Annotated in this window: 52 protein-coding genes and 3 pseudogenes (2 of these 55 only partly in view); 14 read left to right on the top strand and 41 right to left on the bottom strand. The window is 71.7% G+C overall.

All coding sequences use genetic code 11. From position 1 onward, the window contains the following. On the top strand, positions 1–531 hold the 3' portion of the coding sequence (locus ACIHAR_RS22340) for a pectate lyase (RefSeq protein ID WP_365462648.1). Its footprint begins 300 nt before the window's first position; the window shows 531 of its 831 coding nt (coding positions 301–831); its start codon lies off the left edge, out of view; the stop codon is at positions 529–531. Positions 532–629: 98 nt separating this feature from the next. Here the strand turns inward: ACIHAR_RS22340 and ACIHAR_RS22335 are convergent. The 19 genes and pseudogenes from ACIHAR_RS22335 to ACIHAR_RS22245 form a co-directional block, all read right to left on the bottom strand. Then, positions 630–1,160 (bottom strand): annotated as a pseudogene (locus tag ACIHAR_RS22335) (pectate lyase); the annotation flags it as partial. Between the two features lie 46 nt (positions 1,161–1,206). Further along, positions 1,207–2,364: a dienelactone hydrolase family protein gene (locus tag ACIHAR_RS22330; RefSeq protein WP_400021258.1), complete on the bottom strand. Its 1,158-nt coding sequence runs from the start codon at positions 2,362–2,364 to the stop codon at positions 1,207–1,209. Then, positions 2,351–3,379 (bottom strand): pectinesterase family protein, encoded by a 1,029-nt coding sequence (locus ACIHAR_RS22325; RefSeq protein ID WP_400021256.1) that lies wholly within the window; start codon positions 3,377–3,379, stop codon positions 2,351–2,353. The genes ACIHAR_RS22330 and ACIHAR_RS22325 overlap by 14 nt, the downstream gene beginning before the upstream one ends. Position 3,380: 1 nt before the next feature. Then, positions 3,381–4,517, bottom strand: coding sequence for a pectinesterase family protein (locus tag ACIHAR_RS22320; RefSeq protein ID WP_400021254.1), 1,137 nt, complete (start codon positions 4,515–4,517; stop codon positions 3,381–3,383). Positions 4,518–4,655: 138 nt separating this feature from the next. Next, the gene (locus tag ACIHAR_RS22315; protein WP_400021252.1) at positions 4,656–5,972 is read right to left on the bottom strand and encodes a polysaccharide lyase family 1 protein; all 1,317 of its coding nucleotides are present in this window, start codon (positions 5,970–5,972) and stop codon (positions 4,656–4,658) included. Positions 5,973–6,009: 37 nt separating this feature from the next. Further along, positions 6,010–6,810 carry a rhamnogalacturonan acetylesterase gene (locus tag ACIHAR_RS22310; RefSeq protein WP_365462656.1) on the bottom strand — a complete coding sequence of 267 codons (801 nt, stop codon included), beginning with the start codon at positions 6,808–6,810 and terminating at the stop codon, positions 6,010–6,012. Between the two features lie 150 nt (positions 6,811–6,960). Further along, the gene (locus tag ACIHAR_RS22305; RefSeq protein WP_400021250.1) at positions 6,961–8,304 is read right to left on the bottom strand and encodes an ABC transporter substrate-binding protein; all 1,344 of its coding nucleotides are present in this window, start codon (positions 8,302–8,304) and stop codon (positions 6,961–6,963) included. A gap of 49 nt (positions 8,305–8,353) precedes the next feature. Then, a complete protein-coding gene (locus ACIHAR_RS22300) occupies positions 8,354–10,360 on the bottom strand; it encodes a pectinesterase family protein (protein ID WP_365462660.1) in 2,007 nt (668 codons plus the stop codon). A gap of 33 nt (positions 10,361–10,393) precedes the next feature. Beyond that, on the bottom strand, positions 10,394–11,965 hold the full coding sequence (locus ACIHAR_RS22295; RefSeq protein ID WP_400021247.1) for a family 43 glycosylhydrolase: 1,572 nt from the start codon (positions 11,963–11,965) through the stop codon (positions 10,394–10,396). Beyond that, positions 11,962–12,810 carry a PmoA family protein gene (locus tag ACIHAR_RS22290; RefSeq protein ID WP_365462664.1) on the bottom strand — a complete coding sequence of 283 codons (849 nt, stop codon included), beginning with the start codon at positions 12,808–12,810 and terminating at the stop codon, positions 11,962–11,964. Before ACIHAR_RS22290 ends, ACIHAR_RS22295 begins: the two co-directional genes overlap by 4 nt. Continuing rightward, positions 12,810–13,970 (bottom strand): Gfo/Idh/MocA family protein, encoded by a 1,161-nt coding sequence (locus tag ACIHAR_RS22285; protein WP_400021245.1) that lies wholly within the window; start codon positions 13,968–13,970, stop codon positions 12,810–12,812. The genes ACIHAR_RS22290 and ACIHAR_RS22285 overlap by 1 nt, the downstream gene beginning before the upstream one ends. After that, positions 13,967–15,256 carry a polysaccharide lyase family 1 protein gene (locus ACIHAR_RS22280; RefSeq protein ID WP_400021243.1) on the bottom strand — a complete coding sequence of 430 codons (1,290 nt, stop codon included), beginning with the start codon at positions 15,254–15,256 and terminating at the stop codon, positions 13,967–13,969. The genes ACIHAR_RS22285 and ACIHAR_RS22280 overlap by 4 nt, the downstream gene beginning before the upstream one ends. Beyond that, positions 15,253–16,152: a carbohydrate ABC transporter permease gene (locus ACIHAR_RS22275; protein WP_365462670.1), complete on the bottom strand. Its 900-nt coding sequence runs from the start codon at positions 16,150–16,152 to the stop codon at positions 15,253–15,255. The genes ACIHAR_RS22280 and ACIHAR_RS22275 overlap by 4 nt, the downstream gene beginning before the upstream one ends. Continuing rightward, positions 16,149–17,084: a sugar ABC transporter permease gene (locus ACIHAR_RS22270; RefSeq protein WP_365462672.1), complete on the bottom strand. Its 936-nt coding sequence runs from the start codon at positions 17,082–17,084 to the stop codon at positions 16,149–16,151. The genes ACIHAR_RS22275 and ACIHAR_RS22270 overlap by 4 nt, the downstream gene beginning before the upstream one ends. A gap of 165 nt (positions 17,085–17,249) precedes the next feature. Beyond that, the gene (araD, locus tag ACIHAR_RS22265) at positions 17,250–18,980 is read right to left on the bottom strand and encodes an L-arabinonate dehydratase (RefSeq protein WP_365462674.1); all 1,731 of its coding nucleotides are present in this window, start codon (positions 18,978–18,980) and stop codon (positions 17,250–17,252) included. After that, entirely contained in the window at positions 18,977–19,888 is a 912-nt protein-coding gene (locus ACIHAR_RS22260) for a dihydrodipicolinate synthase family protein (RefSeq protein WP_365462676.1), read from the bottom strand. Before ACIHAR_RS22260 ends, araD begins: the two co-directional genes overlap by 4 nt. Continuing rightward, positions 19,885–20,547: a GntR family transcriptional regulator gene (locus tag ACIHAR_RS22255; RefSeq protein ID WP_365462678.1), complete on the bottom strand. Its 663-nt coding sequence runs from the start codon at positions 20,545–20,547 to the stop codon at positions 19,885–19,887. The genes ACIHAR_RS22260 and ACIHAR_RS22255 overlap by 4 nt, the downstream gene beginning before the upstream one ends. 146 nt (positions 20,548–20,693) lie before the next feature. Next, the gene (locus ACIHAR_RS22250) at positions 20,694–21,443 is read right to left on the bottom strand and encodes an MBL fold metallo-hydrolase (RefSeq protein ID WP_400021241.1); all 750 of its coding nucleotides are present in this window, start codon (positions 21,441–21,443) and stop codon (positions 20,694–20,696) included. 74 nt (positions 21,444–21,517) lie between these two features. Then, positions 21,518–22,108, bottom strand: coding sequence for a TIGR03086 family metal-binding protein (locus ACIHAR_RS22245; RefSeq protein WP_365462682.1), 591 nt, complete (start codon positions 22,106–22,108; stop codon positions 21,518–21,520). A gap of 250 nt (positions 22,109–22,358) precedes the next feature. Here ACIHAR_RS22245 and ACIHAR_RS22240 point away from each other — a divergent pair, with 250 nt between their 5' ends. Beyond that, entirely contained in the window at positions 22,359–23,594 is a 1,236-nt protein-coding gene (locus tag ACIHAR_RS22240) for an MFS transporter (protein WP_400021239.1), read from the top strand. Here the strand turns inward: ACIHAR_RS22240 and ACIHAR_RS22235 are convergent. Together ACIHAR_RS22235 and ACIHAR_RS22230 are read right to left on the bottom strand one after the other, a co-directional pair. After that, the gene (locus tag ACIHAR_RS22235; protein WP_400021237.1) at positions 23,531–24,694 is read right to left on the bottom strand and encodes a hypothetical protein; all 1,164 of its coding nucleotides are present in this window, start codon (positions 24,692–24,694) and stop codon (positions 23,531–23,533) included. The genes ACIHAR_RS22240 and ACIHAR_RS22235 overlap by 64 nt on opposite strands. Next, on the bottom strand, positions 24,691–25,644 hold the full coding sequence (locus ACIHAR_RS22230; RefSeq protein WP_400021235.1) for a 5-dehydro-4-deoxyglucarate dehydratase: 954 nt from the start codon (positions 25,642–25,644) through the stop codon (positions 24,691–24,693). Before ACIHAR_RS22230 ends, ACIHAR_RS22235 begins: the two co-directional genes overlap by 4 nt. A gap of 228 nt (positions 25,645–25,872) precedes the next feature. Between ACIHAR_RS22230 and ACIHAR_RS22225 the strand changes: the two genes are divergently transcribed. The 7 genes from ACIHAR_RS22225 to ACIHAR_RS22195 all read left to right on the top strand — a co-directional run bounded on the left by ACIHAR_RS22225 (position 25,873) and on the right by ACIHAR_RS22195 (position 33,417). Next, the gene (locus ACIHAR_RS22225) at positions 25,873–26,697 is read left to right on the top strand and encodes an NAD(P)-dependent oxidoreductase (RefSeq protein WP_365462690.1); all 825 of its coding nucleotides are present in this window, start codon (positions 25,873–25,875) and stop codon (positions 26,695–26,697) included. Between the two features lie 274 nt (positions 26,698–26,971). Further along, positions 26,972–27,751 (top strand): DeoR/GlpR family DNA-binding transcription regulator, encoded by a 780-nt coding sequence (locus ACIHAR_RS22220; protein ID WP_365462692.1) that lies wholly within the window; start codon positions 26,972–26,974, stop codon positions 27,749–27,751. 78 nt (positions 27,752–27,829) lie between these two features. Continuing rightward, positions 27,830–29,203 carry a sugar ABC transporter substrate-binding protein gene (locus ACIHAR_RS22215; protein WP_365462694.1) on the top strand — a complete coding sequence of 458 codons (1,374 nt, stop codon included), beginning with the start codon at positions 27,830–27,832 and terminating at the stop codon, positions 29,201–29,203. Continuing rightward, on the top strand, positions 29,200–30,138 hold the full coding sequence (locus ACIHAR_RS22210; protein ID WP_400021232.1) for a carbohydrate ABC transporter permease: 939 nt from the start codon (positions 29,200–29,202) through the stop codon (positions 30,136–30,138). The genes ACIHAR_RS22215 and ACIHAR_RS22210 overlap by 4 nt, the downstream gene beginning before the upstream one ends. Further along, complete coding sequence (locus tag ACIHAR_RS22205) at positions 30,135–30,977, top strand: carbohydrate ABC transporter permease (RefSeq protein ID WP_400021230.1); 843 nt, start codon at positions 30,135–30,137, stop codon at positions 30,975–30,977. Before ACIHAR_RS22210 ends, ACIHAR_RS22205 begins: the two co-directional genes overlap by 4 nt. Continuing rightward, positions 30,974–31,963 carry a zinc-dependent alcohol dehydrogenase family protein gene (locus ACIHAR_RS22200; protein ID WP_365462700.1) on the top strand — a complete coding sequence of 330 codons (990 nt, stop codon included), beginning with the start codon at positions 30,974–30,976 and terminating at the stop codon, positions 31,961–31,963. Before ACIHAR_RS22205 ends, ACIHAR_RS22200 begins: the two co-directional genes overlap by 4 nt. A gap of 239 nt (positions 31,964–32,202) precedes the next feature. Next, the gene (locus tag ACIHAR_RS22195; protein WP_400021228.1) at positions 32,203–33,417 is read left to right on the top strand and encodes a TerD family protein; all 1,215 of its coding nucleotides are present in this window, start codon (positions 32,203–32,205) and stop codon (positions 33,415–33,417) included. Positions 33,418–33,471: 54 nt separating this feature from the next. Here ACIHAR_RS22195 and ACIHAR_RS22190 read toward each other — a convergent pair whose 3' ends face one another. From ACIHAR_RS22190 to ACIHAR_RS22165, 6 genes and pseudogenes are all read right to left on the bottom strand, one after another. After that, on the bottom strand, positions 33,472–34,044 hold the full coding sequence (locus tag ACIHAR_RS22190; RefSeq protein ID WP_365462704.1) for a helix-turn-helix domain-containing protein: 573 nt from the start codon (positions 34,042–34,044) through the stop codon (positions 33,472–33,474). Between the two features lie 104 nt (positions 34,045–34,148). Beyond that, on the bottom strand, positions 34,149–35,177 hold the full coding sequence (locus ACIHAR_RS22185) for a 1-aminocyclopropane-1-carboxylate deaminase (protein ID WP_400021225.1): 1,029 nt from the start codon (positions 35,175–35,177) through the stop codon (positions 34,149–34,151). 22 nt (positions 35,178–35,199) lie between these two features. Continuing rightward, on the bottom strand, positions 35,200–35,850 hold the full coding sequence (locus tag ACIHAR_RS22180) for a GntR family transcriptional regulator (RefSeq protein ID WP_365462708.1): 651 nt from the start codon (positions 35,848–35,850) through the stop codon (positions 35,200–35,202). Positions 35,851–35,913: 63 nt separating this feature from the next. Next, positions 35,914–36,210, bottom strand: a pseudogene (locus tag ACIHAR_RS22175) (TROVE domain-containing protein); the annotation flags it as partial. Between the two features lie 493 nt (positions 36,211–36,703). Then, positions 36,704–38,149, bottom strand: coding sequence for an alkaline phosphatase PhoX (locus ACIHAR_RS22170; protein WP_400021223.1), 1,446 nt, complete (start codon positions 38,147–38,149; stop codon positions 36,704–36,706). 176 nt (positions 38,150–38,325) lie between these two features. Next, positions 38,326–39,753, bottom strand: a complete 1,428-nt coding sequence (locus ACIHAR_RS22165) for a hypothetical protein (RefSeq protein WP_365462714.1) — start codon at positions 39,751–39,753, stop codon at positions 38,326–38,328. A gap of 252 nt (positions 39,754–40,005) precedes the next feature. On the opposite strand from ACIHAR_RS22165, the gene ACIHAR_RS22160 reads away from it, so the two are divergent. After that, positions 40,006–41,832 (top strand): endonuclease/exonuclease/phosphatase family protein, encoded by a 1,827-nt coding sequence (locus ACIHAR_RS22160; RefSeq protein ID WP_400021220.1) that lies wholly within the window; start codon positions 40,006–40,008, stop codon positions 41,830–41,832. 71 nt (positions 41,833–41,903) lie between these two features. Here the strand turns inward: ACIHAR_RS22160 and ACIHAR_RS22155 are convergent, their stop codons facing one another. Further along, on the bottom strand, positions 41,904–42,590 hold the full coding sequence (locus ACIHAR_RS22155; protein ID WP_400021218.1) for a hypothetical protein: 687 nt from the start codon (positions 42,588–42,590) through the stop codon (positions 41,904–41,906). 78 nt (positions 42,591–42,668) lie between these two features. On the opposite strand from ACIHAR_RS22155, the gene ACIHAR_RS22150 reads away from it, so the two are divergent. Then, positions 42,669–43,685 (top strand): YihY/virulence factor BrkB family protein, encoded by a 1,017-nt coding sequence (locus tag ACIHAR_RS22150; protein ID WP_365462720.1) that lies wholly within the window; start codon positions 42,669–42,671, stop codon positions 43,683–43,685. Positions 43,686–43,777: 92 nt separating this feature from the next. Here the strand turns inward: ACIHAR_RS22150 and ACIHAR_RS22145 are convergent, their stop codons facing one another. Continuing rightward, positions 43,778–44,344, bottom strand: a complete 567-nt coding sequence (locus ACIHAR_RS22145) for a DUF3618 domain-containing protein (protein ID WP_365462722.1) — start codon at positions 44,342–44,344, stop codon at positions 43,778–43,780. Beyond that, entirely contained in the window at positions 44,341–44,760 is a 420-nt protein-coding gene (locus ACIHAR_RS22140; protein WP_365462724.1) for a phage holin family protein, read from the bottom strand. Before ACIHAR_RS22140 ends, ACIHAR_RS22145 begins: the two co-directional genes overlap by 4 nt. Before the next feature lie 365 nt (positions 44,761–45,125). On the opposite strand from ACIHAR_RS22140, the pseudogene dapA reads away from it, so the two are divergent. Both dapA and ACIHAR_RS22130 read left to right on the top strand, forming a co-directional pair. Next, a pseudogene (gene dapA, locus ACIHAR_RS22135) lies at positions 45,126–46,037 on the top strand (4-hydroxy-tetrahydrodipicolinate synthase). Positions 46,038–46,099: 62 nt separating this feature from the next. Beyond that, positions 46,100–46,603, top strand: a complete 504-nt coding sequence (locus tag ACIHAR_RS22130; protein ID WP_400021215.1) for a hypothetical protein — start codon at positions 46,100–46,102, stop codon at positions 46,601–46,603. A gap of 81 nt (positions 46,604–46,684) precedes the next feature. Here the strand turns inward: ACIHAR_RS22130 and ACIHAR_RS22125 are convergent, their stop codons facing one another. The 4 genes from ACIHAR_RS22125 to ACIHAR_RS22110 form a co-directional block, all read right to left on the bottom strand. Further along, positions 46,685–47,077: a DUF5958 family protein gene (locus ACIHAR_RS22125; RefSeq protein WP_400021213.1), complete on the bottom strand. Its 393-nt coding sequence runs from the start codon at positions 47,075–47,077 to the stop codon at positions 46,685–46,687. A gap of 161 nt (positions 47,078–47,238) precedes the next feature. Continuing rightward, positions 47,239–48,228 carry a 2,3,4,5-tetrahydropyridine-2,6-dicarboxylate N-succinyltransferase gene (gene dapD, locus ACIHAR_RS22120; RefSeq protein WP_365462734.1) on the bottom strand — a complete coding sequence of 330 codons (990 nt, stop codon included), beginning with the start codon at positions 48,226–48,228 and terminating at the stop codon, positions 47,239–47,241. A 375-nt stretch (positions 48,229–48,603) separates the two neighbouring features. Continuing rightward, on the bottom strand, positions 48,604–49,152 hold the full coding sequence (locus tag ACIHAR_RS22115; RefSeq protein ID WP_365462736.1) for a TetR family transcriptional regulator: 549 nt from the start codon (positions 49,150–49,152) through the stop codon (positions 48,604–48,606). Then, positions 49,152–49,472 carry a multidrug efflux SMR transporter gene (locus tag ACIHAR_RS22110; protein WP_365462738.1) on the bottom strand — a complete coding sequence of 107 codons (321 nt, stop codon included), beginning with the start codon at positions 49,470–49,472 and terminating at the stop codon, positions 49,152–49,154. The genes ACIHAR_RS22115 and ACIHAR_RS22110 overlap by 1 nt, the downstream gene beginning before the upstream one ends. Positions 49,473–49,669: 197 nt before the next feature. Here ACIHAR_RS22110 and ACIHAR_RS22105 point away from each other — a divergent pair, with 197 nt between their 5' ends. Further along, a complete protein-coding gene (locus tag ACIHAR_RS22105) occupies positions 49,670–50,491 on the top strand; it encodes an AbfB domain-containing protein (protein WP_400021210.1) in 822 nt (273 codons plus the stop codon). A 69-nt stretch (positions 50,492–50,560) separates the two neighbouring features. Here the strand turns inward: ACIHAR_RS22105 and ACIHAR_RS22100 are convergent, their stop codons facing one another. From ACIHAR_RS22100 to sufB, 7 genes are all read right to left on the bottom strand, one after another. Continuing rightward, on the bottom strand, positions 50,561–50,893 hold the full coding sequence (locus ACIHAR_RS22100; RefSeq protein ID WP_073942328.1) for a metal-sulfur cluster assembly factor: 333 nt from the start codon (positions 50,891–50,893) through the stop codon (positions 50,561–50,563). Next, positions 50,890–51,354, bottom strand: coding sequence for a Fe-S cluster assembly sulfur transfer protein SufU (sufU, locus tag ACIHAR_RS22095; protein ID WP_365462742.1), 465 nt, complete (start codon positions 51,352–51,354; stop codon positions 50,890–50,892). Before sufU ends, ACIHAR_RS22100 begins: the two co-directional genes overlap by 4 nt. Before the next feature lie 16 nt (positions 51,355–51,370). Then, positions 51,371–52,627: a cysteine desulfurase gene (locus ACIHAR_RS22090; protein ID WP_384650346.1), complete on the bottom strand. Its 1,257-nt coding sequence runs from the start codon at positions 52,625–52,627 to the stop codon at positions 51,371–51,373. After that, positions 52,624–53,388 (bottom strand): Fe-S cluster assembly ATPase SufC, encoded by a 765-nt coding sequence (sufC, locus tag ACIHAR_RS22085; RefSeq protein WP_365462746.1) that lies wholly within the window; start codon positions 53,386–53,388, stop codon positions 52,624–52,626. The genes ACIHAR_RS22090 and sufC overlap by 4 nt, the downstream gene beginning before the upstream one ends. 7 nt (positions 53,389–53,395) lie before the next feature. After that, positions 53,396–53,716 carry a non-heme iron oxygenase ferredoxin subunit gene (locus tag ACIHAR_RS22080; RefSeq protein WP_365462748.1) on the bottom strand — a complete coding sequence of 107 codons (321 nt, stop codon included), beginning with the start codon at positions 53,714–53,716 and terminating at the stop codon, positions 53,396–53,398. Next, entirely contained in the window at positions 53,713–54,897 is a 1,185-nt protein-coding gene (gene sufD, locus ACIHAR_RS22075; protein WP_365462750.1) for a Fe-S cluster assembly protein SufD, read from the bottom strand. Before sufD ends, ACIHAR_RS22080 begins: the two co-directional genes overlap by 4 nt. 92 nt (positions 54,898–54,989) lie before the next feature. Next, positions 54,990–55,381 carry the 3' portion of a Fe-S cluster assembly protein SufB gene (gene sufB, locus ACIHAR_RS22070; protein WP_365462752.1) on the bottom strand. The gene runs 1,030 nt beyond the window's last position, so 392 of the gene's 1,422 nt are visible here — the last part of the coding sequence; its start codon lies beyond the right edge, outside the window — the gene reads right to left on this strand; it ends in the stop codon at positions 54,990–54,992.

Raw genomic sequence — 55,381 nt, 5'->3', positions numbered from 1 at the left:
GCCGTCCTGAAGAACGTGATCATCGGGACGCCGGCCGCGGACGGCGTCCACTGCAAGGGCTCCTGCACGCTGCAGAACGTGTGGTGGCTGGACGTCGGCGAGGACGCGGCCAGTTTCAAGGGCAAGTCCTCGTCGTCGGTGTACAAGGTCATCGGCGGCGGCGCGAAGAACGGCGCCGACAAGGTGCTGCAGTTCAACGGCGCCGGCAAGCTGGTCGTGACCGGCTTCCGGGTGGAGAACTCCGGCAAGCTGGTCCGCTCCTGCGGCAACTGCAAGACGCAGTACAAGCGCACGATCGTGCTGAGCGACATCGACGTCGTCGCGCCGCTGAAGGCGATCGTCGGCGTGAACGCCAACTACGGCGACACCGCCACGCTGTCGAAGATCCGCATCCAGGGCGACAGCAAGAGGAAGACCAAGACGTGCGTCCGCTTCCAGGGCAACAACACCGGTAAGGAGCCGAAGGAGCTGGGCACCGGCGCCGACGGAACCACCTGCACGTTCTCTTCGTCCGACATCACCTACAAGTGATCGGGACCTGCCGGCCGGAGCCCCTCTCCGGCCGGCAGAACGCCCCCGCCGGTGCTCACCGGCGGGCGGTTCGCTGTGCTCACCGTGCCGTACGGCTGGTCCATCGTCGAGCCGATGGTCGTCGAGCCCGTGGTAAGGAAGGTCGTCGCCGGCAGCGAGCCGTCCGCTGCGCGGGCGCCGTACGCGGTGGTCGCGTCCGTCGACCTGAAGGGGGGCGTCGCCACCCCGCTGTCCCAGTTGTTGGCCGCGGAGACGGTCGACGGCCCCAGCCGGGACGCTCCGCCCTCGTTGCCCACCGCGAGGTTCCGGGCCGGCCGGGCCTTCCCCGTGGCGAAGGAGAAGCCCGCCTCCGCGTTGGCGTAGGCCGTGTTGCGGTTCAGGGCGATCGCCCCGGTGTTGGAGTTCTCGGTGAACCCGTTCAGCGTGTTGTCCCAGGCCGCGTTGTTGTTGACGACGTGCGCGACGGCGACGCCGCCACCGCCCAGCTTGAACCCGTTGCCGTTGCCCTCGAAGGCGGAGTCGTTCCACCGGTTCCTGCCGTTGCCGAAGGCCCACGAGTGCTCGACGGTGACCGGCGTGGAGAACTGCCACAGGTCGAGCCCGTCGTCGGAGTTGTCGTACAGACGCGCCCGTCGCGCCGATGGTCGTGCCGCGCTTCGTCGTGCGGGGGGCGGATCACAGGACGCGGTCGAGCCAGCCGAAGACCTCGTCCTGCATGTGGTCGACGAAGACATGGCCGAGGTCGGGCCAGGTCCTCAGGTGCAGCCGCCGCTCGGCGTGGCGGGAGCGCCAGACGGCGCGCAGCTTGTCGTGGGCCACGCGGACGCCGTCGGCGGGGAACAGCGGATCGAGACCGCCGTTGAAGAAGAGCATCGGCCTGGGGGCGGCGATGCTCGCCACGTCGGGGAAGTCGAGGTGGCGGGGAAGCCCCGGGTGCAGCATGTAGTAGGCGGACTGGCCGCGCAGGGTGTTGTTGCCCGGGACCATCATCTCCTTGAGCCCGGTCATCCAGCAGACGGCGGCCGCGGCGGCGACGTCGTCGCTGAGCGCCGCCGTCTGCCAGGCCCTGAAGGCGCCCATGGAGAAGCCGACGGCCGCGATCCGCCGCCGGTCCACCCGGTCGAGCCGGGCGAGGAAACCGGCGGCGCGGGCGTCCTCACGGGCCATGAGACCGGCCAGGGAGGAGCCCAGGTGGTAGAAGTTGCCGGCCAGGGCCTGCTGCTGGTCGTAGGCGAGGGGTCCCCGGTCGCCCCAGCCCAGGGCGTCGGCGGCCAGGACCACGTATCCCCGCCGGGCCAGTTCGTCGCCGACGAACCGTCCGCTGAAGTACTTCTCCGTCCACGCCCGGGCGGAGGCGAGCCGTGTGGCGTCGTACCAGGGGCGGACCAGCTTCTCCTTGCCGATGTCGAACCTCGCCCCGTGGTCGTGCAGGAGGAGCACGGCCGGGAAGGGGCCGGGGCCGTGCGGGGTGAGGAGGGCGGCGCGGACGCGTTCGTGCCGGGTGAGGGAGAGGGTCACCAGTTGCCGGGTGTAGCCGTCCGCTTCGGTACGTTCCCCGAACTCGGGGGCGTACGGGGTCGCGTCCTCCCGGTCGACGATCAGCGCCTCCTCGACCTGGGCGCGGGCCGCCCGGCGCCAGGCGCGGAAGTCGCGGATCGGGGAGGTGCCCCAGGCCAGCGGGAAGGTCAGCGCGTCCTTCAGCGCGGGGTGGAAGTCGGGCAGCGGTCCGTCCACCACGGCCGCCTCCGCACCGGTCGCCGCTCCTCCGGCCAGCAGAGCGGCCCCCGTCCCGACGACGAACGCCCGCCGTCCCACCGGCTCACGGACGCTCATACGGCCTCCAGTCCCCGAGGTAGGTCCGCCGGGTGTGCACGGCCGCCTCGGCCGCCGACAGCTGCGGCCTGTTGGCCGGCTCGGAGATCGTCGCGCCGGGACCGCAGTTGGCGTGCTCGCGGAACCGCATGGTCGGCCAGGGGTACGCGTCCCGCATGTTGGTGTACGGGGTGACCGCGTCGATGCCGGGGCCGATCCAGGTGTCCCGCACGACCAGCGAGGGCCAGGCGGTCGTCTCGTACGACGGCACCCACGGACGGGCCAGCTTGTACGCCCCGTCCTCGGCGCCGGAGGTGATCCGGCCGCGCACGGCGAGGAAACCGTAGGGGTTGGCGCGGGCGGTGGCGGGGGCGAAGACCATGCCCTTCGGTGTGAAGGTCACGTCGCGCTGGAGGGTGTGGAAGTGACAGGCGTCGAAGACGGCCCGCGCCCGCCCGAAGACGAAGTCGACGTCTCCCTCGATGTGGCAGCGGCGGTAGTACTGCCGGTCGAAGGCGTCCAGGGCGGTGGTGTCCGCGAACAGGGTGTCCTGGTGGGCCAGGAAGCGCACGTTGTCGAAGTGCGAGCGGTCGCCCGTGACGTACGCGGCCACCGCCTGGGTGCCGGTGATGTCGGGGTGGTCGGCGCGCAGCCAGTCGTTGGCGAGGGTGAGGTCGCGGACGGTGAGGCCGGGGGCGGCGGAGGTGAAGGTGGCGGAGCCGGCGGTGCCGTACGTGGTGCCGTCGGGCTTCTTCGTGCCGTTGGCGTTGTCGTACACCAGGACGGCGGCCCGGGGGTCGCGGCAGGCGCCTCGCAGGGTCAACTCCGCCTTGTCGGCGGGGATGTCGACGACCTCGCGGTAGGTGCCGGGATGCACGACGATCGTCCAGCCGGGCCCGTCGGCCCGGTTCACGGCGGCCTGGACGGAGTCGCCGGGGCGGACGTGCAGGACCCGGCGGGGCGCCGCGTGGGCGGGCGGCGCCACCGTCAGGCTGCCGACGGCGGCGAGGCCGGCGAGGAGGGTGCGCCTGCGCATGTCAGCAGGCCCCCTTCCAGGGCTCCCAGTCGCCCAGGTAGGCCTCGCGGGTCGCCGACGCGGCCTGCTCGCGGGTGAGCTGGGGCCGGTTCTCCGGGACCGTGATCCGGGCGCCCGGCCCGGTGTTGCGGTACTCGGCGAAGCGCTGGTTCTGCCACGGGAAGGAGGCCGACATGTCGGTGTAGGGGGCGACCGCGTCGATGCCGGCGTCCAGGTGGGTGTCGCGGACGGTGAGCATCGGGCGGGCGGTGGTGTCGGAGCTGGGCACCCAGGGGCGGGCCAGCTTGTAGAAGGCGTCCGGCGCGCCGCTCGAGACACGGCTCCTCGTCACCAGGTAGCCGCGCGGGTTGGCGCCGGCCGTGGAGGGGGCGAAGACGAAGCCGTAGGGGGCGGAGGCGAGGTCGGTGCGGGTCAGGGTGTGGAAGTGGCAGTGGTCGAAGACGGCGGTCGCCCGCCCGAAGACGAAGTCGACGTCCCCCTCGGCGTAGCAGTGGGAGAAGTACTGCCGGGCGAAGACGCCCAGGGACATGGAGTCGGCGTAGAGGGTGTCCTGGTGGCCGAGGAAGCGGCAGTGATGGAAGGCGGACCGGTCGCCCTGAACCTTGATCGCGACGGCCTGGGTGCCCGCGATGCCGGGGTGGTCGGCGCGCAGCCAGTCGTTGGCGAAGGTGATCCAGCGGGCGGTGAAGCCGTCGGCCTGCACGGTGGTGGTGGCCGACCCGGTGGTGCCGTAGGTGCCGCCGCCGGGCTTGGGGGTGCCGGCCGCGTTGTCGTACACGATCACCACGTCCCGCGGGTTCTCGGAGGCGCCGATCCAGGTGGCCTGCGTGCGGGTGGCGTCGACGGCGACCGTCTCGCGGTAGGTGCCGGGGGCGAGGACGAGGGTCCAGCCGCTGCCGGCGGCCGCGGCCACGGCGGCCCGGACCGAGGTGTGGTCGCCGCGTCCCTGCGCGTCGACGTACAGGGTCTGCGGGGTGAGACGGGCGGACGGCGAGCCGTAGCGGCCGAACGGGCGCGTCGGGTGGGTGGCGGCCCGGGCGGCGGGCGTGGCCAGGAGCCCGAGGGCGGCGCCCGCACCGGCGCTCGCCGTCAGGAATCCCCTGCGGGACAGGGGACGTCGGGGGTGGGACGAGGGCATGCGGGTGCTCCTTGTTCTACGTGCGGCTCGTCAGACGGGGTTCCTCGGGGGTGGGGGGTTGCGGGGGTTGCGGGGATCGGGGGTTGCCGGGGGTTGCCGGGCCGGGGCGACGGCCCCGGCCCGCACACGAGGGGGCGGTCAGCAGATCTTCCCGGCACCGGCGCGAGCGCCGACGATCCCGGGGACGGCCTTCGCCGGGTCGACCTTGGTGCGCAGGGTCGGCGTCCAGCCCGCGCCGGACTGGAGGGTCTCGGCGGGGATCTCCGCGTTGTGCACGGCGATCAGGTCGACGGCCCTGCCGTTGACGCGGTTGCCGTCGGCGGTCAGGGGCGCCTCGCTCCACTTCTTCAGCACCTTGGCCGCGCTGATGCCCTTCGGCAGCGTGAACGCGTTGTGCTGGGCGACGAGCTGGGACTCCTTGCCGATGCCGAAGCTGTAGGCGTAGGAGTCGTCGGCGACGAAGTGGTTGTTGTAGACGTCGACCTGCCCGAACCGCACCCGCGGCGCGCGCTCCACCAGGTTCGAGAACAGGTTGTGGTGGAAGGTGACCTTCAGCTTGCCGCGGTCGCCCACCGCCGTGGACTCGCTGTCGCTGTTGCCGATCAGGATCGTCTTGTCGTGCTCGGTGAAGACGTTCCAGGAGGCGGTGACGTAGTTGGAGCCGCGGACGACGTCGAGCTCGCCGTCGTGCTGCTGGTAGAGCATGCCGAAGTAGGTGGGCGCGGCGCTGTCGGGGTGGGAGCCGTCGGTGAAGGTGTTGTGGTCCAGCCAGACGTGGGTGGAGCCGTAGACGACGGCGGTGTCGTATTCGGAGTTCCAGTTGCCGTTCGAGCCGTCGGTCGGGTCCCACTGCGGGAAGCAGTCGACGGGGCTCTCGAAGGTGAGGTTGCGGACGATGACGTTGTCGACGGCCTTGATCTGCAGGCTGGCGCCCTTGAATCCGGCGTTCCTGCCCACGCCGACGATGGTGGTGTTGGCGGGGATGTTCGCCTTGATGGCCTTGTCCTGGTTGGCGGCGGAGGCCCGGCGCAGCCCTTCGGGACTGTCGTCGGGCTCGGCGCTCAGGTCGGTGTCGAGGCCCCAGGTCTCCGGCGCGTACGTCGCGAGATAGGCGTCGAAGTCGTAGCCGGGGACGGCGAACGCCTCGCACCCGTCGGCGACGGCGTCGATGACGCCCTTCACCTTGATGATCTTCGGCGCGCTGCCGCCGGCGGCGAGGGCGGCCTTGAACTCGGCCCAAGTGGTGACGGTGTACACGTGGTCGGCGTCGGCCGCGGCCCCGCCGGTGGTGCCGGTCCCGTAGGACGCCCAGCCGTCGCCGGCCGGGAGGGTCTGCCGGGCGAGGTCACGCGGGGACTGCGCCTGGGCCGTGGTGCCGGTGACCGTCAGCGCGAGGGCGGTGCAGCCGACCACGGCCGCGCTTGTGACATGCCCATGCCATCTCTGTGCGTTCATTGTGCGGCTCTCTCTCGACGGAGAAGGGGGGTGGTGGTTACGCGGCGGCCGGCGGCCAGGTGATCCAGGACTCCGGGATCTCCGCGTCGAGCCGGCGCACGTCCCGGGGCGCCAGCACCCGGCGGCGCAGCAGCTCGGTGGCGACGAGCCGGGCCACGGCGATCGCGCCCGGCGGATTGAAGTGCGTGTTGTCCTGCTCGGTCTCGGTCCAGTTGAAGTACGTCTTCGTGGCCTCGGCCCCGAGCCTCTGCCACAGCGCCAGCGACAGCGCCTGGAGGTCGAGCAGGGCCACGCCCTCCTCCTCCGCCAGCGCGCGCATCGCCGCCGGATAGTCGCCGTGACTCGGCACGGCGTTGCCCGCCGTGTCGAACCGCCGCCGCTCGACGGGCGTCAGCAGGACCGGCCGCGCTCCACGGGCCCGGGCGCCGTCGACGTACAGCCGCAGGTAATCCTGGTACGTCGTCCAGGGCTCGGTGTAGCGCGTCGGGTCGGTGGTCTTCTCGTCGTTGTGCGCGAACTGGACGAGCAGGAAGTCACCCGGCCGGATCGAGGCGAGGATGACGTCGAGCCGCCCCTCGTCGACGAAGCTCTTCGAACTCCGTCCGTTCACCGCGTGGTTGGCGACGGGCCGGTCCTTGTGGAGGAAGAAGGGGAGCGCCATGCCCCACCCGGTCTCGGGCGCGGCGTCGGCGAACTTCTGGGCGGCGGTGGAGTCGCCGGCGATGTAGAGGGTGCGGGGGCGGCCGGAGGAGGCGCGGGCGGGAGTGGCGGTGGCCGCGACGCCGAGCGGAAGGGCGGCAACGGCCGCGGTGGCGACTTGTCTGCGCGTGAGCGACACGAACGTGCACCTTTCGACAGGGGGAAGGTGTGCTGGCTGAGGGGCGCGGGGCCGCATCGACGTGCGGCTCGGCCGCGGGGGGCTCGATCGACCGGGGACGGCCCGCGTCCTGCGACGGAAGGGACCGCCCCGCGGCGACACCCGGCGAGCTCAGCCGTTCTGCTGCTTCCACTCGGCCTGGGCCTCGTTCAGCTGGTCGGCCAGCGTGTCCAGGAACTCCTTGGCACTCATCTTCCCGAGCAGCACCTTCTGGAAGTTCGGCTCGTTGTCCGCCTTGGAGATCGTGTTCCAGTCCGGCAGGTAGTACGGCAGCTGCACGATCGTCGTCGACCCGTCCGTCAGCGCCTGCGCGGCCAGCTTCGTCGGCTCGGCCTTGGAGATCCAGGCGTCCGACGCGGCCTCGTTGTTGGCCGGCACCTGCCCGGCCGACTCGTTGAACTTGGAGTTCTCCGCCTTCGAGAGGGCGAACTCGATGAACTTCCAGGCGGCTTCCTTGTTCTTCGAGCTCTTGAACAGCCCGAGCCCGTCGACAGGGTTGGACACCTGGACCCGTTTGCCGTCGGCGCCCGTCGGCTGCGGGATGCCCCGGAACTTGTCGACGCCGAGCGCCTTCACGTGGTCCTGGTAGGAGCCCAGGTTGTGGTTGAGCATGCCGATGGTGCCGGAGTCCCACTGGGCGACCATCTTGGTGAAGTCGTTGTTGAGGTCGGCCGCCGGGGTGACCTTCTTGTAGAGACCGGCGTACTTCTCCAGCGCCGCCACGTTCTTCGGGTCGTTGACCGTGGTCTTGTCACCGTTCCAGAACGAGGTGATCCCGCTCTGTCCGTACATCGCGTCCAGCGCCTGCGCGATGGATCCGGCGCCGCCGCGGATGGTGTAGCCGAACGCGTTCTTCTTGGCGTCGGTGAGCTTCTCCGCCGCCTCGTAGAACTTGTCCCAGGTCGTCGGCTCCTCCAGGCCCGCCGCCTGGAACAGGTCGGTGCGGTAGTAGAGGACACCGTTGTTGGCGGAGGTCGGGATCGAGTACAGGGTGCCGTCTCCGCCGCCGGAGGCCTTGAGCACCTTGACCATGTCCTCGTTGAGCTTGCCGTTGAGGGCGGACTTGCCGAGCCGGTCGTCGAGCGGCTCGAGGGCGCCCTGCGCGGAGAAGCCGGCGAGCATCGCCGCGCCGACGCCGCCGACGTCCGGCAGGCCGCCGCCCTGGATGGCGGTGTCGACCTTGGACTGGTACTCGGTGGAGGCGATGCCGACGTACTCGACGTCGATGTCCGGGTTGGCCTTCTCGAAGTCGGCGATGATCTCCTTCCAGATGTCGGTGCGGACACCGCCGTTGTTGTCCCAGAAGACGATCTTGCCCTTGCCGCTGCCCTCGGAACCCTTGTCGCCACCGGCGCCACTGCCGTCGTCACCGCAGGCGGTGGCGGTCAGGGTGAGCGCGGCCCCCAGGGCGACAGCCGTGGCGGCGCGCCTGCTTCTGCGGATGCTGATCTTCATTGGTCGGCTCTCTTCTTCTGGATCCAACTGACTGTGAAGGTGTGGGGGTTCAGTGGTGGCGGGCGTACGGGGCCCAGCCGTCCGTGCCCTCGAGGTAGTGCGCGACGGTGTGGGTCCGGGCGTCGGCGTCGCTCATCTGCGGCCGGTCCGCGGTCACGGCCGCTCCCGGCCCGTGGTTCCGGTACTCGGCGAACCGCGCGTCCTTCCACGAGAACCCGCTCATGTCGGTCCACGGCGCGGACTTGATCGCGGCCGGCAGCTCCGTCTCCCGGATCAGGACCTGCGCCACGGCCGCCGGCTCCCCGCCCGGATGCCAGGGCCGTCCGAGGTGGAACGTCCCCTCCGGCGCGTCGCTCACGATCCTCGACCGGGTGATCAGGAACCCGTACGGGTTGCCCGTCCAGGTCGAGGCGGCCGTGACGTAGCCGTTGTTGGTGGCGGAGCCACGGCTCAGCGCCCGGATCACCGACCGCTCGATGACGGTCGTCGCCCGCCCGTAGACGAAGTCGACGTCGCCCTCGATGTAGGAGTCGCGGATGTAGACCCGGCTGATGACGTCCAGCTTGGGGCTGTCGGTCATCAGGGTGTCCTGGTTGCCCAGGAAGGCGGTGTTCTCGAAGACGATCCGGTCACCGGTCGTCTTCACCGCCAGCGCCTGCTCGCCGTTCAGCTCGTGCGCGGCCTCGTCGAAGTCGTTGCTGAAGGTGAGGTTGCGGGCGGTGACGTCGCTCGCGGCGATCCGCACGGTGGCGCTGCCGGTGGAACCGCCGTACGCCGCGGGCGTGTCGTAGACGATGACGGTGTCCGAGCGTTTCTGTCCAGTCCCCTGCAGGGAGATGTTCGGCTTGGTCGCCGGGACGAACACCTTCTCGCGGTAGGTGCCGGGCGCGACGGCGACGGTCACGGGCAGCGCGTTGCCCTCGGGCACGGCGTCCACGGCCGCCTGGACGGTCGGGTAGTCCGCCGGGACCCGCAGCGTCACCGCGTCGCCGATCCGCTTCTGCGGGCCGGAGAACCGCGTCACCAGCGCGGGCACGGCCGCCGCCGGGTCCAGCCGGTAGGAATAGAAGTCCCTCGGGTCGAAGGCGGCGCCCCACTCGTCGTGCCGGCCCGTCGTGTTCCTCAGGATCGAGCCGCGCTCCACCAGCTCCGCGGTGGCGTCGGCCTGGTACGGGTGCTGGACGTCCCGGTAGTAGCTGTTCTCGATGACCATCTTCGTCCGGCCGCGCGACCAGTTCCCGTACGTCCACACCGGGTCGTCCGGGTCCGCCTGTGCCGTCAGGTAGTTGTTGTAGAGGTGCGCGTAGGCGGCGTTGTCGACGGACGGGTTGCGCTGCTTGGTGTGGGAGAACAGGTTGTGGTCGATGGTGATCTGGGTCTTGACGTCGGTCGTCCAGCCGAGGCCGAAGGTCTTGTTGTTGTTCTCGAACCGGTTGTAGGAGACGGTGACGTACTCGCTGTTCTTGCGGACGTCGAGCTGGCCGTCGCAGATGTTCGAGAAGCGGTTGTGGTCGACCCACACGTGGTGGACGGTGTCCATCTGGATGCCGTCGAAGTCGGTGTCCTTGCAGTCCCAGTTGCCCTCGACGGCCGAGTCACGGATCGTCAGGTTGCGGATGATCACGTTGTGCGTGCCGGGGTCGAGGTGCAGCTCCCCGTGCACGATCTCGCCGGTGTCGCCGACGCCGACGACGGTCTTGTTCGAGGTGACGGCGATCTCCGCGCCGAAGGGCTCGACGGCGATGGAACCGGCGACCCGGATGACGTACGGCTCCTCGGCGGCCGCGTACTTCGCCAGCGAGGCCTGGTCGGTCACCGTGACGACCTTGCCGCCGGCGCCGCCGGTCGTGCCGCCGGCCAGGGAGGCGAAGCCATGGGCACGGTCGGACCACCGGGGGGCGGCGGCGGGGGCGGGGGCGGACGGCGGCGCCGCGTGCGCCTCGCCGACCGCGCCGAGGCCCAGTGCGGCGACCAGGCCGGCCACGGCGGCCATCACGACACCCGGGCGCAGGGTCGCCCCCGCTCTCGGCAAGCGCTTGCTCCGGAAGTGCGTCATTGCGGCTCCCAACAGGCGTACTGGTGCGACGGGTCAGAGGGGTTTGATCCGGAAGGCGGTGAACGTGGCCGCCCCCGCGTGGCCCGGTCCTTCGGGGGCGAGGGCGAACAGGCCGAGCAGGGCGCCGACCCAGCGCCAGGGGGTGGCCGCGAAGACCGGGCCGGAGGACCGGAAGCCGTCGCCGATGTCGTAGGCGAAGCGGCAGCGGGCGCCCGTGCCGATCTCCACGCGCAGTCGGGCGCGTCCGCCGGGCGCGAGCCGCGGACGGTCGGCGTCCCGCTCCCTCTCGGCGACGGCTTCGGCGAACCGGTGCACGAGATGGACCGTCCCGTCGGCCCCTCGTTGCAGCCCGATCCAGCAGAAGGCGTCCCCGAGGACCGCGAGGCCGGCCCGCGCGCCCGGCTCCTCACCGCGCAGGTCCAGCTCGACCTCCACGGCGCAGGGAGTGCCGGGCAGCCGTTGGGTGAGCACGTTCGGCAGCTTGCGCAGATCATGCGCGTCGGCCGTGCGGACGCAGCTCAGGCGCAGCCCGTCCCCGGAGTGCTGGGTGGCCCAGCCGTCATGGGGGTCCCCCCGCTCCAGCGCAGCAGAGAGTGGGGGAGGGTTGGCGGTCCACTGCCACTGGTGGCCGAACCGCCCGCCGGGGAAGTCGTCGTCGGTGGCGGGCGCGGCGGCCGGCTGCCGGGGCAGGGCGGGCCTGCGGTGCACGGCGACGGGGGCGCCGTCGTCGCCCATCACCGGCCAGCCTTCCGCGTCCCAGCGCACCGGCTGGAGGTGGACGACCCGGCCGTAGACGCCGCGCTGCTGGAAGTGCAGGAACCAGTCCTCGCCGGACGGGGTGCGCACCCAGCCGCCCTGGTGGGGGCCGTTGACGTCGGTGTCCTTCTGCTCCAGGACGATCTTCTCCTCGTACGGGCCGAAGAAGTCCCGGGCGCGGAAGGCGCCCTGCCAGCCGGTCTCCACTCCCCCGGCGGGCGCCAGGATCCAGAACCAGCCGTCGTGCCGGTAGAGCTTGGGGCCTTCCAGGGTGAACCAGCCGGGGACGCGGTCGCCGTCGACGATCACCTTGCCCTCGTCGAGCACCGACGTCCCGTCGGGGTGCATCCGGTGGCCGGTGAGGCGGTTCTTGACGCCGGAGCGCGACTTCGCCCAGGCGTGGACCAGGTAGGCCTCGCCGGTCTCGTCGTCCCACAGGGGGCAGGGGTCGATCAGGCCCTTGCCCTCCTTCACCAGGTGCGGTCGGGTCCAGGGGCCTCTGATCTCCGGGGCGTTGACCTGGAAGATGCCCTGGTCGGGGTCGCCCCAGAAGATCCAGAAGCGGTCGTCGTGGTGCCGGATCGAGGGGGCCCAGACACCGCAGTCGTGACGGGGCCTCGCGAACTCGTCCGCCGGTTCCAGGCGTTCGAGGGCGTGGCCGATCAGGGTCCAGTTGACCAGGTCGCGCGAGTGCAGCAGCGGCAGGCCGGGGGCGCGGCCGAAGCTGGAGGCGGTGAGGTAGAAGTCGTCGCCGACCCGCACCACGTCCGGATCGGACCAGTCCGCGTCGAGGATCGGGTTCTCGTAGGTCTCGTAGATCTCGTGGGTCCCCTGCGTCTCGTCGGTCACTGGCTGACCGCCTTCCGTACGAGGGCCGCCGCCTCGCCGCGGTCCAGGCGGCCGTCGGCGACGACGGTGACGATCCGGCGGACGGTCGTGTCGCCGGGGGCGATCGCGAGCCGTTCGGCGGAGGCGAGGGAGGAGCCGACGCCCGGGTACTCGGCGGTGCGGACGAACCAGGGGTCACGGCGGGTGGCGTCGGTGGCGCCCGCGAAGACCAGGGTCCAGTCCGTGCCGGCCAGGGCGAGCCAGTCGGCGCGCTCGCCGTGGGCCCCCGCCTCGCCGGACGTGGTTGCGGTGAAGACGTCGGGGGCCGCCGCCTCCTTGCGGGCGCGCCAGAAGAAGCCTCCGTACGCCGCGCCGGGGCGCCCGTTGGTGGCGGGGCTGCCGATCGTCACGGGGTCCGGGGTGACGTTGGTGAGGGAGAAGGTGAAGTCCAGCGCCCAGGCGACGTGGGTGAGTTCGGTGGCCGCGACGGTACGGCGCTCGCGCAGCAGCTCGGCTCCGGCGGCGACCCAGCGCAGCTCCTCGACGAAGCCGTCGGGGTCGCGTAGCTGGAAGCCGATGTGCCGCTGGGCGCCGTGGTTGTCGAGCTCGGTCGGGCCCTGGTCGCGGACGAAGGTGCGTCCGCCCCAGAAGTTGTGCCCCTCGACGTCGGGAACGGCTACACCGACGCCGAGGTGGTGTGTGTGGTCGGCGGGGCTCAGTTCGGTGACCGCCGTGCCGGTCAGGGTGGTGACGGGGTGCAGAAAGGGGCGTGGGGAGAGCCGGGCGGGCAGCTCGGGCCGGGTGACGTAGCGGCCGACGGGGCGGCCCGCGACGCGCAGGACGACCGGTGCGTCGGATGCCGTCATCAGGTGCTCACCTCTTTCGGATGCGCGGTCGGGGACGCCCAGGCGGCGCCCAGTTCGGAGTAGAGGGCGAGGGTGTCGGCGGCGGCCGCGACGAGCCCGTCGACGCCGGGGACCACCCGGCGGCCCTCGTCGGGCAGCAGACGCCAGGCGCCCTCGGGCAGCTGGGCGGGGTCGGGCGCGGTCCTGATCGCCTCGACGACCCGCATGAACGCCTCGGTCTCGGCCGGCGGGACCAGCAGCTCGGTCCCGTCGGTGAGGTGGTCGACGAGGTTCTCCAGCAGGTCGGTGCGGCCGTACTCGACCTCCTCGGGGCCGTGGTCGGCGCGCTGGAGCAGGACGCGGTCCTGCTTGTACCAGAAGGTGATCCGGCCGCGGCTGCCGTGGACGAGGACGTAGGGGTCGTCGGGGTCCTCGGCGCACAGGGTGGCCGCGACGACGACCGGGCGGCCGTCGGCGGTGGTGACCCGGACGCAGGAGGTGTCGTCGGACTCGATGGCGTTGGCGTGCGCCAGCTCGGTCTCGATGCCGGTGACCCCGTCGGCGCGCGTGGCGCCGGCCAGCACGAGGGCGGTGGCGACGGCGTGTGCGAGCGGGTTGGTGAGGGCGCCGTCGATCACGTCGACGCCGTTCAGCCGCCGCCTGCCCGCCCAGGGCGCCCGGCGGTAGTACGACTCCGCGCGCGCCCAGGCGCCCGCACCGCCGACCCCGGCCACCTCGCCGATCACCCCGTCGGCGATCAGCTCACGGATCGCGGGCACCGCGTGCGAGCCCAGCGACTGGAAGCCGATCTGGCAGGCCACGCCCGCCTCGGCCACCCCGTCCGCCATCCGGCGGAACTCCGCGTAGGACGGCGCCGGCGGCTTCTCCAGCAGCAGGTGCACGCCCTTGCCGGCCGCGGTCAGGGCCAGGTCGGTGTGGGTGGGGATCGGGGTGCAGATCACGGCGATCCGGGCGCCGGTGGAGTCGAGGAGCGCGCCGAAGTCGGCGGACTGCTCGGGCGTGCCCAGGCCCTCCGGGATCTCGTCCGCGGTGAGCGGGGTCAGCTCGCAGATGCCCGCCAGGCGGACGATGCCCTTGTCCTGGAGCCGGCGGATGTTGTCCAGGTGCCAGCGGCCGTGGCCGCGCGCGCCCGCGAGGACGACGGGGACGGCGGTGCTCATGGGATCCTCCCCGCGCCCGCGCCGCGCGCCACCTCGCGGTCGGCCACCGAGGCGCTGTCGATCTTCCCGTGCAGGGTGGGCGTCCAGCCGACGTCCGCCGTGAGGTCGCGCTCGCTGCCGGAGTTGTAGGCGTTGTAGATGGCGAGGAGGTCGACCGGGAAGCCGTTGAAGAGGGTGCCGCTCTGGTGCAGGGCGGTGCCGTTCCAGCTCTTCACGAGGTCGGCGACCTCCACATGGCCGGGTGCGTGGAAGGCGTTGTTCTCGGCGTGGATCGCGGACTCGGTCGACACGCCGAGCGAGTACCGGTGGCCGCCGTCCTCCGCGACCACGTACCGGTTGTTGTAGAGGTGCACCTGTCCGAAGCGGACGCGGGGCGCGCGCTGGACGACCGACTCGAAGGTGTTGTGGTGCAGGGTGACCCGCAGCCTGCCCCGGTCGCCGGTCGCGGTGTCGCCGTTGCCGATGAGGATCGCCTTGTCGTGGTCGGCGAACCGGCTCCAGGAGACGGTGACGAGGTCGGAGCCGTTGGTGATGTCCAGCAGGCCGTCGTGACGGAGGTAGTTGCGGGCGAAGTGGGTGGGTTCGGCCGCGTCGGGGTGGCCCTTGTCGGAGGCGGTGACGTGGTCGACCCACACATGGGTCGCGCCGGCCAGCCAGAGGTTGTCGTAGGCCGTCTTCCAGTCGCCGAGGCCTCCGGCGTTGGGCTGCCAGACGGGGAAGCAGTCGTAGGCGTCGCGCAGGTCGAGGTTGCGGAGGATGACGTTGTCCGCGTTCCTGACCTGGAGGCTGGCGCCCTTGAGGACGGCGCCCTTGCCGAGCCCGACGAGGGTGGTGTTGGAGCCGACGCGCAGGACGACCCGTTCGGCCTGCTTGGCCGCCGACGCCTGGCGGGCCTCCTCCTGCGGGCCGCTGGGCTTGGCCGAACCCCAGGTGCGGGGGTCGTAGGCGGCCAGGTACTTCTTCAGGCTGTAGCCGCCGGTGGCGTAGTCGGAGCAGTCCAGGTGGTCGCCGTCGTCGTCGGTGTTGGCGTCGATCGTGCCGGCGATCTTGATGATCTTCGGGGTGTCGCTGCCGTCGTCCAGGGCGCGGACCAGGCCTGCCCGGTCGGTCACCGTGTACACGTGCGCGTCGTCGGCGGCCGCGCCGCCCGTGGTGCCGCCCTCGGCGGCGGCCCAGCCGTCGTTCGGGGCGAGGGTGTCGCGGCTGATGTCGCGGGCCTCGGCGTGGGCGGGCACGCACAGGAGCCCCAGCATCCCCGCGGCCACGGCGATGTGACGTGCTCTCATCCCTTCACCGCCCCCGCGCTGAAGCCGGTGATCAGCCACTTCTGGATGAAGGCGAACACGATCACCACGGGGACGGCCGCGATGATGCCGCCCGCGGCGAGCGCGCCGAGGTCGACGCTGTCCGCGCTCATCAGGGTGTTCAGACCGACCGGGATCGTCTGCTTCTCCTGGTTGTTCAGGAACATCAGGGCGAACAGGAAGTGGTTCCAGGAGTGGACGAAGGCGAACGAGCCGACGGCGATCAGACCCGGCCGCAACAGCGGCAGCACGACGATCCGGAAGGCCGTCAGGCGGTTGCAGCCGTCGACCCAGGCGGCCTCCTCCAGCGAGTACGGCACGTTCTTGATGAAGTTGCTGATGAGGATCATCGACAGCGGCAGCTGGAAGACGGTCTCCGCGATGATGACGCTGCCCAGCGAGTTGATCATCTGCAGCTCGGCGAAGATCTCGAACAGCGGGACCAGGAGCAGCGCGCCCGGCACGAACTGGGAGCAGAGCAGGGCCAGCATGAAGGCCTGCTTGATCTTGAAGTCGAAGCGGGCGAGGGCGTACCCGCCGGCCAGCGCGACCAGCGTCGTCATCACCAGGGTGGCGACGCCGACGAGCAGGCTGTTCTGGAAGTAGGTGCCGAAGCTCCGCTCCGTCCAGACCTTCTCGAAGTGCTCGAAGGTCATCGGCCAGGGCACGAGCGAGGTCGAGCCGGCCGGGCGCAGCGCGAAGAGCAGGATCCAGTAGAAGGGGATCAGGGTGAAGACGAGGTAGATCGACAGGGGCAGGTAGATCTGCCAGCGCGGGGCCTCGTCCCAGGAGCGGTTCTTCCGTCGCGGCCGCTGGTCGGGCGCGGTGGGGACGCTCACGGGCGTGGGCGCCACCTCGGTGGCCTCCTTGGTGATCACTTGGCCTCACTTCCGAACTTGCTCAGCCGCAGGTAGACCATCGAGCAGAAGAGCAGGATCACGAACGCGACCGTGGTCAGGGCGGACGCGTAACCGAAGTTGTGGGCGTCGACCGAGGTGTTGGCGATGTAGAGCGGCAGGGTCGTGGTCTCGCCCGCCGGACCGCCGCCGGTCAGCGTGTAGAGCAGGTCGACGTTGTTGAACTCCCACACCGCGCGCAGCAGCGTGGACAGGATGATGGCGTCCTTCAGGTGGGGCAGCGTGATGTGCCAGAACTGCTTGAGTTTGCTCGCCCCGTCGACCTCGGCGGCCTCGTACAGGTCCTTGGAGACGGACTGGAGGTCGGCGAGGATGAGGATCGCGAAGAAGGGGACACCGCGCCACAGGTCGGCGACGATCGCCGCCGGGAAGACGGTGGAGGTGTCCGACAGCCAGCTGGTGCCGTAGGAGCCGATGCCCATGTCCGCGAGGTAACGGGTGATGCCCGTCTGGGAGTTGTAGAGCAGCACCCAGATCGCGGAGGTCAGGACTCCGGAGACGGCCCACGGCGAGAAGACCAGGGCGCGTCCCAGCGCCCGGCCCACGAAGGTCTGGTTGACGATGAGCGCCAGCGCCAGACCGAACAGCAGCTGCAGCCCGACCTCGACGAAGACCCACTTGGCGCTGAAGGTCAGCGTGTCCCAGAACACCGGGTCGTCGGTGAAGGCGTGGACGAAGTTGTCGAAGCCCGCGTAGCCGTTCCGCCACGGTTTGGTGGGGTTGTAGTTCTGCAGGCTGTAGTAGAAGACGCTGATGACCGGGTAGGCGATGAAGCCCAGCATCAGCAGGGCCGCCGGGGCGATCAGCAGGTACGGCAGCCTGCGCGGCGTGGCGGAGGCACGGCGCCGCCGGGGTGGCGCGGGCGGTTTCGCCACGGCTGCGGCTTGGGCCATGACTGTTCTCCGTTCTGGTGCGTCGTGCGTGCGTCGTGCGTGAGTCGTGCTTGCTTGCGTCGTGCGTGCTTGCGTCGTGCGTGCTTGCGTCGTGCGCGCGGGGGAAGCGCTTTCTCCCTGTGCAGCGGTGTGCGGGGTCGCGCTCGGTGGTACCGGGGGTGCGGGTCAGCCCGCGTAAGGGTCCTGGACCTTGCCGGGCCGGGCCAGGAACTCGAAGTCGCAGCCCGTGTCGGCCTGGGTGATCTGTTCGTTGTAGAGCGCGCCGTAGCCGCGCTCGTACCGCGTGGGCGGCGGCGTCCACTCCGCCCGCCGGCGTTCCAGCTCCTCGTCGTCCACGTTGAGCTGAAGCGTGCGGGCCCCGACGTCGAGGGTGATCGAGTCCCCCGTGCGCACGAGCGCGAGGGGGCCGCCGATGTACGACTCGGGCGCCACGTGCAGCACGCACGCGCCGTAACTCGTGCCGCTCATCCGGGCGTCGGAGATCCGGACCATGTCCCGCACCCCCTGCTTGAGCAGGTGGTCGGGGATGGGCAGCATGCCGTACTCGGGCATGCCCGGGCCGCCCTTGGGACCGGCGTTGCGCAGCACCAGGACGCTGTCCGCGGTGATGCCGAGCGACGGGTCGTTGATGGTCCGCTGCATCGTCCTGTAGTCGTCGAAGACGACCGCGGGACCGGTGTGCTTGAGCAGGTGCTGCTCGGCGGCGATGTGCTTGATGACGGCGCCGTCCGGGCAGAGGTTGCCGCGCAGCACGGCCACCCCGCCCTCGCTCGCCACCGGGTTGTCCCGCGGCCGGATGACGTCGTCGTGGTGGACCTGTGCGCCGGCGATCTGCTCGCGCAGGGTGTCGTACGAGACCGTCGGCCGGTCGAGGTGGAGCAGGTCCGGGATCCGGGAGAGGAAACCGGGCAGGCCGCCGGCGAAGTGGAAGTCCTCCATGAGGTACTTCCGGCCGCCGGGACGGACGTTGGCGAGGACCGGGACCGTGCGGGCGATGCGGTCGAAGTCGTCGAGGGTGAGCTTGACGCCGGCCCGGCCCGCCATGGCGATCAGGTGGATCACGGCGTTGGTGGAACCGCCGAGGCCGAGGACGGTGGTGACGGCGTCCTCGAAGGCGTCGCGGGTGAGGATGTCGTTCAGCGTCCGGCCCCGGTGGACCAGTTCGACGATGCGCAGGCCCGCCGCGGCGGCCATGCGGTCGTGCCCGGAGTCGACGGCCGGGATGCTGGAGGCGCCCGGGACCGTGACGCCGAGCGCCTCGGCCGCCGCGGTCAGCGTGGACGCCGTGCCCATGGTCATGCAGTGGCCGGGCGAACGGGCGAGGCCGTTCTCCAGTTCCGCCATCTCGCAGTCGCCGATGAGGCCGGCCCGCTTGTCGTCCCAGTACTTCCACATGTCGGTGCCGGAGCCGAGGACCTCGTTGCGCCAGTGGCCCGGCAGCATCGGGCCGGCGGGCACGAACACGGTCGGCAGGTCGACGCTCGCCGCCCCCATGAGCAGGGCGGGGGTCGTCTTGTCGCAGCCGCCCATCAGCACGGCCCCGTCGACCGGGTACGACCGCAGCAGTTCCTCCGTCTCCATCGCGAGCATGTTGCGGTAGAGCATCGGAGTCGGCTTCTGGAAGGTCTCGCTGAGGGTGGAGACCGGGAACTCCAGCGGGAAGCCGCCGGCCTGCCACACCCCCCGCTTCACGGCCTGGGCGCGGTCGCGCAGGTGGACGTGGCACGGGTTGATGTCGGACCAGGTGTTGAGGACGGCGATGACGGGCTTGCCGAGGTGTTCCTCGGGGAGGTAGCCGAGCTGGCGGGTGCGGGCGCGGTGGCTGAAGGACCGCAGGCCGTCGGTGCCGTACCACTGGTGGCTTCTGAGGTCTTCGGGTCGCTTCCTGTCGGTCATATGGACCACCCGGCGGCGATGGCGGCGACCTCCGCGCGCTCGTTCTCGGGCAGCGGCCGGCTCGGCGGGCGGACCTCTCGGCGGCACAGTCCGAGGGAGGCGAGGGCCTCCTTGACGACGGTGACGTTGTTGGCGGAGCCGTTCGCGGCGCGCAGTTCCTCGAAGCGGCGGATCTGCTCCCAGACCTTCATGGCGGCCGGGTAGTCGCCGGAGCGCAGCGCCTCGATCATGTTCAGCGAGACGGCCGGGGCGACGTTCACCAGGCCGGAGGTGAAGCCGGTGGCGCCCGCGGAGAAGTAGGAGGGGGCGTACGGCTCGGCGAGGCCGGCGACCCAGACGAATCTCTCCAGCCCGGCGTCGCGGGCGAAGGCGGCGAAGCGGGCGGCGTCCGGGACGGCGTACTTCACGCCGATCACGTTCGGGCAGGCGTCGGCGAGCTCGGCGAGGCGGACGCCGGCGAGCTGCGCGTTGCGGATGTACGGGACGACGCCGAGCTCGGGCACGGCCTCGGCGATGGCGCGGTGGTAGTCGACCCAGCCGCTCTGCGAGACGTAGGGGTGGACGGGCTGGTGGACCATCACCATCTGCGCGCCCAGCTCGCGGGCGTGGCGGGCGGAGGCGACGGCGGTGGGGACGTCGTGTCCGACGCCGACGAGGATCACGGCGCGGCCGCCGGACTCCTCGATCGTCATCTCCGTGACCAGGCGGCGCTCCTCGGGGGTGAGGGCGTAGAACTCGCCGGTGTTGCCGTTGGGCGTGAGGGTGGTGATCCCGCCGTCGAGCAGACGGCGCAGCAGGGCCCGGTGGGTGTCCTGGTCGACGGAGCCGTCCTCGGCGAAGGGGGTCACCGGGATGGCCACGACGTCGGCCAGGGCCGTCCGCTGGGTCTCGAACGCCACGCTGCTCATTCCTGACCTTCCTCTGCCTGGGCCTCGGCCTCGGGGAACGCTCGCTGTACGAACGACGCGATGTGGGCGTGCAGGGCGCGGGCCGCGCCGTCCGCGTCGCCGTCCAGGGCGAGCCGCAGGATCTCGCGGTGCTCGCCGGCCTCCCGCTCCCAGCTGGGCGAGGCGGCCCAGGCGACGGCGGAGACCAGGGCGGCCTGGTCGCGGACCTCGTCGAGCATCCGGCCGAGCAGCGGGTTGCCGCACGGCAGGTAGAGGGCGCGGTGGAACTCCCGGTTGGCCAGGGACCGTTCGGCGGTGTCGGTCGCCTCGTCGGCTCTGGTCAGCGCGTCCCGGGCGGCGTCGAGGGAGGCTCCGCGCCGCACGGCGCGCTTGAGTGCCTCGGGCTCCAGCAGGAGCCGGACGTCGTAGACCTCGCGCGCCATGTCCGCGTCCACCATGCGCACCGTGACGCCCTTGTACTGGCTCATGACGACCAGGCCGGTGCCGGCGAGGGTCTTGAGCGCCTCGCGCACAGGGGTCTTGGAGACCCCGAACTGTGCGGCGAGCTCGGTCTCGACCAGCGCCTGTCCGGGCGTCAGTTGCCCGGTGAGGATGCGGCGTTTGATCTCCTCCAGCACGTACTGCGTGCGGGAAGGGATCGGCGTGGGCACAGAGGTCATGCGCGCCTCTCGGATGTCGCGTATCTGATCTCGCGTATCGCGTCTCATATATGACGTACGAAGTACGACGCGTTGAAGGTAGGAGGGGCCCCGTGTTTCGTCAATGCTTCTGACAAAGGAAGTTGAGGTTGCCGCGTCGTGAGGGGTCAGAAGGACCTGGTCTCGCCTTCGCGGGCGGCGGTTGTCCGTCCGGCGAAGACCAGGGCGGCGCGGCCGACGGCCTCCTCGCGGCTGAGCGTGGGCCCGACGTGGGTGATGAGCAGCTCCCGGGCGCCCTTCGCGCAGGCCCCCGCGTCCTCGGGGGTGAGGTGCACCCGCTGTTCGCCTTCGCGATGCGCGTCGATGTCGGCCTCGCACAGGAACAGGTCGGCCCCGGTGGCGAGTTCGGTGAGCGCGTCGCACGGTCCGCTGTCGCCGGAGTACGCGAGGACGCTGCCCTGGCACTCGGCGCGCAGCCCGTACGCCTCGGTGTCGTGCGTCACCGCGCGCGAGGTGAGCCGGAGGTTCCAGTGCCGGACCGCGTGCCCGTCGTACAGCGGCCGGAAGTCCAGCACACCGCTCAGGAACCGCACGTCCGGCCGTCCGAGGAAGCCCGCCAGGCGCCGGGCGCAGTCGGCCGGCGCGTACACCGGGATCGGGGCGGGCGGGGTGAGGCCGCCGTAGGCGAAGGCGTAGACGGCGGCCAGGAGGTCGGCGCTGTGGTCGGCGTGCAGGTGGGAGATCCAGATCGCCGTGAGCCGCCGGGGGTCCGTGTGCCGCTGCAATTCCGCGAACGTGCCCGTACCGGCGTCCACCCACACCTCGGCGCCCCCACCGCGCAGCAGGTAGCCGGAGCAGGGGCGGTCCGGCCCGGGGTGCGGGGAGGCGGTACCGAGGACGGTGAGGCTGAGGGGCATGGTGGGGAGAGTACGGACCGGGCTCCCGCGTCGCGCCCGGATCACCTCGGACTACGGATTCCTGCTCGGGGCGTCTACGGCGTCCAGCCCGGGTCGCGCCCGCTCAGCCCGACCGCCCGGTCGAGCAGCGGGGCGTCGTCCGGGACCGGCACGACCGGGCCGAAGATGCCTTCCCCCCGGTCGTTCTGGTCGGCGGCGGCCCGCAGGAGCGCGTGCGACGCGCGCAGCGCGGCGGGATCCGGCTCGTACGCCTGACCGGTGGCCCGCGCCAGGTCCCATCCGTGGATGACCAGTTCGTCGGCGGCCACCGCGCCCGCCACCTCACCCGGCAGGTCGATGCCGCCCGCACGCGTCATACCGGTCCAGGCGGCGGGGTCGCTCCAGGCGGCGGCGAGTTCGTCGAGGACGCGGGGCAGTTCCTCGCGCCATCCGGGGCCGACGTCAGGTGTGGCGGCCCCCGGGTCGGTGTCCGTGGTGGGGCCCAGGTCCTTGCGGGCGGCGTCGCGGAAGGCGACGGCGAGGCCGGTCAGATGGCCGAGCAGGTTGCGGACCGTGTAGGCGGGGCAGGGCGTCCCCTGCTCCAGCCGCCCGTCGGTCACGCCCGCCGCGAGACGGGCCACGATCCGGGCCTGCGGGCCGAGGTCGAGGGTCGTCGTGTCGGTCATGGCTGCTCCTCCGGGTGTGTCGTCGGGTCTTCCGGGTGCGTCGTCAGGTCTTCCGGGTGCGTCATCGTTTCTCCGGACGTGTCATGGGTGCTGGAAGGCAGACCGGTGACGGCCCGCGAACTCATCGCAGACCGGGCCCGGCCCTGGCGGCAGCCGGCCGGCCCCCGGGTGGGCGGCGGATTCCCCGCCGCCGTTTCTAAGGCACCTGCCCGATGCCTCGCGGCCTGCCTTAGACCCACGATGACCAGGCATGACGACGACGAAGACGACGGGTCGGTCCGTGCTGCGCGTCCTGCGCGACCGGGACGCGGCGCTCTACCTCGCCGCGCTGGTGCTCTCGGGCTTCGGCACCTCCGCGCTGTGGCTGGCGTCCGGCGTGTGGGTGAAGGACCTCACCGGGTCGGACGGGCTGGCCGCGCTGTGCACGTTCGCCCTGTGGGCGCCGACCGTGGCCGGCCCGGCGCTGGGCACCCTCGCCGACCGCGCCCGCCGCAAGCCCCTGCTGATCACGCTCGATCTGCTGCTGGCGGCGCTGCTGCCGGTCCTCCTCACCGTCGACTCCCCGCACGGGCTGTGGCTGCTGCTCACCGTCCTGCTGGTGTACGGCACGGCGTCCGTGGTGCACGAGGCCGCCGCGTCCGCCCTGGTCGCCACCGCCGTCGCCCCCGAGCTCCTGGGCGACTTCAACGGGCTGCGCACCACGGCCCTCGAGGGCACGAAGCTCCTCGCCCCCTTGGCGGGCGCGGGCGTGTACGCGGCCCACGGGGGTGCGGGCGTCGCCCTGCTGGACGCGGCGACCTTCCTGGGCGCGGCCGTGCTGTACGCCTGTGTCCGGGCGCGGGAGAGCAGGCCGAAGCCGCCGACCGCCGGCCGGCGCGAGCGGACCGCGGAGGGCGCCCGGCACCTGTGGCGGGACCCGCGGCTGCGGCCCCTGGTCCTGGCCGGCGGTACGACGATGCTGTTCGCGGGCGTCAACGGGGCGCTGGTCCACGCCCTCGTCGAGGGCCTCGGCCACTCTCCCGCGTACGCGGGCGTGCTCTACGCCGTCCAGGGCGCCGGGTCCGTGGTGATCGGGCTGCTCTCCGGGCCCGCCCTGCGGCGGCTGGGCGAGCGGCGGTTCGCGGCGGCCGGCATCGGGCTGACCGGTCTGGCGGTGGCGCTGCGGGCGGTGCCGTCGGACGCGGTGGCCCTGGCGTGCGGCGCGGCGATCGGCATGGGCCTGCCGTGTGTGCTGATCGCCGCGCTCACCGCCGTGCAGCGCCGGACGCCGGACCGGCTGCTGGGGCGGGCCGCCGCCACCGCCCACACCCTGATGTTCGCGCCGAACGCGGTCGGGCTGGCGGTGGGGGCGGTCCTGGTGGAACTGGCCGACCACCGGCTGCTGTTGGCCGTCCTGGGCGCCGCGCAGCTGGCGGCGCTGGCTCAGAGCGCGCTGAGCCCCTTGCGCACGGCCTCCAGGTCGCCGTCCGACGCCAACCCCGCGTGATAGAGCCGGAGCTCGGTGGCGCCCCGCTCACGCGCGCGTGCCGCGTCGGCGGCGAGCGTGCCGGGGCTGCCGCCCATACCGGAGACGACGGTGAGGTTGGCGGCGATCACGGCGTTCCGGCGGCGCTGCTCGGCGAAGGGGGTGAGCAGGCCGGGGCCGCCCGCGCAGGGCACGACCACGCCGTCCGCGACGGACAGGATGTGCGCGGGGTCGACACCGGGGTTGGCGCCGACGTGGTACGTCACCGGGTCCGCGTGCAGCAGGACCTGGAAGCCCTCCGGTGCCGCCGCGCGGACGGCCGCCACGGCCGCCTCCTGGAGGGTGCGGGCGGTGTCGTCGCGCCACGCGCGCGTGGCCGCCGCCGGCCCCTCCCCGAGGAGCTTCTGGACCGCCGCCCAGCCCCCGTCGTCGGGCGCCCCCCGCCACAGCGGCTCCAGCGCGGTGCGCACGGCCGCCGCCAGTTCGTCGGCGTCCTGGCCCCGCGCCCCGTAGCCCTCCCGGCAGACGGGGCAGAAGCAGAGCGACATCAGGTACTGGCCGGCGTCCCCGAGAGCGACCCCGCCGGTCTTGTCGTGGGCGTGCAGGTGCTGCAGGCCGTACCAGCCGAGGGACTCCAGCTCGGTGCCGGCCGCGCCGGGGCGTACGGCGGCCTCGGCGGCCAGGTCGACGAGGTACGCGCGCGTGGCGGGCTGCGCGATGCACGGCGCCCAGGGGTAGCGGTCGCCGTAGGCGTTGACGACGGAGGTGTCCGGGTGCTCGGCGCCCAGGCGGGAGTTGTGCGCGAGGACCACCCAGGTGTGCACCTCCAGACCGGCCCCGGCGAGCGCGCGGGCCGCCTCGCCGTAGGCGTCGCCGGGGGCCCAGTCACCGGCCGGGTGGGGGCGCAGGGTGCGCCCCTCCCAGCGTGCGTCCGCCGGGTACAGCACGGCCGCGTGCTCGGCGGTGACGATGCGGTGGCGGGGGTGGCGCGGGGTGAGGGCGCGGGTGGAGTGGTAGGCGGAGGCGAGGGTCACCTGGTGCACGCCGAGGGCGGCGATGCGGGCCGGGGCCTCCGGGTCCCCGTTGACGTCCCAGGGGTAGACGAATGCCGACGCCTTCACTTGTCCTCCGACGTGTCCTCTTCGAGCAGCGCGTATCCGCGCTCGATCACCTGAGCGAGCTGCTTGACATGATCCTCGCCCGGTTCGTGCAGCGGGGGCCGGACCTCGCCGACGTCGAGGCCGCGCAGCCGTACGCCGGCCTTGACGAGGGCGACGGCGTAGCCGCGGCCCTGGGCGCGCAGTTCGACGAACGGGCGGTAGAAGCCGTCCAGCAGGCGGTGCGCGGTGGCCTCGTCGCCGGTGGCGAGCGCCCGGTGGAAGGCGAGGGCGATCTCGGGGGCGAAGCAGAAGACGGCCGACGAGTAGAGGGTGACGCCGATGCCGTGGTAGGCGAGCTGGGTCTGTTCGGCGGTCGGCAGGCCGTTGAAGTAGAGGAAGTCGCCGGGCGCCTCGGTGCGGACGGCGCTGACGGTCCGCTGCATGAGGTCGAGGTCGCCCAGCCCGTCCTTGAGGCCGATGATCCCGTCGGTGCGGGCGAGTTCGACGACGGTCCGCGGGGTGAAGACGGCGTTGTCGCGCTGGTAGACGATCACGGGGAGCGGGGTCGCGGCCGCCACCTCCCGGTAGTGGCGCAGCAGTCCCTCCTGTCCGGCGACGACCAGGTACGGCGGCATCGCGAGCAGCCCGTCCGCGCCGGCCTCGTGCGCGAGGCGGGCGTAGCGCACGGCGAGCGCGGTGCCGTAGCCGGCTCCCGCGACGACCGGCACGCGTCCGCCGGTCTCCTCGACGGCCGCCCGCACGCACTGTGCGAACTCCTCCGGCGTGAGCGCGTGGAACTCCCCGGTGCCGCAGCACGCGAAGACGGCCGCCGCCCCGGCCTCCACCCCGCGGCGGACGTGCGTCCGGTAGGCGCCGAGGTCGACGGAGCCGTCGGGGGCGAAGGCGGTGACGGGGAAGAACAGCGGTCCGCTGGGGACGCGCAGGCGTGCGGCGAGCGGGGCTGACGTCACGGACTCTCCCTCAGGCGACGCGTGCATTCTTATGATTGGTGTCCACATTTCTGAACGCATCTCACCCTAAGGAGCCGATCAGACCCGGTCAAGCGCGCGTACGGCGACACGGAAGGGGACTTGTCGACTCGGCGCACCCCTTGACGAGGCGCGCGAGAGATCCTTAGCGTGTCCACGCATGTGAATAACGTCCACGCATACGGCCGTGAGATCCAAGGAGACCCCGGGATGCCCGCACCGCGCACCGTCCTGCTCACCGGCGCCGCCGGTGGCCTCGGCACCCTGATGCGGGACCTGCTCCCCGACTACGGCTACCACCTGCGCCTGCTCGACCTGCGCCCGATCGAGGGCGAGCCGGACGCGATCGTCGCGGACCTCGCCGACAAGGACGCCGTCCGGGAGGCCGTACGGGGCGTCGACGCGATCATCCACCTCGCGGGCATCTCCCTGGAAGCCCCCTTCGAGAAGATCCTCAAGGCGAACATCGAGGGGACGTACCACGTCTACGAGGCCGCCCGCGAGGAGGGCGTCGACCGGATCGTGTTCGCCTCCTCCAACCACGCGGTCGGCTTCACCCCCCGCCCCCAGGGCGACACGCCTCTCGATCCCGGTGCGTTGATCCCCGTCGACACCCCGCGCCGCCCGGACACCTTCTACGGCCTGTCCAAGTCCTTCGGCGAGGACCTGGCGCAGTTCTACTGGGACAAGCACGGCCTGGAGACGGTGTCGGTGCGCATCGGCTCCTGCTTCCCGGAGCCGACCAGCGTGCGCATGCTGTCGGTGTGGATGAGCCCAGCCGACGGCGCGCGCCTCTTCCACGCGGCCCTGACCGCCGAGAACGTCGGCCACACCGTCGTCCACGGCTCCTCCGCCAACACCCGGCTGTGGTGGGACCTCTCCACCGCCCGCGCGCTCGGCTACGAGCCGCAGGACGACTCCGAGCCCTACGCCGAGAAGCTGATCGCCGAGCAGGGCGAACTCGACCCTGACAACATCGCGCACGCCTACCTCGGCGGCCACTTCGTCAGCGACCCGCCGATCTGGCCGTACTGACACCGCCGAACGGCGGAAAACGATCGTTCGCGGGGCGGGCGGGCACCGAACGGGCCCGCCCGCCGCCGCGTTCGGGCACCGCCCCTGCCCGATCCCACGCCTCCCCACGCAGCCGCGCAGGTCCGAGGCGGGCACTCCACCCGGCGAACGGGCACACCCGGGCAGTATCGGGCCCGCAACAGGCCTGGTCAGCGCCGCGCACCCGCTGTACAACTTCTCCCACGGGCCGCACCGGGCCCGAACGGGCACAACGGCGCGGAGGCGGGTGACCACGATGACAGCGAACATCCCGAGGACGGCGGAAGAGCGCCAGCGGGAGATCGTGCGGGTCGCCCGCGCCACCGGCTCGGTCGACGTCACCACGCTCGCCGCCGACCTGGGCGTGGCCAAGGAGACCGTACGCCGGGATCTGCGGGCCCTGGAGGACCACGGCCTGGTCCGCCGCACCCACGGCGGCGCCTACCCCGTGGAGAGCGCCGGCTTCGAGACGACGCTCGCCTTCCGCGCCACCAGCCACGTCCCCGAGAAGCGCCGGATCGCGGCCGCCGCGGCCGAGCTGCTCGGGGACGCCGAGACCGTCTTCGTCGACGAGGGCTTCACCCCGCAGCTCATCGCCGAGGCGCTGCCCGCGGACCGGCCGCTGACCGTGGTCACCGCGTCCCTGCCCGTCGCGGGCGCACTGGCCGGGAAGGGGAACGTCTCCGTGCTCCTGCTCGGCGGCCGGGTCCGCTCCGGCACGCTGGCGACCGTCGACCACTGGACGACGAAGATGCTGGCCGGCTTCGTCGTCGACCTCGCCTACATCGGCGCCAACGGGATCTCCCGTGGGCACGGCCTCACCACCCCCGACCCCGCGGTCAGCGAGGTCAAGGCGCAGGCGATCCGCGCCGCGCGGCGCACGGTCTTCGCGGGCGTGCACACCAAGTTCGGCGCGGTCAGCTTCTGCCGGTTCGCGGAGATCGGCGCGCTGGAGGCGATCGTCACGAGCACGCTGCTGCCCTCGGCCGAGGCCCACCGCTACTCGCTGATGGGACCGCAGGTCATCCGCGTCTGACAGTCCAACCCACCTCCCTCGGGGGCGTTTCCCTACCCCATCACGCCCCTTATCTCCCCATACGTCCAGGAGCGATCCATGCGAACCCAGAGCCGACGACGGCCACCGCGAGCCACGCTCGCCATGGCCGCCGCAGGGACGCTGCTCGCCCCGCTGCTCTCCGGCTGCTGGGCCGGGGCGGGCGGAGCCGGATCGGGCGGAAACTCGATCAACGTCCTGATGGTCAACAACCCCCAGATGACCGAACTGCAGAAACTCACCGCCGCCCACTTCACCAAGGACACCGGCATCAAGGTGAACTTCACCGTCCTGCCGGAGAACGACGTCCGCGACAAGATCAGCCAGGACTTCGCCAACCAGGCGGGCCAGTACGACGTGGCGACCCTCTCCAACTACGAGATACCGATCTACGCCCGCAACGGCTGGCTGCACGAGATGGACTCCTACGTCGGCGAGGACCCGGCCTACGACGAGCAGGACGTCCTCAAGCCGATGCGGGAGTCCCTCACCGGCGACGACGGCAAGCTCTACGGCCAGCCCTTCTACGGCGAGTCCTCCTTCCTCATGTACCGCAAGGACGTCTTCGCCGCGAAGGGCCTGACGATGCCCGCGCACCCCACCTGGACCCAGGTGGCCGACCTCGCCGCGAAGGCCGACGGCGCCGAACCTGGCATGAAGGGCATCTGCCTGCGCGGCCTGCCGGGCTGGGGAGAGGTGATGGCCCCGCTCACCACCGTCGTGAACACCTTCGGCGGCACCTGGTTCGACCAGGACTGGAAGGCCCGGCTGGACTCCCCCGAGTGGGAGAAGGCGACGAAGTTCTATGTCGACCTGGTCCGTGACCACGGCCAGTCGGGAGCGGCCCAGTCCGGCTTCGCCGAGTGCCTGAACAACATGACCCAGGGCAAGGTCGCCATGTGGTACGACGCCACCTCCGCCGCCGGCTCCCTGGAGGCGGCCGGCTCCCCCGTCAAGGGCAAGGTCGGTTACGCCCCCGCGCCCGTCGAGAGGACCGACTCCTCGGGCTGGCTCTACACCTGGGCCTGGGGCATCCAGAAGGCGTCCCGCAACGCCGACAAGGCCTGGCGGTTCGTCTCCTGGGCCTCGAGCAGGCAGTACGAGGAGCTGGTCGGCGAGGAGATCGGCTGGTCCAACGTCCCGGCCGGCAAGCGGGCGTCGACCTACCGGAACGCGGCGTACCGCGCGGAGGCGGCCGCCTTCCAGGAGATGACGAAGGAGGCCATCGAGGCCGCCCGCCCGAACGACCCCGGCGTCCAGCCGCGCCCCGCGCCCGGCATCCAGTTCGTCGGCATCCCCGAGTTCACCGACCTCGGCACCAAGGTCTCCCAGGAGATCAGCGCGGCCATCGCCGGACGCCAGTCCGTCGAGTCGGCCCTGAGGAAGTCCCAGCAGCTCGCCGAGCGGATATCCGAGGAGTACGAGGGACGATGACCGCCACCACGACGGCCCCCGCGGCCACCGCCCCCGTGCGCTCCGCACGGCAGCCCTCCGCCCGGCTGCGGGCCTGGGCCACCCGCGCCCCGCTGCTCCCCGCCCTGATCTTCATGATCACCGTGACCCAGCTGCCGTTCGTGGCCACGCTGGTGATCTCCTTCTTCGACTGGAACGCCCTCTACCCCGACGCCCGCCGCTTCACCGGCCTCGACAACTACCGCCAGGTCCTGACCGACGCGGACCTGCGCCACTCGGTCTGGACGACCGTGCTGCTCACGGCGGCGGTGGTGCTGGCGAGCCTGGTCCTGGGTCTGCTCCTCGCCCTGCTGCTGGACCGGAGGTTCCGGGGCAGGGGCGTGGTCCGCACCCTGCTGATCGCCCCCTTCCTCGTGGTGCCGGTGGCAGCGGCCCTGCTCTGGAAGCACGTCCTCTACAACCCCGAATACGGCCTGCTCAACGGCCTGCTGCATTATGTGGGCGGCCCCCAGCCGGACTGGATCTCCAACACCCCGCTCCTGGCGGTCGAGGCGTCCCTGGTCTGGCAGTGGACCCCGTTCATGATGCTGATCCTGCTGGCCGGCCTGCAGAGCCGCGACCAGCAGCAGATCGAGGCCGCCCGGGTCGACGGCGCGAGCGACTGGCAGATCTTCCGCCACCTGACGCTGCCGCACCTGCGCCGCTACCTCGAACTCGGCGCGCTGCTCGGCTCGATCTACATCGTCCAGAACTTCGACGCGGTCTTCACGATCACGTCCGGCGGCCTGGGCACCGCCAATCTGCCCTACACCGTCTACCAGAGCTTCTACCAGGCCCACGAGAACGGCCTCGCCTCCGCCGCGGGAGTCCTGGTGGTCATCGGCTCGATCGTCATCGCGACCTTCGCCCTGCGGGTCGTCTCGTCCCTGTTCCGCGAGGAGGTGTCCCGCGCATGAGCGCACCGACCGTACTCGCCCGCCGCAGGACCACCGGTCTGGGCCTGCTGGCCTGGCTGGCCGGCGTCGTCTTCTTCCTGCCCATCGCCTGGATGGCGCTGACGTCCTTCCACTCGGAGCAGGACGCGGCGACGAACCCGCCTTCCTTCACGGCGTCGCTGACCCTGGACGGCTACCGCGAGTTCTTCGGCGCGGGCGGCGGGGCGAGCCCCTGGCCGGCGCTCATCAACTCCACGGTGGCGTCGGTCGCGTCGACGCTGCTGGTGCTGCTGCTGGCGCTGCCCGCCGCGTACGCCCTGTCGATCAACCGCGTCCGGAAGTGGACGGACGTCCTGTTCTTCTTCCTGTCGACGAAGATGCTGCCGGTCGTGGCGGGTCTGCTGCCGATCTACCTGTTCGCGAAGAACGCGGACCTGCTCGACAACATCTGGCTGCTGGTCGTCCTCTACACCTCCATGAACCTGCCGATCGCGGTGTGGATGATGCAGTCGTTCCTGGCCGAGGTGCCGGTGGCGGTGATCGAGGCGGCGCGGGTGGACGGAGCACGGCTGCCGACGGTCCTGGCCCGCGTCGTCGCCCCGATCGCCCTGCCCGGCATCGCCGCGACGGCCCTGATCTGCTTCATCTTCAGCTGGAACGAACTGCTCTTCGCCCGGGTGCTCACGGGAGTGGTCGCCGAGACCGCCCCCGTCTTCCTGACCGGCTTCATCACCAGCCAGGGCCTGTTCCTGGCGAAGGTGTGCGCCGCGTCGCTCGTCATCTCCCTGCCGGTGCTCGCCGCGGGGTTCGCCGCCCAGGACAAGCTGGTCCAGGGCCTGTCGTTGGGAGCCGTGAAATGAAGGCCGCCGTCATCGAGTCCGTGGGCAAGGCCGTCGTCGCCGAGGTCCCGGACCCGGCGCCCGGGCCGCGCGAGGTCGTCGTCGAGGTCGCGGCGTGCGGACTGTGCGGGACCGACCTGCACATCCTCCAGGGGGAGTTCGCGCCCGAGCTGCCGATCGTGCCCGGGCACGAGTTCGCGGGCGAGGTGGTCGGGGTCGGCACCCGCGTCACGGAGCTGTCGGTGGGCGACAGGGTGGCGGTGGACCCGTCGTTGTACTGCCACGAGTGCCGCTACTGCCGCACCGGCCACAACAACCTCTGCGAACGGTGGGCGGCGATCGGCGTGACGACGCCCGGCGGCGCCGCCCGCTACGCGGTGGCTCCGGTAGCGAACTGCGTACGGCTCCCCGACCACGTCCGCACCGAGGACGCGGCACTGGTGGAACCGCTGTCGTGCGCGGTACGCGGCTACGACGTCCTCCGGTCCCGTCTGGGCGCCCACGTCCTGATCTACGGCTCGGGCACGATGGGACTGATGATGCTGGAACTCGCCAAGCGGACGGGCGCGGCGAGCGTCGACGTGGTGGACGTGAACCCGGCCCGGCTGGAGACGGCGGTCCGGCTGGGCGTCTCGGCGTCGGCGGCGAACGCGGACGAGCTGGACCGGCCGCAGGGCTGGGACGTGGTGGTGGACGCGACGGGCAACGCGGCGGCGATCCAGGACGGGCTGGGGCGGGTGGCGAAGGCCGGCACGTTCCTGCAGTTCGGAGTGGCCGACTACGCGACGCGGGTGACCATCGATCCGTACCGGATCTACAACCAGGAGATCACGATCACCGGGTCCATGGCCGTCCTGCACAGCTTCGAACGCGCGGCGGAGCTGTTCGCGAACGGTGTCCTCGATCCTGACGTCTTCATCAGCGACCGGGTGCCGCTGGAGCGCTATCCGCAGGCGCTGGAGCAGTTCGCGGCGGGCGTGGGCCGCAAGATCGTCGTGGTGCCGTAGGCACCCCGCCCCTACCCGATCCCACACCGGGGTCTCGACCCCTGAGCCCCCACCGGGGCCCAGCCCGTGGTGGGGCCTTAGGGGCTCGGCCGGTCGGGGGGGCGGGGGCGGAGCCCTCGGGGACGGGTCGGGAAGGGGGCGGCGGGGGCGAAAAAGCCGGGCGGCCGACACCGGCCCGCCGTACCGGGACGGTAAGGGAACGGCAAAACGCGCTCGCTCGTTCACCTGGCATGACAGCTATGACCCCCGGCTCGAACATCCCCCTCTCCGCCGCCCGCGTGACGGTGGACGTCGCCGCTCCGGTGCGGCTCGACGTATCGGGCCTGCTGCTCACCGCCGACGGCAAGGTGCGCTCCGACGACGACTTCATCTTCTACAACCAGCCGACCGGACCCGGCGTGACGTACCGCTCGGGCGGCGGCACCACGCCCGACGCGATCACGATCGACACGTCGGCCGTACCCCCCGGCATCGAGAAGATCGTCGTCACCGCCAGCCCGGACGCCGCCGGCCAGACCTTCCAGGGCATCGAACCGACGGCCACCCTCCGCAACGCGGACGACAACAGCGTCCTTGCCACGTTCACGCCCCCGCAGCTCGGCACCGAGACGGCCCTGGTGATCGTGGAGATCTACCTGCGCAACGGCGCCTGGAAGGCCCGCGCCGTCGGCCAGGGCTACGCCAACGGCCTGGCCGGCATCGCCACCGACTTCGGCGTCACGGTGGAGGAGCCCGCTCCGGCTGCCCCGCCCCAGCCGGCCGCCCCGCCGACGCCCACGATGCAGCCGCCGGTGACCCCTCCGGCGCCCCCGTTGTCCACCCCGGCCGCTCCCCCGGCCCCGCCGGCACCGCCCGCCGCGCCCGCACCGGGCGCCGGGAAGATCAATCTCGACAAGGGCCGCGTCAGCCTGCAGAAGAACCAGACCGTGTCCCTGATGAAGGGCGGCCGCCCGCTGCTCTCCCAGGTGAGGATGGGCCTCGGCTGGGAGCCGGCGTACCGCGGCCGGGACATCGACCTGGACGCCTCGGTCATCGCCTACGGCCCCCAGCGCAACCACATCGACAGCTGCTACTTCGGCAAGCTGTCGATCGTGAACGGCGCGATCAAGCACTCCGGCGACAACCTCACGGGCGAGGGCGGCGGCGACGACGAGGTGATCGCCGTCGACCTGGGCCGGCTCCCCCAGGACGTCACGGGCCTGGTCTTCACCGTCAACTCCTTCTCCGGCCAGAAGTTCACCGAGGTCGCCAAGGCGTACTGCCGGCTCCTGGACGGCACGACCGGCGAGGAGCTGGTCCGTTTCGACCTCACCAGCGCCGAGCCGCAGACGGGCGTGATGATGGCCAAGCTGATCCGTCAGTTCTCCGGCGAGTGGGAGATGACGGCGATGGGTCAGTTCGTGAAGGCGCGGACGGTGCGGAACATGGTGAAGCCGGCGGCCCAGGCGCTCTAGAGCGGCCGTACGACCTCCGAGGGCGCCCCGGCGAGGGGGGCGCCCGCCGCCGTCTCACCGGGCGGGCCGCAGCCCCTCGGTCAGCAGCGACACGTACCGCCGGACGCTGTCGCCGTCCCCGCTCGCCAGTTCCGCCGCCGTCGCCACTCCGTGCGCCAGCCGCAGCACATCGACCGGCTCCACGTCCGCCCGCAGCGTCCCCTCCCGCTGAGCCGCCCGGACCAGCCGGGTCGCCGCGTGCCGCACCTGCGTGCCGCAGGCGGTGACGGCCGCGACGCTGCCGTCGGTGACGGCCGACCCGAGCAGGGCCTTCATGCCGCGGACCTGGAGGGTGCCGACGCACAGCTCGTTCAGCCAGGCCACCAGCGCCTCGCCCGGCGGCAGCTCCTCTGCGAGTTCGCCGGCGCGCGCGGCGAGTGCGTCGACCCGGTCGACGTACGCCGCTTCCAGCAACGCCCGACGCGTGGGGAAGTGCCGGTACAGCGTCCCGGAGCCGACCCCCGCCCGCCTGGCGATGTCATCGAGGGACGCGCCCTCCCCGTGCTCGGCGAAGGCCTCCGCCGCCGCCTTCAGCAACCGCTCGTAGTTGCGGCGGGCGTCCGCGCGCATGGGCTTGACCCGCGCCATCCAGTCACTCCTCGCGAGCCGGGGACTCTCCGTATGGTACCGAGCGCGTTGCGGAGACGGTCCCCGGTCGCGGCCTGCACCGACCCGAGGTGATCGCCGGGGTCTCAGAACAGCGCGCTGTACGCGTTCAGCGCGGGCTGGCCGCCCAGGTGGGCGTAGAGCACGGTGGAGTCGCGGGCGATCTCGCCGCGGGCGACCAGGTCGACCAGCCCGGCCATCGACTTCCCCTCGTAGACCGGGTCGGTGACCATTCCCTCGGTCCGCGCGGCGAGCTTCATGGCCTCCAGCGTGGCCGCGTCGGGGACGCCGTAGACACCGGCGTGGTACCGCTCGTCCAGCTCGACGTCCGCCTCGGTGAGCTCCCGCCCGACACCGATGAGCCGGCCGGTGCGGTCGGCGATACGGGCGATCTGCGACCGGGTCTCGGCGGGCTTGGCGGAGGCGTCGACGCCGATCACCCGCCGGGGCCGCCCGCCCGCCTCCTCGAGCGCCGCGAACCCGGCGACCATGCCCGCCTGCGTCGACCCGGTCACCGAACAGACGATCACCGTGTCGAAGAAGACGCCCAGCTCCCGCTCCTGCTCGGCCACTTCGTACGCCCAGCCGGCGAAGCCCAGGCCGCCGAGCGGGTGGTCCGAGGCGCCCGCCGGGATGGCGTACGGCTTGCCACCCGACTCCTCGACCTCGCGCAGCGCCTGTTCCCAGCTCTCCTTGAACCCGATCCCGAACCCGGCCCTCACCAGCCGGACGTCGGCGCCGGCGAGCCGGCTGATCAGGATGTTGCCGACCTTGTCGTACACGGAGTCGGGCCACTCCACCCAACTCTCCTGCACCAGCACGCACTTGAGACCGGCTCGCGCGGCCACGGCGGCGACCTGCCGGGTGTGGTTGGACTGCACTCCGCCGATCGACACGAGCGTGTCGCAGCCCTGCGCGAGCGCGTCGGCGACCAGGTACTCCAGCTTGCGCGTCTTGTTCCCGCCGTACGCGACACCGGAGTTGCAGTCCTCGCGCTTGGCCCACAGGGAGGCGCCGCCGAGGTGGGCGGTGAGCCGTTCCAGCGGGTGCACGGGCGAGGGGCCGAAGAGGAGCGGATACCGCTCGTAGGAGGAGAGCGGCGTGGCCAGGGACATGGGGCCTCCCGGAGAGGGTCGGTCAGTCGTCGGAGTCGGCCAGGTCGGCCAAGGTGCGCCAGATCTCCGCCGTGACCCGGACCGCCTCGTCCACGTCACCGTCGGCGCACGCCTCGATCAGCCGGTCGTGCAGTCCGGCCGAGCGGCAGGTGCCGCCCTCGCCGAAGCGCCGTCGCTCCAGCCGCCGGATGAGAGGGGTGTAGCGGGCGACGGTGGCGGCGGCCGCCCGGTTGCCGCTGACCCGCACCAGGACGTCGTGCAGTTCGTCGTCGGCGCGCAGGGCGCCGTCCACGTCGCCGGTGCCCACGGCGGCGGCGAACCGCTCGTTGGCGGCGCGCATCGCCTCGACGTCCGCGGCGAACAGCCGGGGCACCGCGACCCGGGCGACCAGCTCGTGCATGGCCCCGACCACGGCCGCCGCGTCGCGTACGTCGGCGGCGACGACCGGGGTGACACGCGTGTAGCTCTGCGGCTTGCTCTCCAGCAGTCCTTCGTCCACGAGCCGCGAGAAGGCTTCCCGCACCGGCGCCCGCGACAGCCCGAGCCGCTCCGCGAGATCAGCGTCCCGCACCACCGCACCCGGCTCGATCTCACCGGTGACGATGGCGTCCCGGATGGCGGCGTACGCGCGCTCCCGGAGAAGGGTGCGGGGCACGGGTCGTAGGGGCTCCACAACTGAAATGTTAGATGTCAGTCAGGTGACGGACAAGGGGCCCGCACTCGGCACCCTCGTACGGACGTACGCGGTGGAGTGCGGGCCCCTGCGGGCCCGCCAGCCGAGCAGGCCGGCCGTCCAGGCCGGGTCGCTGACGGCGAGCTCGCGGACGAGCTCCACGAAGCGGTCGTCGCGGTCGGCGCCGGACTCGTGGAAGGTCTGCTGGGAGACGAAATGGGCGACCGCGAGCAGGAACAGCTCGGACCGGGCGTCGCGCTCGTGGCCCCGGCCGCCGAGAGCGGTGTGGAGCGCACGGCCCGTGGTCCTCACGGGCGAGACGGGCCGTGCCTTCGCGGTACGCGTGTTGAAGCGCGCCATTGCTGAATTCCCCCGAGTCGAGTCGGTTTCGGAGGGAGGCGCAGCAAAAGGAGGGTGCCCGAGGTCGAATTCGACTGCGGTTGCTGATAACTGGCGCGTCTTCCGTTCCGCCACACCGACCCGAAGTCGATGACGGGATTCGAACCCGCACAAGGGGTTTCCCTCACCAGTGCCGAAGTATCCGCTGCCTGCGCACCGGGCACCCACCTTGAGCTGCGCCTCCCGAGATCAAGTCGGCGGCGGCATGGGATTCTTTTGAGAGAAGAAGTAGCCGCAGCCTGCGCACCGGGAGGTGCATGAAGTTGTGGTGTCCAGAGTTCAGGTCGGCGGAACCGACATCAGGTGCTCTGGCCCCTGAGCTACACCGGCGCGTTGTACCGGTGGCGGGACTCGAACCCGCGGCCGCCCCATTATGAGTGGAAGTAGGTCCTGCCTTCGCACCTGGACGTTCATCACTCTAGGAGGCGTACCGCGGGACGGGCGAACGAATTTATCAGCGGCGCCGGCGCTTCCAGGGCCCGGTGATGGCGAGCAGGATGCCGGGGGTCTGGATGTTCGCGAACAGGGTGCGGCCGTCGGGCGAGAAGGTCACCCCGGCGAACTCGCTGTACTCGGGCTCCTCCTCGGTGCCGATGTTCAGTTCATTGCGGGCGATGGGGTACGTGCGGCCGCTGTCGGTGGCGCCGAAGAGGTGGGACACGCCCTCGCCGTCCTCGGCGATGACGAGGCCCCCGTAGGGGGAGACGGTGATGTTGTCGGGGCCGTCGAAGGCTCCGTCGGCGGAGGGGTCGGGGTTCACGCCGAGCAGGACCTTCAGGGTGAGGGTGCGGCGCTTGGGGTCGTAGAACCAGACCTGGCCGTCGTGCTGGCCGGGGCTCTCCTCGCGCGCGTAGGAGGAGACGATGTACGCGCCGCCGTCGCCCCACCACATGCCCTCCAGCTTGCGGGCGCGGGTGATCTCGCCGGCGGAGAACTGCTTGCGGACGGGCGTGGTCCGCGCGTCGCGGTCGGGGACGTCCACCCAGTCGACGCCGTAGACCGTGCCGATCCGCGTGGCGCGGGAGAGGTCGTCGACGAACTTGCCGCCGGAGTCGTAGCACTTGGGGGCCTGCAGGACGCCGGCGTCGTCGGCGAGGGTCCGGAACCTCCCGCGGCCGTGCTCGAAGCCCTTCGGCGGGGTCCAGCGGAAGAAGAGGCCGTTGGGGTTCGCGGCGTCCTCGGTGAGGTAGGCGTGGCCGCGCCTGGGGTCGATGACGACGGCCTCGTGGTCGTACCGGCCGAAGAACTTCAGGGGCTTGGGGTCCTTGTTGGCGCGCCGGTCGACAGGGTCGACCTCGAAGACGTAGCCGTGGTCCTTCGTCATGCCGTTGACGCCGGCCCGGTCGGAGTTCTCCTCGCAGGTCAGCCAGGTGTCCCACGGGGTGCGGCCGCCCGCGCAGTTGGTGGAGGTGCCGGCGATGCCCACCCACTCGGCGACCCGGCCGTCGGGGCGCACCTCGACGACCGTGCAGCCGCCGGACGCGGCCGGGTCGTAGACCAGGCCCTCGGTGAGCGGCACGGGGTACTCCCAGTTGGCGCGCGGTCCCTTCAGCTCGTGGTTGTTGACGAGGAGGGTGGTGCCGCGCGGGCCGTCGAAGGTGGCCGTGCCGTCGTGGTGGGAGGGGGTGAACTCGCCCGACTCCAGCTTGGTCCGCCCGCTGTGGGTGAGGACGCGGTAGGTGAATCCGGCGGGCAGCGCGAGCACGCCCTGGGGGTCGGGGATCAGCGGTCCGTAGCCGACCCCGCCGTGCGCGGCCGTCGACGCCTCCCCGGAGCGCTCGGTGTCCGTCGACGCGAGGGCGCCGGGCGCGCTGGCGAGGGCGCCGACGCTGCCCGCCAGCACGACTCCGGCACCGGTGACCGCGGATGTTCTGGCGAAGTCCCTGCGGGTGAGCGACATGGTGTCTCCTGAGACGGTGGGTGTGCCGTGGAGGGTGGCGGACCTCGGGTCGGCGACACCGTTTCGCCCATGCCTGAACGCGGGTTGAACGGCGGGAGACTTCGGGTGGACTGCTTGCGTGCGTCCGTGGGGGCCGGGGTGGGAAGAGGCCGTGGGGCCTCTTCCCGGTGCGTGTGTCAGCCGCCCTGCTGGGACCGCGCCTTGAAGGCGGCCTTGCGGGCCTCCTTGGCGATGCGCTTGTCGGGGTGCAGCCGGCCCATCGCCTCCAGGACGTCGGCCGTGGCCGGGTGCTCCACCCGCCAGGCCGCCGCGAAGAAGCCGCTGTGCTGCTGGGCGAGTCCCTCGACCAGGCCCTGGAGCTCCTCCGAGTTGCCCTCGGCGGCCAGTTGCGCGGCCACGGTGTCGATGGTCAGCCAGAAGACCATGTCCTCGGAGGGGGCCGGTACGTCCGCGGCGCCCAGCTCGCTGAGCCAGACCCGGGCGAGGCCGCCGAGCTCGGGGTCGTCGAGCACCTCGCGCACCGCGGGTTCGGCCTGTCCGCCGACGAGGGAGAGGGCCTGCTGGCAGCGCAGCCGGCGCAGCGGCGCGCCCTTGTCGGAGCCGCGGGCGGCGGCGAGCAACTCCCGTGCGGCGGCGACCGGTTCGCGGCGCGCCAGCCACTGCTCGGTCTCGGCGCGCGCGGCATGCGGGCCGTAGGAGGCGCTGCCGTCGAGGAGGGCGTCGGCGCCCTTGTCGGCGAGGTCGCCGACGGCGGGCGCCTCGAAACCGGACTCCAGCAGACGGGCCCGCAGGCCGTACTGGCCGAGCGGGGTCAGGCGGACCATGCCGTAGCGGGAGACGTCGGTCTCGTCGACGGGCGCGGCCGGCTCCTCCTCGGGCTCGCCCATCAGGGCCTCGTCGACGGGCTGGTAGACGACCAGGCCGATCGGTTCCAGGAGCCGGAACTGGTCGTCCAGGCGCATCATCGCGTCGGAGACCTGCTCCAGTATGTCGTTGGTGGGTTCGCTCATGTCACCGGGGACGATCACGGAGGCGGCGAGCGCGGGCAGCGGCACGGGGCCGCCGCCGGGGCCGTCCTCGCCGGCGGTGAGCAGGTAGAGGTTGCCGAGCACGCCGTCGAGGAAGGCGGCCTCGGCCTCGGGGTCCCAGTCGAGGCGGGAGAAGTCGACCTCCCCGCCCTCGTCCATGGCCTCGATCAGTTCGTCGAGGTCGGGCACGCTCGCCTCGGCGAGCACCGCCTCCAGGGCGCCGAGCCAGACTGCGAGGACGTCGTGCGGGGAGCCGCCGGTGAGGAGGGCGAGGTCCTCGCCGGCGGTGACGGTGCCGGCCTCCTCGTCGGCGATCTCGACGAGCCCGGCGTCCACCGCGATCCGCCAGGCCTCGCTCGCGTACGCGGCGGCCTCGTCGCCGGTCAGGCCGAGCACCTCGGCGGCGGCCGGCAGCTGTTCCTCGACGAGTCCGCCCCCGGCGTCGACCCGGGTGTCGGGACCGGCCCAGCGGGCGAGGCGGGCGGCGCGGGAGAGCAACGGGGTCGACAGCGCGTCGCGCGCCAGCTCCGCTTCGGGGTGCAGCCGTACGGGCGGCAGGGGGGAGCTGTCTGACATCGGCTGGTTCTCCTAGGACGGTCGTGCCACTCAGTCGCTCAGCCTAGACGGATATCCACCCATGCCGCCCGGTTCATCTCCCGGACGGCTTCCGTACATGGCTGGAACCTTGACAACTGACCTGGGCAGGCACGAGATTGACGCGCGTAGAAGTTGGGGGGACAGGTGTTCACTGTTTTTTCTCCGCGCGTCGTCCGCGTCCCACGCCTCACCCTCGTCCCGGCGCTCATGCACGTCCCCGGAGGGAATCCGTTGCCTAGCAGGTCTTCCGCGCGCCTCGCCGCGCTCACCGTCGCCGCCGTGTGCTCCGCGGCGTCCACCGTCGTCATCGCCGCGCCCGCGCACGCCGACTCGGTGCGCATCCACGACATCCAGGGCACCACGCGCGTCTCGCCGTACGCCGGGAAGCAGGTCACGGACGTGACCGGAATTGTCACCGGCGTACGCACCTACGGCTCCTCCAGAGGCTTCTGGATCCAGGACCCGAACCCCGACGCCGACCCGGCCACCAGCGAGGGCGTCTTCGTCTTCACCAGTTCCACCCCGAAGGTCGCGGTGGGCGACGCGGTCACCGTGTCCGGCACGGTCTCGGAGTTCGTCCCCGGCGGCACCTCGTCCGGCAACCAGGCGCTGACGGAGATCGTCCGCCCGACCGTGACCGTCGTCTCCAGTGGCAACGCCGTCCCTGCCGCGACCGTCGTCGACGCCGGGTCGGTCCCGGCGGCGTACGCCCCGGCCGGCGACCCGGCGGCGAACAACTCGATCAACGGCCTCCCCCTGCGGCCCACGCAGTACGCCCTGGACCGCTACGAGTCCCTGGAGGGCATGAACGTCCAGGTCTCCGACGTCCGCGTGGTCGGCGCCACCGACCCGTACACCGAGCTGTGGGTCACGGTGAAGCCGTGGGAGAACCGCAACCGCCGCGGCGGTACGGTCTACGGCTCCTACGACTCCCAGAACACCGGCCGGCTGATGATCCAGTCGCTCGGCAAGGTCGCCGACTTCCCGACGGCGAACGTCGGCGACTCGCTCACCGGCGTCACCGCGGGCCCGCTGGACTACAACCAGTTCGGCGGCTACACCCTCGTCGCCAACCAGCTCGGTACCCTGAAGAGCGCCGGGCTGGAGCGTGAGACGACGCGGAAGCAGAAGAAGGGCGAGCTGGCGGTCGCGACGTACAACGTCGAGAACCTCGACCCGTCCGACGCCACCTTCGAGGAGCACGCCTCCGCGATCGTGAACAACCTGCAGTCGCCCGACATCGTGTCCCTGGAGGAGATCCAGGACAACAACGGCGCGACGAACGACGGCACCGTGGCCGCCGACCGGACGGTGACCCAGCTGATCGACGCGGTCGTCGCGGCGGGCGGCCCCCGGTACGACTGGCGCGCGATCGACCCGGCGGACGACACCGACGGCGGCGAGCCGGGCGGCAACATCCGCCAGGTGTTCCTGTTCAACCCGGAGCGGGTCTCCTTCACCGACCGCGCGGGCGGCGACGCCACGACCGCCGTCGGGGTCACCGAGGAGCGCGGCAAGGCCGCCCTGACGGTCTCCCCCGGCCGCGTCGACCCGGCGAACACGGCCTGGAAGTCCAGCCGCAAGCCGCTGGTCGGCGAGTTCGTCTTCCGGGGCCGCACGGTCTTCGTGATCGCCAACCACTTCAACTCCAAGGGCGGCGACCAGGGGCTGACCTCGCAGTACCAGCCGGTGGCGCGCAGCTCCGAGTCCCAGCGCCACCAGCAGGCGGCGCTCGTCAACGCCTTCGTCAAGGACGTCCTCGACATCCAGAAGAACGCGGACGTCATAGCGCTCGGCGACATCAACGACTTCGAGTTCTCCGGCACCGCCCAGATCCTCGAGGGCGACGGCGAGTTGTGGTCGGCCATCAAGTCGCTGCCGAGGAGCGAGCGTTACTCCTACGTCTACCAGGGCAACAGCCAGGTCCTCGACCAGATCCTGGTCAGCCCGTCGATCCGGCGCGGCTGCGACTTCGAGTACGACAGCGTGCACATCAACGCGGAGTTCAACGACCAGATCAGCGACCACGACCCGCAGGTGCTGCGCTTCAAGCCGTGACGCCGGCCGGAGCACGGCGCGGGGCCGCCCGGACACCCGTCCGGGCGGCCCCGCCGCACGTCCGCCGGGCGTCAGTCCGGCACGAGACCGACGGCGTGGGCGAAGCGGCTGCCGGTGAAGCCCTTGACCCCGGGGTACGTCCGCACCCGCTCCCACGACTCCTTCTCCGGCGCGGCCACGCTCTCGTCGTAGGCCCGCGCGCTCTCCCACTCGGCGTAGTTCAGGATGTGGGTGCCGTCGGTGCTGAGGTGGAAGTGGGCGGAGATCAGGCCGCGGTGGCCGTCGGGGTCGTCGGCGAGGGACTTCAGGACGAGATCGGCCCAGTCGGCGCGGTGCTCGGCGGCGTCCGGTGCGAAGTCGATCCGTACGGTGACGATCAGTCCCGGGACCCGGGTGTCGCCGGCGGCGCGCTCACGGCTGCGGTGGCGCCGGTAGCGGCCGAGCCACTGCCGCTCGATGCCGGGCACGGCGGTGTCGATCTCGTCGTTGCGTTCCTGCCGGTGGGTCCTGACGAAGGCCTCGTAGGCCTGCTCGCCCGTCCATCGGGAATGGTGCAGCAGGGTCGAGCCGTCGTGGCCGGTGTAGAGGTGGTAACCGAGCAGGTCGGCGGTGGGCCAGGGGCGCCGCTCCCAGGTGTGCGCGACGGCCTCGACCGCCCTGGCCTGGCGTTCGGGTGTGCCGACGCGCCAGGTGCTGAAGAAGGGGGCGCCGACGCGCGGGTCGGTGACGTCGGGGTGGGTGTCGGTACGACGAGTCATGTCCACCACGTTCCGACCTCAACCATGATTCAGGTCAAGTCCGCGGTTCGCGACCGGCTTTCGGGCAACCCGCCGGTCATGGACGAAGACACGGACGACACGGACGGCAGGGACAGTCCCGGGCGGTTGCCCGCACGGTCGTGGTGGGCGGTGGCCCGGCGCACGGCGAAGGAGCTGTTCGACGACGAACTCTCCGACCGGGCGGCCGCGTTGACGTACTACGGCGTTCTGTCGCTGTTCCCGGCGCTGCTGGTGATGGTGTCGCTGCTGGGGGTGGTGGGACAGCGCGCCACGGACCACATCCTCGACAACACGGGCGAGTTGGCGCCGGGCCCGGCGCGGGAGATCCTGCGGGACGCGGTGGTCCAGCTGGGGGACAGCGGCGGCACGGGGAGTGTGCTCGCGGTCGTCGGCCTGCTCGCCGCGCTGTGGTCGGCCTCCGGGTACGTCGCCGCCTTCATCCGCGCGGCCAACGCGGTGTACGACCTGCCGGAGGGCCGCCCGGTGTGGAAGCTGACGCCGCTGCGGCTGGCACTGACCCTGACGCTGATGCTGATGCTGGCGGCCAGCGCGCTGATCGTCGTGTTCACCGGGCCGGTCGCCGAGCGGGCCGGGCGGCTGGTGGGCGTCGGTGACGCGGCGATCGCCGTGTGGGGCGTCGTCAAGTGGCCGGTGCTGCTGCTCCTGGTCGTGCTGATGATCGCCCTGCTGTACTGGGCGGCCCCCAACGTCCGGGGGCGCGGCTTCCGCTGGATCTCCCCCGGCAGCGTCGTGGCAACGCTGATCTGGGTGGGCGCCTCCGCCGGGTTCGCCGTCTACGCGGCCAACTTCTCCCTCTACAACCGGACCTACGGCACCCTCGCCGGTGCCGTCGTCTTCCTGGTGTGGCTGTGGCTGAGCAACCTGGCCATCCTGCTGGGGCTGGAGTTCGACGCGGAGCTGGCCCGGGAGCGGGCGGTCGTCTGCGGCGGGCGGGCGGCGGAGGAGGAGCCGTACGTGGAGCCGCGGGACGTGCGGAAGTGGCCGGCACGTCTGCGGGCGGCCTGGTGCGGGGCACACCGTGGGAGCGGGGTCTGGCGGGCCGCGCGCAGGTGATGCGGCGGCGAGGCAGACGGACGAGGCAGGCGGACAGCAAACGAGGAAGGGCCCGGCACCCGCAGTGGGGGTGCCGGGCCCGCTCCTGCCGCCTAGTGGGATGCCCGGCGCCACGTCAGCATCGCCGCGGCGGCGAGCGTCGCCCCTGCCGCCACCGCGATCAGCACCGGCCGCGGGTGCTGCCGCGCGTATCGCACCGGCGTGCGCAGCGGCGCGGGAGCGCGGTGCTCGACGGTGTCGCCGGCCCGAGCCACCGTGTCCTGCAGGCCGTGGCCGGTCTCCCTCGCACGGTCCTGAAGGCTGTGGCCGGCGCTCTTCGCCTTGTCCTGCACGGTGTGCCCCGCACCCTTCGCCCGGTCCTGAAGCGTGTGGGAGGTGTCCTTCGCCCGGTCCTGGACGATGTGCCCCGCACCCTTCGCCCGGTCCTGGACGGCGTGGGTCGCCTGGGCCGCCGTGCTGCGGAGCTGGACCGTCATCGCGCCGGCGCGGTCGCGGAGGTCGGCCGCGCGGGCCCGTGCCCGGCCCTTGATGTCGGTCTTCGCCGCGAGCTCCTCCACCGTCTGGCCCAGCTGACTCCTGGTCTCCGCTATCTGCCGACGCAGCTCCGCGGAGCCGCCGGCACCGCTCGCCGTACCGTCCGAACCTGTCCTGTCCGTCATCGGTGCGCCCTTTCCCTGATCTCCTCGACGTCCGCCCTGACGCTGCCGATGGCTTCCTTGGGGGTCGGGGGTGTCGCCCGGCGCAACTGACCGCGGCCGATCGCGGCCAGCACGGCGGCGATCACGAACAGCACCGCCGTGACGATCAGCGCCGCGGCCCAGACGGGCAGCGCCAGGGAGAGGGCGGCGACGCCCGTGCCGGCGAGGGCGAGCAGACCTGCGTAGGCGAACGCGCCCGCGGCCCCGAGCATGCCGCCGCCGCGGCCCGCGCGACGGCCCTTCTCGGTCAGCTCCTCCTTGGCGAGGGCGATCTCCTGCCGTACGAGCCGGGAGAGCTGCTCGGTGGCCTGGCCGACGAGTTCGCCGACCGTGTGGTGCCCGTCGTGGACGGGCCGGGTGTCCATGGTCCCGGTCACGGTGTTCCGCCTCCTCTCGGTTTCGGAACACCCGGGTACCCCGGCGGTCCGCCGCTACCCCTGCGCCGCCTCGCCGGGGCGGCGCTCGCCGGGGCTCGCCGGCCGGGCCCGGCACCGGTCGAGCCGCGCCCGCAACAGGGCCGCCACGGCGACCAGTTCGGCACGCCCGGGCCGGGCGGACGACGTCGTCGACCGCTCCGGCCCGGGGCGCCGCGCCACCCCTTGCGCTCGCACCGCTTCGGCGGTCCCCCGGCTCGGCAGCGGGCTGATCCCGGTCCTCCCGACCCGACGTCTCAGCAATCCTTACACATACCTCGCAGAAAATTTAAGTGGAGCTACGTGATCGACAGGTCGAGACTGACCCCATGACGCACTCCGACTCCTCCACGCCGCCCTTCGGACGCGCCCTCTGCGCGATGATCACCCCCTTCACCGAGGCGGGTGTCCTCGACCTCGACGGTGCCCAGCGGCTCGCCGGGCGGCTGGTGGCGGGAGGCTGCGACGGGCTCGTGCTGTCCGGGACGACCGGGGAGTCGCCGACGACCACGGACGCCGAGAAGGCGGAGCTGGTGCGGGCGGTGCGGGCGGCCGTCGGCGACGGCGTCCCCCTGGTGGCGGGTGTCGGCACCGCCGACACCCGCCACACCGTCGACCTCGCCCGCGCCGCCGAGAAGGCCGGCGCGGACGGGGTGCTGGTGGTCAGCCCCTACTACAGCCGGCCACCCCAGGACGCCCTGGAAGCACACTTCCGGGAGGTCGCGGACGGCTGCGGGCTGCCCGTCATGCTGTACGACATCCCCGGGCGCACCGGCACCCGCATCGAACCGGACACGCTGATCCGTCTCGCCGGACACCCCCGGATCGTCGCCGTCAAGGACTGCGCCTACGACCTCCTCGGCACCCAGAAGGTGCTGTCCCGCACCGAGTTGGCGTACTAGGCGGGCTGCGACGAGCAGATCCTCGCGCTGTACGCGGTGGGCGCCGTGGGATACGTCAGCACCGTCGCCAACGTCGTGCCGGAGCAATTCCGGGCGATCATCGACGCGTTCGACGCCGGAGACACCGGGCGGGCGGCGCGGCTCCAGCGACGGGCCATGGAGCTCATCGAGACCATGATGGCCTCGGGCACGCCCGGCACGGTCACCGCCAAGGCCCTCCTCACCTCACTGGGCCTGCCCGCCGGACCTGTCCGGGCGCCGCTGCGGGATGCCCGGCCGGAGACGGCCGACGCCTTGCGGGCGGCCTACGCACGACTGGCGGCCGAGCCGGTCGTCTGATCCCGGGCAGTTCGGTCCGCTGATCCTGGTCGGATCATCACCGTCCCGCCTACCGTGGCCCGATGCGCCGACCGTTGCTCTACCTCGACGTCGACGGGCCCCTCAACCCCTACGCGGCCAAGCCGGAACGTCGGCCCGCGGGCTACACGACCATCAGGGCCGCCGTGCGCCCCGGCCGTCCGCTGCGCGTGTGGCTGCATCCCGGGCACGGGGCCGCCCTGCTGGCGTTGCCCTACGAGCTGTGCTGGGCCACCACATGGATGGGCGAGGCCAACCGGTGGATCGCCCCTGTGATCGGGCTGCCCGAGTTGCCCTACGTGGACTTCGGCGAGCGGCTGTTCGCCGTGCGGGACGACCTGGTGCACTGGAAGACGGAGGTCCTCGTGGCGCACGCCGCGGGACGGCCCTTCGCCTGGGTGGACGACGAGCAGTCCCCCGCCGACCAGGCGTACGTCGCCCGGCACCACCCCGCGGCCGCCCTGCTGCACCACGTCAACCCGCGGATCGGACTGCGCGACCCCGACTTCGCGGCGCTGACGGCGTTCGCGAAGGAACTCCCGTCGTGACGCCGCCCCCTTCCGTGGCCGCCGCACCAGCAGCGAAAGCGCAGCTCACCAAGATCCCCGGCAAGACCCAGGGCAAGCATCTCAGGTGGCGTCGCGTGGCGGATCCGGCAGGTTGTGCCATGCGTGACCACACCCTCCGGTGCAGTACAACGTCCGCCGGCGGGTGTCCGCAATGCTGAAGAGGGCGACGAGCAGGCGGAAGGACTGGGTGAGTTCGTGGGCCGGAAGTGCTTCCATTCCGAAGCGCCACTTCGTGAGCATCACCGCCGGCGTGTGTGTGGGGCGGATGCCGGAACGCGCGATGCTCTCCGACACGTCCTCCTCGCAGGCGCGGGCCTGCCCGCAGAACAACACCAATGAGTGCAGGACCTTGCGTTGGTCATCCTCTGAGAGGCCTTCGAACCACTCGACGCCCTCGGCCACCGGTCTGAGCCCCTGTGCGAGACCGTTCAGGATCACCTCGTGTGCGTACACCGCAGGATTCCATCTCCGTGGGTCAGCACCGAGCGCCCTCCCGGGCCGCCTCAGGCCGTGGAAGGGCGCTCAACGATGACCAACGCCGACAGCTGCCGACAGCTCGACAGCCGGTCAGGACGTTGATCGACAAGGCGGCCGCAGGTCACGGCCGCCGGTGATCAGTTGTGGCTGTGGAGAATCTCGTTCAGGCCGCCCCACACCGCGTTGTTCGGGCGGGCCTCCACCGTGCCGGTGACCGAGTTGCGGCGGAAGAGGATGTTGGAGGCGCCGGAGAGCTCGCGGGCCTTGACGATCTGGCCGTCGGGCATCGTCACGCGGGTGCCCGCGGTGACGTAGAGGCCGGCCTCGACCACGCACTCGTCGCCGAGGGCGATGCCGACGCCCGCCTCGGCACCGATGAGGCAGCGCTCGCCGATGGAGATGATCACATTGCCGCCGCCCGAGAGGGTGCCCATGGTGGAGGCGCCGCCGCCGATGTCGGAACCGTCGCCGACGACCACGCCCGCGGAGATGCGGCCCTCGACCATGGAGGTGCCGAGCGTGCCCGCGTTGAAGTTGACGAAGCCCTCGTGCATGACCGTGGTGCCCTCGGCGAGGTGCGCGCCGAGGCGGACGCGGTCGGCGTCGGCGATACGGACGCCCTTGGGCGCGACGTAGTCCGTCATGCGCGGGAACTTGTCGATCGAGGTCACCTGGAGGTGCAGGCCCTCGGCGCGCGCGTTGAGGCGGACCTTCTCGATGTCGTCGACCGCGACCGGGCCGAGGGAGGTCCAGGCGACGTTGGCGAGGAAGCCGAACATGCCGTCCAGGCTCTGGCCGTGCGGCTTGACCAGGCGGTGGGAGAGCAGGTGCAGACGCAGGTAGACGTCGTGCGCGTCGATCGGCTTGTCGTCGAGGGAGGCGATGACCGTGCGGACCGCGACCACCTCGACGCCCCGGCGGGCGTCCGGGCCGATCGCCTTGGCGGCGCCTTCACCGAGCAGCTCCACGGCCTTCTCGGCGGACAGGCGCTCGGTGCCGGAGGGGCCGGGCTCGGTGGTGAGCTCGGGCGCGGGGTACCAGGTGTCGAGAATCGTGCCGTCGGCGGCGATGGTGGCGAGGCCGGCGGCCGCGGCGCCGGTGGTGCGAGGAGCAGTGGTGTCGGTCATGAGGGAAACCTAACCGGCGGGGGGCCGTGGAGGCTAACCAGCGGCGTCGCGTCTCAGGTGGCGGGCGGGACCGTCGCCCGCGGGCGGGACCGGGGCCGCGGGCGGGGCGGGCGGGGCGGGCGGGGGAGGGACCGGGTCCGCAAGCGGGACCGGGGCTGGGGCCGGCGCCGGGGGGGTGGGCGTCGGGGGGTGGGGTCGGCGTCGGGTGCGTGGTGGTGCGACGAGCCCGTCGCCGGTCGGGCGTACGGCTGCCTGTCGGTAGCAGGGGGCCTCGGCTGTGCAGCGCCAGGCGACCGGCTGCGCCGCACCGCCACGACCCGCCCTCCGCCGCGGGGGGGGCGGCTGCGGGGAGCCTGGAGGCGGCGCCGGCGGTGGTCAGGGGGCTGTGGGAGGGATGAGGCGGGCCAGGGCCACGCGGGCGTACTCCTTGTCGTAGGTGCCGTCCGTCAGGAGCACCTGGAGGCAGATGCCGTCCATCAGCGCGACCAGTGCCCTCGCGGTGACCGGGTCGGTGCGCCGGGCGAGCCGGTCGGCGAGGTCCTCGGCCCATTCGGCGGCGACGGGGCGCAGGGCGGGGCGGCGCAGGGCGGCCAGGTAGAGCTCGTACTCGCGCTCGACTCCGGTGCGGTCGCCCGCGAGCCATGCGCCGAGCAGGTCCGCGAGTTCGGTGGCCAGGTCGGTGTGGCGGTCCGTCAGGCCGCCGTGTGCGGCGACCATCCTGGCGAAGCCCTCGTTCGCCTGGCGCAGGGCCGCGACCATCAGGTCGTCGAGGGTGGCGAAGTGGTAGGTGGTGGAGCCGAGCGGTACGTCCGCCTCGGCCGCGACCGTGCGATGGGTGAGGCCGGCGAGCCCCTTGTCGCCGACCACCCTGATCGCCGCGTCGATGATCCGCCGGCGCCGGTCGGGGTCGTAGCGGCGCGGCATCAGTGAGCACCGCCGAGGTTCAGGATCACCACTCCCGCGACGATCAGCAGGACGCCGGTGACCTTGGCGAGGGTGAGCGCCTCGCCGAAGAGGACGAGGCCGATGACGGCGATCGTCGCGGTGCCGACACCGGCCCAGATGGCGTACGCCGTGCCGATGCCGACGGATTTCAGGGTCTGGGCGAGCAGGGCGAAGGAGATGACGTAGCCGAGGGCCGTCAGGAGGGAGGGCCAGAGCCGGGTGAAGCCCTGGCTGTACTTCATGGCGGTCGTCGCGGCCACCTCGGCCGCGATGGCTCCGGCGAGCGTCACGTATCCCATGTGTACGAGCGTACATAACGGCGTCGGCGGCTGTGATGGTTCATCACGTCCTGGCGACGAGCGGTAAGAAACCGTTATGGAAACCGCTCGCTCAAACAGCTACTCGCAGGTCACTTGTTCCACTACTGTTTCAGCGTTCACACACCGGGCCATCGCAGCCGCGGCCGTCGTCAGGGACGCCGCTGGAGGAACAGCGCATGCCAGACAACAAGTCCCGGCCTTCCCAGGAGCATCCCTGGGAGAACGGTTGGGCCCCGGACACCTCCCGGGCACCCGGAACGCGACGCCTGTGGCTGGCCGGCGCTCTCGCCGTGGCCACCGTCGTGGCCTGCGTGACGGCCATCGCCGTCGGGGACAAGCCCGCTGACGGGACGTCGGCCGCGCGTCAGGGGCAGATCGAGGAGACCTCGCCAGGGCTGATCTCCTTCGCCACGCCGTCCGTGAGCGGCTCCCCCACGCCGTCGGCCGGACGGACGAGCGCGTCGCCGTCCGCCTCCGCCTCGCCCCGGCCGCAGGGCAGTTCGTCACCGCGTACGTCGGCCTCCCCCGCCCCGTCGGCGGCTGCGCCGACCAAGGGCGCGCCCGATCCGAGGCCGGCCGCCGTCCGGCGTTCCGTGCAGTCGGCCAACTACCCCGACCGGTACTGGCGGTCGGGCCGCGGCACGGTGCGGCTGGAGCAGGCCGGCGGTTCGGAGTTCCGCGAGGACGCCACCTTCACGGTGGTCGCCGGCCTGGCCGGCGGCTCCTGCCACTCCTTCGTCGCGTCCGACGGGACCTATCTGCGCCACCGCGATTTCGTGCTGCGCGCCGAACGCGACGACGGCTCGGCCCTGTTCCGTCAGGACGCCACCTTCTGCCCCCGCGCCTCCTCCTTCTCCGGCGCGGTCATGCTGGAGGCGGTGAACTACCCGGGCCACTTCCTCCGCCACGAGAACTTCCAGGTGAAGCTGCAGCGGTTCGAGCACGGCGGGCAGTACGCCGCGGACTCGGCGTTCCGACTGGTGAACGGGTTGGCCTGAGACTCCCGGAACACGGAAAAAGCGGCGGCACCAAAAAGGGTGCCGCCGCTTTTCACGCGGTCGGTGGTCTCAGACGTTGAAGCCGAGCGCCCGAAGCTGCTCGCGGCCGTCGTCCGTGATCTTGTCCGGACCCCACGGCGGCATCCAGACCCAGTTGATGCGCAACTCGCTGACCAGGCCGTCGGTGGCGGACTTGGCCTGGTCCTCGATGACGTCCGTCAGCGGGCAGGCCGCGGAGGTCAGGGTCATGTCCACGGTCGCCACATTGGAGTCGTCGATGTGGATGCCGTAGATCAGGCCGAGGTTGACGACGTCGATGCCCAGTTCGGGATCGACCACGTCCATCAGGGCCTCGCGGAGTTCCTCCTCCGAGGCCGGCTTCATCTCCACGGTCTCGCTCATGCCGTCTTCCTTTCGGCGTCGGCGCCCAGCGCCTGGGCCGTCGCGTCCTTCCACGCCATCCAGCTGAGGAGGGCGCACTTGACCCGGGCCGGGTACTTGGAGACGCCGGCGAACGCGACCGCGTCCTCCAGCACCTCCTCCATCGCGTCGTCGGGCTCGATCTTGCCCTTGGACTGCATCAGCTCCAGGAACGTCTCCTGGATCTTCCGCGCCTCGGACAGGTCCTTGCCGACGAGGAGCTCGTTCAGTACGGACGCGCTCGCCTGGCTGATGGAGCAGCCCTGGCCCTCGTACGAGACGTCCTCGATCGTCGTACCGTCGTACCTCACGCGGAGCGTGATCTCGTCCCCGCACGTGGGGTTGACGTGGTGTACCTCGGCGTCGCCGTCCCGCAGACCACGCCCGTGCGGGTTCTTGTAGTGGTCCAGGATGACTTCCTGGTACATGGAGTCCAGCTTCACGTTGTCAGCACGCCCCTCAGCCGAAGAAGTTCCGTACGTGCTCCAGGCCCTCGACCAGCGCGTCGATCTCCGCGGGCGTGGAGTACAGATAGAACGACGCCCGGGTGGTCGCGGGAATTCCGTACCGCAGGCAGACGGGGCGGGCGCAGTGGTGGCCGACCCGGACGGCGATGCCCTGCTCGTCGAGGACCTGGCCCACGTCGTGCGGGTGGATGTCGCCGAGGGTGAAGGAGATCGCCGCGCCCCGGTCCTCGGCCGTGGTCGGGCCGATGATCCGCAGGTCGGGGACCTCCGCCAGCCGCTTCACCGCGTACTCGGTGAGCGCGTGCTCGTGGGCGAGGATCCTGTCCATGCCGATCGAATTGAGGTAGTCGATCGCCGCGCCCAGTCCGACCGCCTGCGCGATCGGGGGCGTGCCCGCCTCGAACTTGTGGGGGGCGGGGGCGTACGTCGACGAGTGCATCGAGACGGTCTCGATCATCTCGCCGCCGCCGAGGAACGGGGGCAGGTCCTCCAGGAGTTCCTGGCGGCCCCACAGGACGCCGATGCCGGTCGGGCCGCACATCTTGTGGCCGGTGAAGGCCACGAAGTCGGCCTGCAGGCTCTGCACGTCCAGCGGCATGTGGGGCGCCGCCTGGGAGGCGTCGACGCAGACCAGGGCGCCGACCTCCTGCGCGCGGCGCACTATCGCCTCGACCGGGTTGACCGTGCCCAGGATGTTCGACACCAGCACGAAGGAGACGATCTTCGTCCGCTCCGTGATGATCTCGTCGATGTTCGAGAGGTCGAGGCGGCCGTCGTCCGTGAGGCCGAACCACTTCAGCTTCGCGCCCGTGCGCTGCGCCAGCAGCTGCCACGGCACGATGTTGGAGTGGTGCTCCATCTCGGTGATGACGATCTCGGTCTCGGAGTCCACGCGGTAGGGCTCGTCGGCCCAGCCCAGCATGTTCGCGACGAGGTTCAGCGACTCCGAGGCGTTCTTGGTGAAGATCACCTCGTCGCGGCTGGGCGCGTTGATGAACTCCGCGACCTTGTCGCGCGCGCCCTCGTACAGCGCCGTGGCCTCCTCGGCGAGCACATGCACACCGCGGTGGACGTTGGCGTTGTAGCGCTCGTAGTACTCGCTCAGGGCGTCCAGCACCTGGCGCGGCTTCTGCGAGGTCGCCGCGTTGTCCAGGTACACGAGCTTCCTGTCGTCGTGGACCAGCCGGTCCAGGACGGGGAAGTCCTTGCGGATCGCCTCGGTGTCGAGGAGGCCCGGCAGCTGTGTCACGCGGATGCGCCACCCTTCGTGTATGCCTCGTAGCCCTCGTTCTCCAGCTTGTCGGCGAGCTCGGCACCGCCGGACTCGACGATGCGGCCGGCCGAGAACACGTGGACGTGGTCGGGCTTGATGTAGCGCAGGATGCGCGTGTAGTGCGTGATCAGCAGGGTGCCGACCTCGCCGGTCTCGCGGACGCGGTTGACGCCCTCGGAGACGACCCGCAGCGCGTCGACGTCGAGGCCGGAGTCGGTCTCGTCGAGGATCGCGACCTTCGGCTTGAGCAGCTCGAGCTGGAGGATCTCGTGGCGCTTCTTCTCACCGCCGGAGAAGCCCTCGTTGACGTTGCGCTCGGCGAAGGAGGGGTCCATGTTGAGGCGCTCCATGGCCTCCTTGACCTCCTTCACCCAGGTGCGCAGCTTGGGGGCCTCGCCGCGGATGGCGGTGGCGGAGGTGCGCAGGAAGTTGGAGACCGAGACGCCGGGGACCTCGACCGGGTACTGCATGGCCAGGAACAGGCCGGCACGGGCGCGCTCGTCGACGGACATCTCCAGGACGTCCTCGCCGTCGAGGGTGACGGTGCCGCCGGTGATCGTGTACTTCGGGTGACCCGCGAGGGAGTAGGCGAGGGTCGACTTGCCGGAGCCGTTGGGGCCCATGATGGCGTGCGTCTCGCCCTGCTTCACGGTGAGGTCGACGCCCTTGAGGATCTCCTTCGTGGCGTTGTCGGCCTCGACGGTGACGTGCAGGTCTCGGATTTCAAGCGTTGCCATGGGTGCCTCAGGACTCCTGGGTGAGGGAGACGAGAACGTCGTCCCCTTCGATCTTTACGGGGTATACGGGGACGGGGCGCGTCGCGGGAAGGCCGGACGGCTTGCCGGTGCGGAGGTCGAAGCTGGAGCCGTGCAGCCAGCACTCGATCTGGCAGTCCTCCACCTCGCCCTCGGAGAGCGAGACGTTCGCGTGGGAGCAGATGTCGTAGATGGCGAACACCTCCCCCTCGGTACGGACGACCGAGACGGGCGTGCCGTCGAGTTCCACCCGCTTCGGGGTGTCCTCCTCCAGCTCGCTCAGCCCACAGGCGCGTACGAAGGACGTCATGCGACCGACGCCTCCAGCTCCTCTTCGATCTTTGCGATGAGGCGCTCCTCGATGTCCGGGACACCGATCTGCTGGACCAGCTCGGCGAAGAAGCCGCGGACCACGAGACGGCGGGCCTCGTGCTCCGGGATGCCGCGGGCCATCAGGTAGAAGAGCTGCTCGTCGTCGAAGCGGCCGGTGGCGGAGGCGTGGCCCGCGCCGACGATCTCGCCCGTCTCGATCTCCAGGTTCGGGACCGAGTCGACGCGCGCGCCGTCCGTGAGGACCAGGTTGCGGTTCATCTCGTACGTGTCCGTGCCCTCGGCCTTGGCCTCGATCAGCACGTCGCCGATCCACACGGCGTGGGCGTCGTCGCCCTGGAGCGCGCCCTTGTAGACGACGTTCGACTTGCAGTGCGGGGTGTTGTGGGTGACCAGCAGGCGGTGCTCCTGGTGCTGCCCGGCGTCCGTGAAGTACAGGCCGAACAGCTCGGCCTCGCCGCCCGTGCCGGCGTACTCGACGCGCGGGTGCAGGCGGACGACGTCGCCGCCGAAGGTGACGACCACGGACTTGAAGGAGGCGTCCCGGCCGACGAGGGCGTTGTGCTGGGCCACGTGCACGGCCTTGTCGTCCCAGTCCTGGACGGAGACGACGGTCAGCTTGGCGCCGTCGCCGAGGACGTAGTCGACGTTGGCGGCGAGCACGGCGTCACCGGTGTGGTCGATGACGACGACGGCCTCGGCGAAGGCGCCCAGCTCGATGACCTGGTGGGCGAAGGCGGTGCCGCCGTCGCCGTGCACGGCGATGCGGATCGGCTCGGTGAGCACGGTCTCCTTGGGGACGGTGACCACGCCGGCCTTCTCGAACGCCGAGTAGGCCTGGGCCGCCACGCGGTCCACGGGGGTGCCGGCCCTGCCGAGCCGGGCGTCGTCACGGCCGACGGTCTCGACGGTGACGCCCTCGGGGGCGTCGACCTCGACCTTCACGCCGTCGCCGGTGGCGACGGCGGTGCCGTCGTGCAGTCCGCGCAGTCGCTCCAGAGGGGTGAAGCGCCACTCCTCCTCGCGGCCGTGCGGGACCGGGAAGTCCGCCACGTCGAAGGACGGGGGCGCGCTCATGCGCGAGACGACGGTCGACTCCGCGGCGACCGCGATCGAGCCCGCGGTGGTGGACCCCACGGGGATGTTCTGAGCCTCAGCCATGGCTGTCGTTGTGCTCTCTTTCCTACGTCAGTTGAGATCCTCGGCCCGCCCGAGGAGGGCGGGCCGCTGCTGCCGGGACGGCGGGGACGGCGTCAGCCGACCGCGCCCTCCATCTGCAGCTCGATCAGCCGGTTGAGCTCCAGCGCGTACTCCATCGGCAGCTCCTTCGCGATGGGCTCGACGAAGCCGCGCACGATCATGGCCATCGCCTCGTCCTCGCTCAGACCACGGCTCATCAGGTAGAAGAGCTGGTCCTCGGAGACCTTGGAGACGGTCGCCTCGTGGCCCATGGACACGTCGTCCTCGCGGACGTCCACGTAGGGGTAGGTGTCCGAGCGGGAGATGGTGTCGACGAGCAGCGCGTCGCAGAGCACGTTGGACTTGGAGCCCGGGGCGCCCTCGCCGATCTCGATGAGACCGCGGTAGGAGGTACGGCCACCGCCACGCGCCACGGACTTCGACACGATGTTGGACGACGTGTTCG

This window comes from Streptomyces sp. NPDC052016, assembly GCF_044548445.1.
In the GTDB taxonomy this organism is placed as follows: domain Bacteria; phylum Actinomycetota; class Actinomycetes; order Streptomycetales; family Streptomycetaceae; genus Streptomyces.
Note: the sequence above shows the minus strand (reverse complement) of the source record. Positions and strands in the feature narration are given on the sequence as shown.

Coding starts and splice junctions, on each gene's coding strand:
- sufC (WP_365462746.1), bottom strand. CDS start 53,388: ATGGCAACGCTTGAAATCCGAGACCTGCACGTCACCGTCGAGGCCGAC.
- ACIHAR_RS22225 (WP_365462690.1), top strand. CDS start 25,873: ATGCCCGCACCGCGCACCGTCCTGCTCACCGGCGCCGCCGGTGGCCTC.
- ACIHAR_RS22170 (WP_400021223.1), bottom strand. CDS start 38,149: ATGTCGCTCACCCGCAGGGACTTCGCCAGAACATCCGCGGTCACCGGT.
- ACIHAR_RS22105 (WP_400021210.1), top strand. CDS start 49,670: ATGCCAGACAACAAGTCCCGGCCTTCCCAGGAGCATCCCTGGGAGAAC.
- ACIHAR_RS22200 (WP_365462700.1), top strand. CDS start 30,974: ATGAAGGCCGCCGTCATCGAGTCCGTGGGCAAGGCCGTCGTCGCCGAG.
- ACIHAR_RS22115 (WP_365462736.1), bottom strand. CDS start 49,152: ATGCCGCGCCGCTACGACCCCGACCGGCGCCGGCGGATCATCGACGCG.
- ACIHAR_RS22315 (WP_400021252.1), bottom strand. CDS start 5,972: ATGAACGCACAGAGATGGCATGGGCATGTCACAAGCGCGGCCGTGGTC.
- ACIHAR_RS22280 (WP_400021243.1), bottom strand. CDS start 15,256: ATGAGAGCACGTCACATCGCCGTGGCCGCGGGGATGCTGGGGCTCCTG.
- ACIHAR_RS22285 (WP_400021245.1), bottom strand. CDS start 13,970: ATGAGCACCGCCGTCCCCGTCGTCCTCGCGGGCGCGCGCGGCCACGGC.
- ACIHAR_RS22330 (WP_400021258.1), bottom strand. CDS start 2,364: ATGAGCGTCCGTGAGCCGGTGGGACGGCGGGCGTTCGTCGTCGGGACG.
- ACIHAR_RS22100 (WP_073942328.1), bottom strand. CDS start 50,893: ATGAGCGAGACCGTGGAGATGAAGCCGGCCTCGGAGGAGGAACTCCGC.
- ACIHAR_RS22190 (WP_365462704.1), bottom strand. CDS start 34,044: ATGGCGCGGGTCAAGCCCATGCGCGCGGACGCCCGCCGCAACTACGAG.
- ACIHAR_RS22205 (WP_400021230.1), top strand. CDS start 30,135: ATGAGCGCACCGACCGTACTCGCCCGCCGCAGGACCACCGGTCTGGGC.
- ACIHAR_RS22325 (WP_400021256.1), bottom strand. CDS start 3,379: ATGCGCAGGCGCACCCTCCTCGCCGGCCTCGCCGCCGTCGGCAGCCTG.
- dapD (WP_365462734.1), bottom strand. CDS start 48,228: ATGACCGACACCACTGCTCCTCGCACCACCGGCGCCGCGGCCGCCGGC.
- ACIHAR_RS22185 (WP_400021225.1), bottom strand. CDS start 35,177: ATGTCCCTGGCCACGCCGCTCTCCTCCTACGAGCGGTATCCGCTCCTC.
- ACIHAR_RS22155 (WP_400021218.1), bottom strand. CDS start 42,590: ATGACTCGTCGTACCGACACCCACCCCGACGTCACCGACCCGCGCGTC.
- ACIHAR_RS22080 (WP_365462748.1), bottom strand. CDS start 53,716: ATGACGTCCTTCGTACGCGCCTGTGGGCTGAGCGAGCTGGAGGAGGAC.
- ACIHAR_RS22215 (WP_365462694.1), top strand. CDS start 27,830: ATGCGAACCCAGAGCCGACGACGGCCACCGCGAGCCACGCTCGCCATG.
- araD (WP_365462674.1), bottom strand. CDS start 18,980: ATGACCGACAGGAAGCGACCCGAAGACCTCAGAAGCCACCAGTGGTAC.
- ACIHAR_RS22220 (WP_365462692.1), top strand. CDS start 26,972: ATGACAGCGAACATCCCGAGGACGGCGGAAGAGCGCCAGCGGGAGATC.
- sufD (WP_365462750.1), bottom strand. CDS start 54,897: ATGGCTGAGGCTCAGAACATCCCCGTGGGGTCCACCACCGCGGGCTCG.
- ACIHAR_RS22300 (WP_365462660.1), bottom strand. CDS start 10,360: ATGACGCACTTCCGGAGCAAGCGCTTGCCGAGAGCGGGGGCGACCCTG.
- ACIHAR_RS22250 (WP_400021241.1), bottom strand. CDS start 21,443: ATGCCCCTCAGCCTCACCGTCCTCGGTACCGCCTCCCCGCACCCCGGG.
- ACIHAR_RS22145 (WP_365462722.1), bottom strand. CDS start 44,344: ATGACGGACAGGACAGGTTCGGACGGTACGGCGAGCGGTGCCGGCGGC.
- ACIHAR_RS22130 (WP_400021215.1), top strand. CDS start 46,100: ATGCGCCGACCGTTGCTCTACCTCGACGTCGACGGGCCCCTCAACCCC.
- ACIHAR_RS22255 (WP_365462678.1), bottom strand. CDS start 20,547: ATGACCTCTGTGCCCACGCCGATCCCTTCCCGCACGCAGTACGTGCTG.
- ACIHAR_RS22260 (WP_365462676.1), bottom strand. CDS start 19,888: ATGAGCAGCGTGGCGTTCGAGACCCAGCGGACGGCCCTGGCCGACGTC.
- ACIHAR_RS22290 (WP_365462664.1), bottom strand. CDS start 12,810: ATGACGGCATCCGACGCACCGGTCGTCCTGCGCGTCGCGGGCCGCCCC.
- ACIHAR_RS22240 (WP_400021239.1), top strand. CDS start 22,359: ATGACGACGACGAAGACGACGGGTCGGTCCGTGCTGCGCGTCCTGCGC.
- ACIHAR_RS22110 (WP_365462738.1), bottom strand. CDS start 49,472: ATGGGATACGTGACGCTCGCCGGAGCCATCGCGGCCGAGGTGGCCGCG.
- ACIHAR_RS22150 (WP_365462720.1), top strand. CDS start 42,669: ATGGACGAAGACACGGACGACACGGACGGCAGGGACAGTCCCGGGCGG.
- ACIHAR_RS22305 (WP_400021250.1), bottom strand. CDS start 8,304: ATGAAGATCAGCATCCGCAGAAGCAGGCGCGCCGCCACGGCTGTCGCC.
- ACIHAR_RS22210 (WP_400021232.1), top strand. CDS start 29,200: ATGACCGCCACCACGACGGCCCCCGCGGCCACCGCCCCCGTGCGCTCC.
- ACIHAR_RS22320 (WP_400021254.1), bottom strand. CDS start 4,517: ATGCCCTCGTCCCACCCCCGACGTCCCCTGTCCCGCAGGGGATTCCTG.
- ACIHAR_RS22195 (WP_400021228.1), top strand. CDS start 32,203: ATGACCCCCGGCTCGAACATCCCCCTCTCCGCCGCCCGCGTGACGGTG.
- ACIHAR_RS22165 (WP_365462714.1), bottom strand. CDS start 39,753: ATGTCAGACAGCTCCCCCCTGCCGCCCGTACGGCTGCACCCCGAAGCG.
- ACIHAR_RS22270 (WP_365462672.1), bottom strand. CDS start 17,084: ATGGCCCAAGCCGCAGCCGTGGCGAAACCGCCCGCGCCACCCCGGCGG.
- ACIHAR_RS22245 (WP_365462682.1), bottom strand. CDS start 22,108: ATGACCGACACGACGACCCTCGACCTCGGCCCGCAGGCCCGGATCGTG.